Origin of the sequence: Prevotella lacticifex (genome assembly GCF_019973375.1) — a bacterium.
GTDB classification, from domain to species: Bacteria; Bacteroidota; Bacteroidia; order Bacteroidales; family Bacteroidaceae; genus Prevotella; species Prevotella lacticifex.
In genome coordinates this window covers 1-57,671 of record NZ_BPTV01000004.1, presented here as the reverse complement: position 1 = coordinate 57,671, position 57,671 = coordinate 1, and the positions used below count along the sequence as shown (strand labels likewise).

Annotated in this window: 40 protein-coding genes, 4 pseudogenes and 3 CRISPR repeat arrays (1 of these 47 running past the window's edge); of the genes and pseudogenes, 27 read left to right on the top strand and 17 right to left on the bottom strand. The window is 48.3% G+C overall.

Annotation, left to right across the window (positions count from 1 at the left end):
* A protein-coding gene (locus LDN30_RS15615; RefSeq protein ID WP_223925324.1) for an IS1634 family transposase crosses the window boundary here: on the top strand, positions 1–1,381 show its 3' portion. The gene continues 524 nt to the left of window position 1, outside the view; the window shows 1,381 of its 1,905 coding nt (coding positions 525–1,905); the start codon falls outside the window, past its left edge; the stop codon is at positions 1,379–1,381.
* A 90-nt stretch (positions 1,382–1,471) separates the two neighbouring features.
* A CRISPR array of direct repeats spans positions 1,472–5,261; the repeat unit is 32 nt; unit sequence GTTTCAATCCACGCGCCCACGTGGGGCGCGAC.
* Between the two features lie 207 nt (positions 5,262–5,468).
* Here the strand turns inward: LDN30_RS15615 and cas2 (LDN30_RS15610) are convergent.
* From cas2 (LDN30_RS15610) to cas5c (LDN30_RS15585), 6 genes are read right to left on the bottom strand one after another with little or no spacing between them, the layout of a single operon-like run.
* Positions 5,469–5,759 (bottom strand): CRISPR-associated endonuclease Cas2, encoded by a 291-nt coding sequence (gene cas2 / locus LDN30_RS15610; protein ID WP_223927153.1) that lies wholly within the window; start codon positions 5,757–5,759, stop codon positions 5,469–5,471.
* A gap of 1 nt (position 5,760) precedes the next feature.
* Positions 5,761–6,783, bottom strand: a complete 1,023-nt coding sequence (cas1c, locus tag LDN30_RS15605) for a type I-C CRISPR-associated endonuclease Cas1c (RefSeq protein ID WP_223927152.1) — start codon at positions 6,781–6,783, stop codon at positions 5,761–5,763.
* A complete protein-coding gene (gene cas4 / locus LDN30_RS15600) occupies positions 6,767–7,432 on the bottom strand; it encodes a CRISPR-associated protein Cas4 (RefSeq protein WP_223928303.1) in 666 nt (221 codons plus the stop codon). Before cas4 ends, cas1c begins: the two co-directional genes overlap by 17 nt.
* 15 nt (positions 7,433–7,447) lie before the next feature.
* Positions 7,448–8,335 (bottom strand): type I-C CRISPR-associated protein Cas7/Csd2, encoded by an 888-nt coding sequence (gene cas7c, locus LDN30_RS15595; RefSeq protein ID WP_223930233.1) that lies wholly within the window; start codon positions 8,333–8,335, stop codon positions 7,448–7,450.
* Between the two features lie 13 nt (positions 8,336–8,348).
* The gene (cas8c, locus tag LDN30_RS15590; RefSeq protein ID WP_223930232.1) at positions 8,349–10,100 is read right to left on the bottom strand and encodes a type I-C CRISPR-associated protein Cas8c/Csd1; all 1,752 of its coding nucleotides are present in this window, start codon (positions 10,098–10,100) and stop codon (positions 8,349–8,351) included.
* Positions 10,097–10,564, bottom strand: coding sequence for a type I-C CRISPR-associated protein Cas5c (gene cas5c, locus LDN30_RS15585; protein ID WP_262901952.1), 468 nt, complete (start codon positions 10,562–10,564; stop codon positions 10,097–10,099). The genes cas8c and cas5c (LDN30_RS15585) overlap by 4 nt, the downstream gene beginning before the upstream one ends.
* 112 nt (positions 10,565–10,676) lie before the next feature.
* Here cas5c (LDN30_RS15585) and LDN30_RS15580 point away from each other — a divergent pair, with 112 nt between their 5' ends.
* Entirely contained in the window at positions 10,677–11,981 is a 1,305-nt protein-coding gene (locus tag LDN30_RS15580; RefSeq protein WP_223928390.1) for an IS1380 family transposase, read from the top strand.
* Positions 11,982–12,161: 180 nt separating this feature from the next.
* On the opposite strand, the pseudogene cas5c (LDN30_RS15575) reads toward LDN30_RS15580, so the two are convergent.
* The 4 genes and pseudogenes from cas5c (LDN30_RS15575) to LDN30_RS15560 form a co-directional block, all read right to left on the bottom strand.
* Positions 12,162–12,437: pseudogene (gene cas5c / locus LDN30_RS15575) on the bottom strand (type I-C CRISPR-associated protein Cas5c); the annotation flags it as partial.
* A gap of 17 nt (positions 12,438–12,454) precedes the next feature.
* On the bottom strand, positions 12,455–14,614 hold the full coding sequence (cas3, locus tag LDN30_RS15570) for a CRISPR-associated helicase Cas3' (RefSeq protein WP_223930231.1): 2,160 nt from the start codon (positions 14,612–14,614) through the stop codon (positions 12,455–12,457).
* Positions 14,615–15,957: 1,343 nt separating this feature from the next.
* Entirely contained in the window at positions 15,958–17,589 is a 1,632-nt protein-coding gene (locus tag LDN30_RS15565; protein ID WP_223930230.1) for a RagB/SusD family nutrient uptake outer membrane protein, read from the bottom strand.
* 17 nt (positions 17,590–17,606) lie between these two features.
* A pseudogene (locus LDN30_RS15560) lies at positions 17,607–20,828 on the bottom strand (SusC/RagA family TonB-linked outer membrane protein).
* A 660-nt stretch (positions 20,829–21,488) separates the two neighbouring features.
* Between LDN30_RS15560 and LDN30_RS15555 the strand changes: the two are divergent.
* The 7 genes from LDN30_RS15555 (at position 21,489) to LDN30_RS15525 (ending at position 26,536) form a co-directional block, all read left to right on the top strand.
* Positions 21,489–22,406 carry an Rpn family recombination-promoting nuclease/putative transposase gene (locus LDN30_RS15555; RefSeq protein WP_223930229.1) on the top strand — a complete coding sequence of 306 codons (918 nt, stop codon included), beginning with the start codon at positions 21,489–21,491 and terminating at the stop codon, positions 22,404–22,406.
* Complete coding sequence (locus LDN30_RS15550; RefSeq protein ID WP_223927140.1) at positions 22,403–22,642, top strand: hypothetical protein; 240 nt, start codon at positions 22,403–22,405, stop codon at positions 22,640–22,642. The genes LDN30_RS15555 and LDN30_RS15550 overlap by 4 nt, the downstream gene beginning before the upstream one ends.
* Positions 22,639–22,914: an Rpn/YhgA-type helix-turn-helix domain-containing protein gene (locus tag LDN30_RS15545; protein WP_223930228.1), complete on the top strand. Its 276-nt coding sequence runs from the start codon at positions 22,639–22,641 to the stop codon at positions 22,912–22,914. The genes LDN30_RS15550 and LDN30_RS15545 overlap by 4 nt, the downstream gene beginning before the upstream one ends.
* Positions 22,911–23,126 carry an Rpn/YhgA-type helix-turn-helix domain-containing protein gene (locus LDN30_RS15540; RefSeq protein ID WP_223927138.1) on the top strand — a complete coding sequence of 72 codons (216 nt, stop codon included), beginning with the start codon at positions 22,911–22,913 and terminating at the stop codon, positions 23,124–23,126. The genes LDN30_RS15545 and LDN30_RS15540 overlap by 4 nt, the downstream gene beginning before the upstream one ends.
* 155 nt (positions 23,127–23,281) lie before the next feature.
* Complete coding sequence (locus tag LDN30_RS15535) at positions 23,282–23,626, top strand: hypothetical protein (RefSeq protein WP_223927137.1); 345 nt, start codon at positions 23,282–23,284, stop codon at positions 23,624–23,626.
* A gap of 95 nt (positions 23,627–23,721) precedes the next feature.
* A complete protein-coding gene (locus LDN30_RS15530; protein ID WP_223927136.1) occupies positions 23,722–25,317 on the top strand; it encodes a PD-(D/E)XK nuclease domain-containing ATP-binding protein in 1,596 nt (531 codons plus the stop codon).
* 121 nt (positions 25,318–25,438) lie between these two features.
* Positions 25,439–26,536, top strand: coding sequence for a metallophosphoesterase (locus LDN30_RS15525; protein ID WP_223930227.1), 1,098 nt, complete (start codon positions 25,439–25,441; stop codon positions 26,534–26,536).
* 306 nt (positions 26,537–26,842) lie between these two features.
* Here the strand turns inward: LDN30_RS15525 and LDN30_RS15520 are convergent.
* A pseudogene (locus LDN30_RS15520) lies at positions 26,843–27,175 on the bottom strand (IS1380 family transposase); the annotation flags it as partial.
* A 629-nt stretch (positions 27,176–27,804) separates the two neighbouring features.
* Here LDN30_RS15520 and LDN30_RS15515 point away from each other — a divergent pair.
* From LDN30_RS15515 to LDN30_RS15490, 6 genes are all read left to right on the top strand, one after another.
* Entirely contained in the window at positions 27,805–29,955 is a 2,151-nt protein-coding gene (locus LDN30_RS15515; protein WP_223930226.1) for a hypothetical protein, read from the top strand.
* 49 nt (positions 29,956–30,004) lie between these two features.
* The gene (locus LDN30_RS15510; RefSeq protein ID WP_223930224.1) at positions 30,005–30,580 is read left to right on the top strand and encodes a DUF4112 domain-containing protein; all 576 of its coding nucleotides are present in this window, start codon (positions 30,005–30,007) and stop codon (positions 30,578–30,580) included.
* A 420-nt stretch (positions 30,581–31,000) separates the two neighbouring features.
* The gene (cas9, locus tag LDN30_RS15505) at positions 31,001–34,615 is read left to right on the top strand and encodes a type II CRISPR RNA-guided endonuclease Cas9 (protein WP_223930223.1); all 3,615 of its coding nucleotides are present in this window, start codon (positions 31,001–31,003) and stop codon (positions 34,613–34,615) included.
* Positions 34,615–35,499 (top strand): type II CRISPR-associated endonuclease Cas1, encoded by an 885-nt coding sequence (cas1, locus tag LDN30_RS15500; protein WP_223930221.1) that lies wholly within the window; start codon positions 34,615–34,617, stop codon positions 35,497–35,499. The genes cas9 and cas1 overlap by 1 nt, the downstream gene beginning before the upstream one ends.
* Positions 35,496–35,855, top strand: a complete 360-nt coding sequence (gene cas2, locus LDN30_RS15495) for a CRISPR-associated endonuclease Cas2 (RefSeq protein ID WP_223927128.1) — start codon at positions 35,496–35,498, stop codon at positions 35,853–35,855. Before cas1 ends, cas2 (LDN30_RS15495) begins: the two co-directional genes overlap by 4 nt.
* 93 nt (positions 35,856–35,948) lie before the next feature.
* A CRISPR array of direct repeats spans positions 35,949–39,652; the repeat unit is 36 nt; unit sequence GTTGCGGTTTGATGTAGGAATAGAACGATATACAAC.
* A 261-nt stretch (positions 39,653–39,913) separates the two neighbouring features.
* Positions 39,914–41,332, top strand: a complete 1,419-nt coding sequence (locus LDN30_RS15490; RefSeq protein ID WP_223930219.1) for a transposase — start codon at positions 39,914–39,916, stop codon at positions 41,330–41,332.
* Positions 41,333–41,348: 16 nt separating this feature from the next.
* Positions 41,349–41,776: direct repeats of the CRISPR family, unit length 36 nt; unit sequence GTTGCGGTTTGATGTAGGAATAGAACGATATACAAC.
* A 547-nt stretch (positions 41,777–42,323) separates the two neighbouring features.
* Here the strand turns inward: LDN30_RS15490 and LDN30_RS15485 are convergent.
* On the bottom strand, positions 42,324–42,554 hold the full coding sequence (locus LDN30_RS15485; RefSeq protein ID WP_223930217.1) for a hypothetical protein: 231 nt from the start codon (positions 42,552–42,554) through the stop codon (positions 42,324–42,326).
* A 15-nt stretch (positions 42,555–42,569) separates the two neighbouring features.
* On the opposite strand from LDN30_RS15485, the gene LDN30_RS15480 reads away from it, so the two are divergent.
* The 4 genes from LDN30_RS15480 to LDN30_RS15465 all read left to right on the top strand — a co-directional run bounded on the left by LDN30_RS15480 (position 42,570) and on the right by LDN30_RS15465 (position 45,940).
* A complete protein-coding gene (locus LDN30_RS15480; protein WP_223930215.1) occupies positions 42,570–43,727 on the top strand; it encodes a phage head morphogenesis protein in 1,158 nt (385 codons plus the stop codon).
* Positions 43,728–43,869: 142 nt separating this feature from the next.
* Positions 43,870–44,481 (top strand): phage virion morphogenesis family protein, encoded by a 612-nt coding sequence (locus tag LDN30_RS15475; protein ID WP_223930213.1) that lies wholly within the window; start codon positions 43,870–43,872, stop codon positions 44,479–44,481.
* Positions 44,453–44,860 (top strand): hypothetical protein, encoded by a 408-nt coding sequence (locus LDN30_RS15470; RefSeq protein WP_223927123.1) that lies wholly within the window; start codon positions 44,453–44,455, stop codon positions 44,858–44,860. Before LDN30_RS15475 ends, LDN30_RS15470 begins: the two co-directional genes overlap by 29 nt.
* 402 nt (positions 44,861–45,262) lie before the next feature.
* Positions 45,263–45,940: a putative polyvalent protein kinase domain-containing protein gene (locus LDN30_RS15465; RefSeq protein ID WP_223930211.1), complete on the top strand. Its 678-nt coding sequence runs from the start codon at positions 45,263–45,265 to the stop codon at positions 45,938–45,940.
* Positions 45,941–46,045: 105 nt separating this feature from the next.
* Here LDN30_RS15465 and LDN30_RS15460 read toward each other — a convergent pair whose 3' ends face one another.
* Positions 46,046–46,210: a hypothetical protein gene (locus LDN30_RS15460; protein WP_223930209.1), complete on the bottom strand. Its 165-nt coding sequence runs from the start codon at positions 46,208–46,210 to the stop codon at positions 46,046–46,048.
* A 90-nt stretch (positions 46,211–46,300) separates the two neighbouring features.
* Between LDN30_RS15460 and LDN30_RS15455 the strand changes: the two genes are divergently transcribed.
* Positions 46,301–46,666: a hypothetical protein gene (locus LDN30_RS15455; RefSeq protein ID WP_223930207.1), complete on the top strand. Its 366-nt coding sequence runs from the start codon at positions 46,301–46,303 to the stop codon at positions 46,664–46,666.
* A 167-nt stretch (positions 46,667–46,833) separates the two neighbouring features.
* Here LDN30_RS15455 and LDN30_RS15450 read toward each other — a convergent pair whose 3' ends face one another.
* Positions 46,834–47,604, bottom strand: coding sequence for a YaaA family protein (locus tag LDN30_RS15450; protein WP_223930205.1), 771 nt, complete (start codon positions 47,602–47,604; stop codon positions 46,834–46,836).
* A gap of 342 nt (positions 47,605–47,946) precedes the next feature.
* Between LDN30_RS15450 and LDN30_RS15445 the strand changes: the two genes are divergently transcribed.
* Positions 47,947–48,801, top strand: a complete 855-nt coding sequence (locus LDN30_RS15445) for a BRO-N domain-containing protein (protein WP_223930203.1) — start codon at positions 47,947–47,949, stop codon at positions 48,799–48,801.
* A gap of 272 nt (positions 48,802–49,073) precedes the next feature.
* Here LDN30_RS15445 and LDN30_RS15440 read toward each other — a convergent pair whose 3' ends face one another.
* Positions 49,074–49,631, bottom strand: a complete 558-nt coding sequence (locus tag LDN30_RS15440) for an NADPH-dependent FMN reductase (protein ID WP_223927119.1) — start codon at positions 49,629–49,631, stop codon at positions 49,074–49,076.
* A 123-nt stretch (positions 49,632–49,754) separates the two neighbouring features.
* Here LDN30_RS15440 and LDN30_RS15435 point away from each other — a divergent pair, with 123 nt between their 5' ends.
* From LDN30_RS15435 to LDN30_RS15420, 4 genes are all read left to right on the top strand, one after another.
* A complete protein-coding gene (locus LDN30_RS15435) occupies positions 49,755–50,504 on the top strand; it encodes a winged helix-turn-helix domain-containing protein (RefSeq protein WP_223930201.1) in 750 nt (249 codons plus the stop codon).
* 51 nt (positions 50,505–50,555) lie between these two features.
* Positions 50,556–52,628 carry a TonB-dependent receptor gene (locus tag LDN30_RS15430; protein ID WP_223930199.1) on the top strand — a complete coding sequence of 691 codons (2,073 nt, stop codon included), beginning with the start codon at positions 50,556–50,558 and terminating at the stop codon, positions 52,626–52,628.
* 372 nt (positions 52,629–53,000) lie between these two features.
* Positions 53,001–53,381: a YccF domain-containing protein gene (locus LDN30_RS15425; protein ID WP_223930197.1), complete on the top strand. Its 381-nt coding sequence runs from the start codon at positions 53,001–53,003 to the stop codon at positions 53,379–53,381.
* Between the two features lie 211 nt (positions 53,382–53,592).
* The gene (locus LDN30_RS15420; RefSeq protein ID WP_373316576.1) at positions 53,593–53,973 is read left to right on the top strand and encodes a GNAT family N-acetyltransferase; all 381 of its coding nucleotides are present in this window, start codon (positions 53,593–53,595) and stop codon (positions 53,971–53,973) included.
* A gap of 4 nt (positions 53,974–53,977) precedes the next feature.
* On the opposite strand, the gene gloA2 is transcribed toward LDN30_RS15420, so the two are convergent.
* Both gloA2 and LDN30_RS15410 read right to left on the bottom strand, forming a co-directional pair.
* A complete protein-coding gene (gene gloA2, locus LDN30_RS15415; protein WP_223930193.1) occupies positions 53,978–54,388 on the bottom strand; it encodes an SMU1112c/YaeR family gloxylase I-like metalloprotein in 411 nt (136 codons plus the stop codon).
* 30 nt (positions 54,389–54,418) lie between these two features.
* A complete protein-coding gene (locus LDN30_RS15410) occupies positions 54,419–55,480 on the bottom strand; it encodes an MBL fold metallo-hydrolase (RefSeq protein ID WP_223930191.1) in 1,062 nt (353 codons plus the stop codon).
* 766 nt (positions 55,481–56,246) lie between these two features.
* Here LDN30_RS15410 and msrA point away from each other — a divergent pair.
* Positions 56,247–56,768 (top strand): annotated as a pseudogene (gene msrA / locus LDN30_RS15405) (peptide-methionine (S)-S-oxide reductase MsrA); the annotation flags it as partial.
* Between the two features lie 25 nt (positions 56,769–56,793).
* A complete protein-coding gene (locus LDN30_RS15400) occupies positions 56,794–57,333 on the top strand; it encodes a beta-class carbonic anhydrase (protein WP_223930190.1) in 540 nt (179 codons plus the stop codon).
* Positions 57,334–57,671: the final 338 nt, after the last annotated feature.

The window sequence follows — 57,671 nt, the reverse complement described above, 5'->3', positions numbered from 1 at the left end:
GTCCGAATTAAAGTCAATATCCATTATAAAAGAGAACTCTGCAGTGTGCGAACTCCTTGACCTTCCTATGGCCAAAATAACTCCAAGGAGGATATATCGAGTTGCCGATGACCTTTATTCCATAAAGGATAAGCTTGAGAAGTATCTTTGCCACAAGACCGATGACCTCTTCAAACCGACCAACCGCATTATGCTCTTCGATCTCACCAACTTTTATTTTGAGGGACGCAAGACCGGCAGCAAGAAGGCTGCCTTTGGCCGTTCAAAGGAGAAACGCAGCGACTGCAAGCTGCTTGTCCTCGCGCTATGCATCAATACTGACGGCTTCATACGTTACAGTGCGGTACTGGAAGGCAATACCGCCGATCCAAAGTCACTTCCCAACATGGTGGACGAGCTTATTGCTGAGAATCCGGCCAAATGTCCCGATAACGAGGGAGTGCTTGTAGTCATTGACGCAGGTATCTCAACTGAAGATAACCTCAAGACTATAAGGGACAAAGGATACAACTATCTTTGTGTATCCCGCAAAGCTCTTACCGAATACACCACCCCCGAGAATGCTCCCAAAGTCACAGTTTGCGATTGCTTGAAGCGCGAGATAACGCTTCAACGCGTAACAACGGCCAAGAATGACGACTGTTACCTCAAAATAGACTCTCCTGCAAAAGCGTTGAAGGAAGAATCCATGAACCGCAAATTCCGTGAGCGTTTTGAGGAAGGGTTGAAAAAAATCAGAAAGAGTACCCAATCAAAACACGGGATAAAAAACTACGGCAAGGTACAAAACAGGATCGGTGCCCTGCAAGGAAAATATCCCTCTATAAGCCGATATTACAATATAAAAGTTGAGGATGACGGACACGACAAAGTCGCTTCTATGACATGGGAGGTCAACATCCCGGACAAGGTGGAATACGGAACATACTTCCTCAGAACCAATGTGAAGAAATTAGATGAGGAAACGACCTGGAACTACTATAATCTTATACGTGAAATAGAATGCTCCAACCGGCAGCTCAAAACCGACCTCAGCCTCAGGCCCATATACCACCAGACTGACAATAGGGCAGACGCACACCTTTTCTTAGGGCTGCTGGCTTACTGGATAGTAAACACCGTGCGCCATCAGATGAAGGTTGCCCGGCGAAAGCAAGGCAAGGATGAGCATGGGCGGGAGCGTTCGACACCGTACTGGTCGGAGATCATGCGGATCATGAAGACTCAAAAAGCAGTTACTACCACAGCAGTAAATGCGCTTGGAGAGGCTGTCGAGACCAGACTGTGCAGTGTGCCTACAGATAGTGCAGCTGAAATCTACGAGTTGTTGAAAATCAGTAAAGTGCCATTTAAAAAAATAAAAATCTGTAGAACACAGTAGGACTTTTTAAAAACACTAAATTGCTGATACAGAACAACTAAGCAAAATACGATGTCAAAGTTGGGTTAAGTTCATACATATAGAGGGGCTGTTTCAATCCACGCGCCCACGTGGGGCGCGACTGTACGAGCCAAAGGAAACACACAGGAAGGTCGAGGTTTCAATCCACGCGCCCACGTGGGGCGCGACTGCCAAACCTAAAGGTGGGTGCGTTCCGTGATTTGTTTCAATCCACGCGCCCACGTGGGGCGCGACGTCTCCGCTCGGGGGTAGAGAATCTTAGTTGACGCAGTTTCAATCCACGCGCCCACGTGAGGCGCGACGCCACTTGTGACCAATTAGAAGATTCAGTACAGTTTCAATCCACGCGCCCACGTGGGGCGCGACACAACCTCGGTATCGTAACTATGGTCTTGACCTTTTGTTTCAATCCACGCGCCCACGTGGGGCGCGACTCTTTCCAAAAAATTAAGTCAAGTTCCTATGGCGGTTTCAATCCACGCGCCCACGTGGGGCGCGACAGAAGTGAACCGTCGTAATTAACGGAGAAACAAGTTTCAATCCACGCGCCCACGTGGGGCGCGACCCCCTCTCGTTATGTCTGCTGCATGTCTGACATGTTTCAATCCACGCGCCCACGTGGGGCGCGACGTCCTTGTCCTTGCCTGTGTAGCGTTCCTTTATGTTTCAATCCACGCGCCCACGTGGGGCGCGACGCCATCTCTCCATCCTCGGTCGCAACTCTTTCAGGTTTCAATCCACGCGCCCACGTGGGGCGCGACGATACGATGCAGTCTTATATAGACGCAGAGGAAAAGTTTCAATCCACGCGCCCACGTGGGGCGCGACACAGTGCACAGCCCAGTGACACGCCCATTCAAAGTTTCAATCCACGCGCCCACGTGGGGCGCGACGGTATCAAGGTTACTTACTACGCATACTAAAGGGTTTCAATCCACGCGCCCACGTGGGGCGCGACTTCGCTGAAAGAGAACTGGAGACGTGAGTTTAAGTTTCAATCCACGCGCCCACGTGGGGCGCGACTCAGCATGTCGGCGCATAATCTTTAGATAATTGTTTCAATCCACGCGCCCACGTGGGGCGCGACCTGCGGAGGTGCTAACAAATCAAGCCATATTAAGGTTTCAATCCACGCGCCCACGTGGGGCGCGACCGACTACACGCACAAGCGTAGACAGCTCTAAGTTGTTTCAATCCACGCGCCCACGTGGGGCGCGACGTCATTAGTTGTAATCATAATTATACGTATTAATGTTTCAATCCACGCGCCCACGTGGGGCGCGACCGCAGTCTTTCTTCGTTAAACTACGTTCCTTTGTGTTTCAATCCACGCGCCCACGTGGGGCGCGACGCCATCTCTCCATCCTCGGTCGCAACTCTTTCAGGTTTCAATCCACGCGCCCACGTGGGGCGCGACTTAGAAGGCAGTTGCTCTATCCAGTTGAGCTACTGTTTCAATCCACGCGCCCACGTGGGGCGCGACATTCGTAGAGTTCGATAGCCTCCAGCCGGATGCGGTTTCAATCCACGCGCCCACGTGGGGCGCGACGTTGGGGTGTTGGCTACGGCTATCCCAATTATCCGGTTTCAATCCACGCGCCCACGTGGGGCGCGACTGTGAAGAAGCAGGAAATAGCCGAGGCCCAGGAAGTTTCAATCCACGCGCCCACGTGGGGCGCGACCTGATTGTTGCCAGGCAGAGGACAGAGCACACAGGTTTCAATCCACGCGCCCACGTGGGGCGCGACTCCATTATGGAGAGTATCAAGACCAGCAAGGAGTGTTTCAATCCACGCGCCCACGTGGGGCGCGACATGTGATTCTCGATGGCCTCTGCAGCTCTGTCAGTTTCAATCCACGCGCCCACGTGGGGCGCGACCACAGTGCACAGCCCAGTGACACGCCCATTCAAAGTTTCAATCCACGCGCCCACGTGGGGCGCGACCTGGGCGGCGGGACGTATGGAGCCGCTGATAGAGGTTTCAATCCACGCGCCCACGTGGGGCGCGACACTTTATGGCTGAGAACAATCTTAAATTCGAATTGTTTCAATCCACGCGCCCACGTGGGGCGCGACTATAATTTAAGTATATACCAAAACTATTTAGCAAAGTTTCAATCCACGCGCCCACGTGGGGCGCGACTTAGTGGCTGAGGACGCAAGCGCAGCGCAGCGTAGTTTCAATCCACGCGCCCACGTGGGGCGCGACTTTGGGGGGTCTATGTGACAAAATAGGTGTGGACTGTTTCAATCCACGCGCCCACGTGGGGCGCGACGGACAAGTCGGCAACGGTCTTTTCTGTTCCCTTGTTTCAATCCACGCGCCCACGTGGGGCGCGACATGCGCTCAACAAATTGCATCGACAGCACGTAGTGTTTCAATCCACGCGCCCACGTGGGGCGCGACATTATACTCACTTAATCGACAATATCCGTTATCCTGTTTCAATCCACGCGCCCACGTGGGGCGCGACATCTACGCACGCAATGCCTGCTTCGAACTGGCTAAGTTTCAATCCACGCGCCCACGTGGGGCGCGACCGTGGCCAGTGCTTGTAATATGTCCTGCTTCGCTGTTTCAATCCACGCGCCCACGTGGGGCGCGACTGTGAAACGTATTAATAATCTCTTTGACAGCGTGTTTCAATCCACGCGCCCACGTGGGGCGCGACGTGAAGCCAGTGGACTGGCAGAGGTGGAAATGTTGTTTCAATCCACGCGCCCACGTGGGGCGCGACCATTCGTGCCTATTAGATTACTCACTTCACTGTTGGTTTCAATCCACGCGCCCACGTGGGGCGCGACGGACCACCGGGATAATGCCTTCTTGACGCAGGAGGTTTCAATCCACGCGCCCACGTGGGGCGCGACACCACGCCCATAAGCCCGATAAAACGGACGGGGAGTTTCAATCCACGCGCCCACGTGGGGCGCGACTTTGAAAGTATGAACGGTAGGCAACCAGTGATTAGTTTCAATCCACGCGCCCACGTGGGGCGCGACTAGACACAGAGTCAGGACTATCACAGCTACATAGGTTTCAATCCACGCGCCCACGTGGGGCGCGACACCACTTTCAACGGACTTACATAAGCCACGGTGAAGTTTCAATCCACGCGCCCACGTGGGGCGCGACTGGGCTGCATCGACATTAACGTGATACGTATCATGTTTCAATCCACGCGCCCACGTGGGGCGCGACAGGTCATCACGAACACCAGTAGCAGGGTTCTTCGGTTTCAATCCACGCGCCCACGTGGGGCGCGACACAATGACGTACAAAGGTTCGGGTCGTCAAAAAGGTTTCAATCCACGCGCCCACGTGGGGCGCGACCGTAGCTACTAACATATGATGCAACGGCAGCAGTTTCAATCCACGCGCCCACGTGGGGCGCGACGCACCGACAAGTGCGTTACCTCCGAGATCATCAAGTTTCAATCCACGCGCCCACGTGGGGCGCGACGGGCTGCGTCGACATTAATATGATAGGTGTCCCGGTTTCAATCCACGCGCCCACGTGGGGCGCGACAGGTGCGGACGTGCCGAGGTCATCAAGAGAATACGTTTCAATCCACGCGCCCACGTGGGGCGCGACGTCCAAGTCGCTGATATAACGGATTGAAATAGTCGGTTTCAATCCACGCGCCCACGTGGGGCGCGACATTGATATGAACCAACAGAGGGCTGACCGATAGTTTCAATCCACGCGCCCACGTGGGGCGCGACAAAAGAGGCGGGATGTTGTTTTTTGACATAAATGTTTCAATCCACGCGCCCACGTGGGGCGCGACCCGATTGAAACGTGGCGAAAAGGTATTCATGACAGTTTCAATCCACGCGCCCACGTGGGGCGCGACCGCTTATTAGACAATTGCCTAATAATCAGAGGCAAAGTTACTATATTTTGCGAACATGGCGAAAAGCATAGCTATTTAAATGCATATTGTCCTTTCAAAAAGCTTAACTGCCTGTGTATTAGTCTCTGCGAAAATTCCTGCTTTTAGTGCAACGGTTAGGGTTCGCATAAACGAAATCATTCTGAGAGTAAGTATGGGTGAAGTGCATTATAATATTAAGACGTCAGTCACATCGACTGACGTGTCCTTGCCGATTCTTTCTACATGTCTTTTCCAATTGTTACCTAATTTATAGAAACAAATGCTGTCATCCGATTGACTTATTATTTCAGACAGCTTATCCTTTAGCAGTACAAATTGAGCTTCAGTCAGGACGCATTCGAATACAGAATTTTGAACGCGCTTTCCGTAGTTAAGACATGTTTTAGCAACCTGTCTGAGTCGGTTTTGTCCTAAAGGCGATGTGATATTCACATCATAAGTAACCAGTACGAACATATTATTTAATCAAGAAAACAGGATAATCGTTAATGTCATTTCTTAGGTAACGTGCCAGTAACATGGCTTGAGCGTATGGCAAGAGTCCTAACTCTATTTTGTCTCCGAGGAAAGGGTGGGTAATCAGATCTCTTTTTCTACTTTGCCATGCTTTAATAAAGTTTCTTCGACAGTTGTCTGTCATGATGATACCTTCTTCCCCTTGAGCCTTGAAATCATTCTTTGACACCTGCCGTCGGTTTATTAAGGACAAGACGAAACGGTCTCCGAGATAAGCTCTGAGTTCTTCCATCATGTCCAAGGCCAATGAGGGTCGGCCTGGCCGCAGGGTATGAAAAAATCCTACATAAGGATCAAGGCCTACGGTATCCAATGCTGCTACGACGTCATTGCATATGAGTGTGTAGGCAAAAGACAGCATTGCATTTACAGCGTCCTTGGGTGGACGACGGTTTCTTCCGTGAAAAGGGAAATCTGAATTTTGCTGGACGATCAAAGACGGGAAAATACCGAAATAGGTACTTGCAGCTTCTCCTTCTACGCCACGCAATGATGCGTCATTATCCGATTGTAGGGCAAGGCGTTTGTATTCGTTAAGTTTTTTTATTGCTGTTTGTAATTCGTCTGTCATGCCATAATCTCTGGTAAACCGGGACACGATGCTTTGGTAATTGCGTATCTTCCCACTGATAAAGAGTTTGTTCAGATTGTGGCTTATGCTTTCGTCCTCTGATGCCTTGTATTGCGCTTTCCTTAATAGTACATTCCCATGAACAGGACCATCGCAGCGACTTATAAACCTGCCGTTAGGGGATAAGAAGGTTAGAGAGACTCCGTGGTCACAACAAAGTTTCATGGCTCCTGGACTTGCCCCCATATAACTGAACATTACAATTTGCTCTATATTAATAACAGGGATGCGGAAAGTCTCTTGTTGTTTTACGGAGATGACAATATCTTCGCCATCCTTAGTGAGATAGGACTGTGGTGTCATCACATACAGGGTGTTAAGCATCTTCCTCATAGAGATTTCGTTTTAAGTAAGTCTTGGCATCTTTTAGGGAAATATCTGGCAGGCAAATGTCTTTCAAAGAGCATGACCTGCAATGATTTGTGGGTTCAGCCGGTGGTAATGTCCTCTTTTGCATCATTTCATGCATGGCCTGAGAGATGGTCACGACAAGTTGGCGGAGGTCCTCGTTGATGACAATTTCCTCGCGTTGCTCTGTTTCCCAATAAAAAAGAGCAGCACTATCCAGACTGATATCGTACATTTCCTCAAGACACATTACCTGTGCCGCGAGTTGAACTTCGTCACATGGATTCTTCTTATGACGCCCATGCTTGTATTCAACGGGATATGGTATCCAACGTCCTGGGTATCTGTCGTTTGTGATACTGTTGTCAGTGTCGGCAGCATGCAATTCTATAGCGTCAGAATAACCGTAGAGCCCCAGCCGTTTTGAGGCCAATGCTACACGACGAAGGGTTATAGTGTCTCCATTTTTCTCCCGATAAAAAGGATTGTCAACACGCTTATGCAACAACGAGCCCTCAACCGTCAGACGGTTGTCGTCCCATAGCTGTTCCATGTGAATCAAGCCCCACTGCCGGGGACAGAACATGTAATGTTGTATCCCCGACAGCATGAGCATATCTTCGTCGTCGTACAGAGTCATAATCAGAGATTAGATTTCCTCGATCAGTTCTACGCCCTTAGGCATTTTCTCTTTATCGATGGTGACCTCATAGTCGGAAAAACTACGCGGCACGTTTTTCTCGTCGCGTTTCTTTACATGGACGAGATCGAAGAGTTGGTTGGCTGGGGCTGCACCTAAGAGGCTGTTATGCTTGAACACAATCAGCCTCCGTGCGCTCATTAGGCCTCTTGCCGCCGAACGATCTACGTCGAACATGTTTTTCAATGCCTCGAAGAAGAGCTGGAGGTCCTCCTCTGAAAAGCCCGTCTGTTTAGCCAGATTGGCCGAGACGAAACCATGACAGACATAGAGACCATAGGGAACAGTAGACTTGCGGCCCTGAATGCCTACCTGCGAGTCATATGATTTCGTTTCATCGCGTGCGGCACATACTGTCAGCGCATGCTCTTCTGAAACTATAGGGTCAACAGACCGGGCAAAGGTCATCTGTATAGGTCCTCTTACTTGTCCTGCATTAGGGCCAGTGGAAAGAACTGCCCCAAATGTTCTGACATCGTAGAAACGCTTGCACATAGCATCACGCCCGCTGGCAACCTTGTCGGTGGGAGCTTTGTCCTTTATCTTAAGGTCTATGCCAAGGTCTTCTGCATACATCTTACGTATTTCTCTATTGATAAAGACCTCCTCACCGGAAATTTCTTTTGATCTGACCAGTATGCCATATCCCGGCTGTCCTTCTTTTGCTACTTGGATATAGTTGCGCACTTTGCGCTTCAAGCACACGTCGGTAACCAGTCCCATACCAGTCTCGGCATCCACACGAGGAAGGTTGCCGGCATCAGGGTCACCATTGGGATTACCATCCTGCACATCAAAGATGTACACGAAATCAATTCTGTTTTTTAGCTCTGACATATTTTTCTATAGTTTAAAGTTGATCTGTTTCTTTATTAGCCTTTTCGTTCTTCTGATGGTAATAGCCAAGGAAGAACCGTCCCTGGTCACCCAACTCAAGAGTATCAGGGAAATCTTGTATCATTGCCATAATCTCTTTCTTCTGATTGTCAAAGAAGATGGCAAGACCTTTTTTGTCTTTTGCCAATTTGCTGTAGTGGCTATTCGACAGCTTGAGAATGGTTGGGAACACAGCAGAAGGTGTAGAAGATGCAGCGTTCATATAGCTTGCACGGATGGTGTCTTGCCCGTTTGCCGCAAACTGAAGCCCCTCCAGGACAGCAAACAGACGGCCACAGAGGTAGCCGGGGTTGAGGTTTTGTTTGTCTAACATAATGGTTATCTTTTTTTGGTTATTATCATTGAGTCGATTTAAATAAGCTTTCATAATGGCGGCTCGTGTGATGCGTATGTCGCCGCTTTCTGCCCTGATGCGTCGGATGCAAGAGCTGAAGAGGGTATAGGGGTAGGGAATACCCAAGAAAATGCTCTTCGCAACCGCCTCAGGCAAATTGGGAGTAACATTCGAGCCGGACAACGTCACGGCTGACAGCATATTGCGCAGCCCCATGTAGGGCTTTGGTTCTTTGCGGTTGTCCACTATCTCCATGTCAGAGAAGTGCCGTTCTATATTCGTGGCGAACTCATTCAACGAAGTCTCTGACCAATAAACCACAGCGATACGTGCTACATTGGGAGCGAGACCAAGGATATAGAAACGATCGTCCAAGTTTGTCTTTAACGAGCCTGACGAAATGGCCTTGAACACTTTTCGCACTTCTTCAATTTTTGCATTAGGGTCATCATCTCTTTCGTCGGTGAACCCCAATAAATCAAAAAGGCCATCCTCCATTTTCCGAGAAGCTTCATCGTCGGATGAGGCCCAGAATACGAAGGTGCGATTTCCTAACTTGAATTTGTTGTGAGAACCTTTTGCCAGCATACGGTTAAGTGCTGTGGTGAAAGCAGCCTCAGCATCTTTGGACATGGGAGCATTCAGACATTGCGATTTTCCATAAGAGTCGTAACCTTTATTAGTTTGAAAAGCCACGAGCCTACTACCTGACGGATTCCCCCCGGCTATAGCAGTTGGTGTCGTTGTTGCAACAGGGTCACATTCCTCACCCGTTATCAAACAAACTGATTGCTTATGCTTCTTTCCTTGGTTGGATGACTCGGCGAGGCTACGGAGGCATGGATTCTCTGCCACAATTTTTGTATGACCCTCTATCAAAAATGAGACGTTCACAGTAGATCTCTTTTCCACGTTAGGCCAGAGAGAGTCTTCCCTTACGGCATCCAGTCCTCCTTTATCATAAAAGTCACAGACTGCCCTCAGCTCTTTTTCTTCGGGGAAAAGATTTGCTACTTCCTTGATTTTTTCAATCAGTGCAACGTTCTTGGCATGCGTCTTGGCTATCTCTTCTTCTAACTTCTTCTTAGCAGCCTCATCAGCTTCCTCTTGTACGTCTGCTTGTTCCTTACAATAGTCGAAGACATATTCCACGTTATCCCAGAAAAGATAGGGCTTGGGGGTCTTCCCAGAACGGACACCTTTCATCACCAGGAACTTTTGTCCGTTCTTATCGTCGCCTCGCTGCTCTAAACGCTTGAAATTGCCCTTCTCGTCAATAACGACAAGAAAAGAAATTTCCTTGTATTCCATGCCTGTGGGAGCCAAGTCGCCACACCTATTATAATAATCGTAAAGTGCTTTCAGTATCATCGCAGAATCTCCTCACTATTAAAAGGTGGAACAATAATGACCCCATTATTCATTTGAGGACGGTAGAACATGGCCTGAATGTCTTTCGGGTTGGAATAGTCCATGTCGTAAAGCATAATGCCCAGATCCTTGGTCTCCGAGATTGCTGGGGTGAGAGGGGCTTTCTCAGTGTCGACCATTCTCCAAGAAGCTGCAAACTCGCGTGTGCCTAAATAAGGCTGTGTGAAACACTGCCCCTGACTGGCTCGCCGCTCAAACATCTTATAGTATTTCATAGGGTTCTCATCGTCGCCTGGCTGATGTTTGGCAAACGCTCCTTTTGGGCGGTCTTTCACAGGAATGAACACTAATTTTGCCCAAATACGATAACGTACGTCACGCAGGGCCAAAGTGTTCTTCTGCTGGCGATTGACGAGTTTACCTTTATTATCCTTAATTCCGCAACTAATTGCGTAATTCTTTATTAATATTTTTTATAAGTCTCTGAGGAACAATAAGTTCCCCAGAGTTTTGCCATTTGCAGAATTTTCACTAACTTTATGGTGTCAAAACAAAAATAGTTCAATTCTAAATGACATGGCAAAAGTAGCAATAAAATATGATAACATAGTCCCCTACGGCGGAATTTTTTATGCTATGAACGAATTTAAACGCGCAGGACTGGACAAACTGGTAGACGGGCGGCTTAATCTCCGCTGTGCGAACTATGGCTATCAGTACAGCGATATCATGCTTGCGCTATTCTGCATATATCTCTGTGGCGGTGACCACATAGAGGATATTACAACCATATTGAACAAGTATCTGAGCACTGCCCCAGATGCGAGGATACCAAGTTCTGACACCATCGCCCGTGGGCTGAAGGAGCTGAGTGCCATGAGTATAGCCTATACGAGTAAAGCTGGCAACGTATATGCGCATGATCCTGCCATGAAACTAAATTCCTTGATGCTTGACATGGCATTGCTGCTTGGCCTTATGAAAAAGGGTCAGGGCATTGATGTCGACTTTGACAACGAGTTCATCCCCGCTGAGAAAAGCGACGCGCTGTATTCCTATAAAAAACAGCGCGGCTACTTCCCGGGCGTGATGACATCCGGTCCGCTGATAATCGGCATTGAAAACAGGCAGGGCAACTCGAATGTCAAGTTTGAGCAAGTGGAAGAGCTGACACGCATGCTGGACAATATCGAGGCTCACGGACTTTATGTGCGCATGTTCCGTGCCGATTGCGGCTCGTTCATCAAGGAACTTGTTGAGGAGCTCTTTCTTCGGACAGAGACGTTTTACCTCCGTGCCAGCAGCTGTGCTGACCGCAGGCAGATGTATGAACAGTGCAAGGATTGGCGTCACACGTCGGTAAATGGCCAGGATATGGACGTCGCATCATTTGAATTCACCGAATTCCTTTCCGACTGGCATTTACGGCTTGTAGTGCAGCGCACCAAGATGGACGCAGAACAGGGAGAGCGGTTCCTGCCCGGCATGGAATATATGTACCGCGCCATACTGACCAGCGACCATAACAGCACTGAAGAACAAGTCATTGACAAGTACAATCAGCGAGGCGCCTGCGAGAAAAATTTCGACGTTCAGAATAACGACTTCGGTTGGGCTCATCTCCCGTTCTCAACCATGGAGGACAACACGGTGTTCCTTCTCTTTACCGCCATGCTGAAGAATTTCTATCAGTACTTGTTGTCAAAGGTCAGCGCAATCTTTCCCGGTATAGACATGAAAAGTCGCCTTAAGCGCTTTGTCTTTGCCTTCATTGTTGTTCCGGCTAAATGGGTCCGTGTCGCCAGGCAATGGACTCTGAATATCTACACTAAGAACAGATGGTTGCACTACTGGACCATTTTCAACGCCAGCTACGGATGAGCCAAACGTTTTGGAGGTTAACAATGTAATATCCCTAATGGGGGTAAGGGGGCTTTGTACGCTCATATCAGTTAGGATATGGCAAAAAGCCAGTTTGAACAAGAGAAATTGCATTCTGGGCGGTTTTGACCGCAATGGCCTGAGACTATTAGTAGGGTTGCGGAATTGAGGATTATCTACCTCGTCTATATAGATAGGTCTTTTATTCGTCGCACTTGCCACCTTCCCTATCTCGTTTCTTCTGATTGACGTCCACTTGATGGGATTGAGCACTTCTATCTTTGTCACTTGCCACCGCATGGCGTATCGCTTGAACAATATCGCCTCGAAAATGGCTCGTGCCGCGGAAGGTGTGATGATGTCGTAGCTCACACGCTCTACCTTGAACTCTGGACGGGTGAAGCAAGCCATGTCACCCCACACCTCCAAACAATATTCCTTGTCCGTATATTCCATTTGTATTATTTTTTGTCCTATATCAAAAGCAGTTTGTCCTCCCATTGATTTTCAATGAGCAGTCCTAACTCTTTGTCGTATTGAGCCTGCTGGTCTACCACGAAAATGCCTTCTATTAGCTCCTTGACGGCTCCAGTCTGGCATAATGCCTTAAAATCAGACTCGTAGACATTGACAGTATATTTTGACAGTTTTTTCATCAGTGTGTAAGAAGGCCCCTTTTCCTTTAGTTGCTCTACTAGGCTAAGACTGTTCTCCCAAACCACAATAAGCGGAATGCTGCCATCCTCTATCAGTCGAAATTTTTCGGCCGCTGTTTCAAACATCTTGTCTTTATAATTGTATAAATAGTCTTTTATTTTTTTCTTATCGAACGATTCCTCCCTACTATATCGTTGTCTGAAATAGCTTGTCATTGTTTCCGGTGCGAACCAGTCGCTATCCTGCTTCAGGGCGAGGCGTGCATTGTTCGCATTGGAGATGTCGCCCGGCGGCAGCTTGTGTTCTTTGGCAAGACTGAACACATGAGTCACGCAGAGCTTTCGCTTCCCCTCACGGTTGCATCTTCCTGCGGCTTGCAGCACGGAGTCCAGCCCAGCTTCCTGACGATAAACTACCGGAAAATCGATGTCCACGCCTGCCTCAACAAGTTGTGTGGCTACAACCCTTATTACTTTGTAAGAATCATCGGCTAAAGCTTCGGTAATTTGTTTGATGGTTTCGCTTACATGCTCGGGGCACATCATGCGTGAAAGGTGTAATGTCAGCCCCTCTTTTGGCAGCCGTTTGTATACCTCCTTGGCATCATGGCGGGTGTTGACAATGCAGAGCACGCGGTCGTGCTGAGAAATTGCATTAGCTATTTCATCGTAACTCCTTGGCTGGTTATCAATATCTAATTTTACCCTTCGCAACTTTTCATGCAACTTGGCTGAGGCTGGTATAAGTTCTGTTACAGAGTCAAGTCCATGAAAGTTGGCTAAAGGGTTACAGCCCTCTATCAGTCCGCTCAGTACGGGTTGGCTTGCTGTGGTAAACAGGAAAGACACACCAAACGAACGGTGGTAAGCGCTGATAGCATCTACAATGGGTTGCAGATAGCTGGTTGGTAACGTCTGCACCTCATCGAGGATAACAACGCTATTCGCAATATTGTGCAACTTGCGACATGCCGACGGCTTGTTGCTGAACATCGATTCGAAGAGCTGCACGTTGGTGGTGACGATGACGGGGAAGTCCCAATTCTCTGCGGCTAACTGGTAGGTCTCCTTCAATTTTTCGTCTTTCAGCTCATCATAATCGAACTCGGAATGATGCTCCAACACGTTTTGCTCGCCAAGAATTTTCTTTAAGGTGTTAGCCGTCTGCGTGATAATGCTGGTATATGGAATGGCGATGATGATGCGCTTCTGTCCGTTGTGTATGGCATGGCGGAGCGCCCAAAGCAAAGACGACAAGGTCTTGCCGCCACCAGTAGGTACTGTCATTGAGAAGATGCCGCGCGGCAGGTCGCTCTTCTCGCGACAAACCTGTTGTACGTAGTTTCTTACGCGATTCACCTCACTCTCGTTGTCCTTGGACTTAAACTCGGCCAATTTGGTTTCGAGTCGCTCTAAAAGAATAGGTAAGCTGTCGCCCTGTCCACGCAACTTAGATTGATCCGAATTCATAAACGCCTCTGTGTCAAGACGGTCAGCATCTACCAAGCAACTGAACAGCATCCTCACATAATGATGTAAATCTTCTTTACGTAATTGTATATGAGGCGAAGACGGGCTTATCGGCAGAGGATCAATCTTTATCTCTTGAGGGAGCGTCCTGTTATTTATTTCGTATTTGAGGGTGCCATCATCATACAATCCCCGATGATGGCCCATGATGATGTTGGCAAGCTCCAGATTATGCAATGGCTTCTGGGCTGCTATCAGCCCACCCACAAAGGAATGCTCATGCTCACCAACAGACTGTCCGTTGGTGGGAAGACCGTTCTCCTTACGGATATAGTTTTGGAAACTGTCCCGTTCCTTTCCCTTGTCGTGCAACCAACCTGCCAAATATGCAAGGCTACCGCTACCAAAGGCTTCGGCAAAACTCCTTGCCAAGTCTGCAACATGGTCTCTATGCTCCTCGGTGGTTTGGATAATAGGTTCCGGTTCTAATTTAATATGTGCAATCATGTTATGTCTTTTCAGTATGGCAGACGCCAAAAGTTAGTATTTATTCTATATCAGTAGCCAATTTCCTTGACTTTTATAGGTCTGTGTACTATCAATAAGCAAAGTTAATAAATTTCATGATAATCTCCAATAAAAACATAATATTTTTTAGAACTATTTTGATGCACCGGAATATCTCCTGTCGATTATGTAGCCATTTTCCAATGAGGGAGAAGAACATAACATTGCACCATTTATTGAGCATGTGAAAAGATTCTTGGATAATGCTTGTCGGATTTCGACATGCAATCCGCATATTGGACGTAGATACTGAAGCGTATTGAGGGATTGTCCAATGTGTAGGCGTGTCATCAAGCGGCAAAAGAAGGTTTGGGATAGGTGCGCGCCAAGGCTCTATACCCCTTTCTATCCCCCAAACTATCCCCCTTTCTACCCTGCTAAAATTTGGATTCGGGGAAAATATTTTGTAACTTTGCAACGAAATAACAATAGATCTTATCCAACATCTTGATTGAGGGGCTTTATGTCTCCGTTTAGCCTTCGTTGAACGAAGAACGGTTAAATAGACAATCATAAATTAAGACCAAAACCAATAAAAACCCTTTGTTTCAGCGCCAAGGGCTTTGAGTGCTTTGAGAGGCAGGGCCTCTCACCGCCCCCAAACCCCAAATGGCAGATCCTCCTCCGTCGGATCTTGGTGCTGACACAAAGGAAAACCATCAAAACAGACTAACACGACAGAGATTCGGTCGGTCGTAAGACCGAATCTCTGCTTTACTGGCCTGCAATTGGTTAGAGAGGTCCATAGCTCAAGGAAAATAGTCATAGGCCGACTTTTGCTCCCAGTGGGGCTATGGTGTGGAAGTGATGGGGTATCCTTTGCGAGCAAGCTCGCAGTCTGCCCCATCACTTCCGCACCACCCCTAACGGGGTTAAAGTCTGTCTATGACGAAAATTGCATCGGCATAAAATTGCGCTTACGCGCATAAAATAAATTGTGCCAAGGTGAAAAAATATTTTGGCTATTAGCATACATCTATTATATCGCAAAGAAATGACTCAGGGAAAGGGAATGCCACTCTATGCTGTGCGCCACGTGCAATGTCGTTGTGGGGGAGGACGGACAGAATAAAAACAGGAGGCAAGCGCATGCGATTGGAGCTTACCTCCTGCTTGATAGAACTTGACAGGACTACGGGGGGTGTAGGCGCTGTCAAGAGGGTGGGGGAATGATTGGTCCGAACGATACGGCATTATCCGATGCTGCGACGGGATGGACGGGTGGCGGTATCGTCGTGACAGTCAGGGACCGGTTACTCTTGTTCTGTGTTGATTATCAGGGATTAATACCCCTTATTCTGGCTGTACAGTCCCGGTACGATACTCATCTGATTAGATGGGATGGGGTAGAGGTAGCGGCCGTCGGCCACCGACGATACATCGGTACCGTCGGGATTGCTGTAGCTGTTGAACTTGTTGATAATGTCCTGCTGCCAGGTGCCATAGCGCACCTCGTCGAACCAGCGTACGCCCTCGCCGAAGAGCTCTAACTGACGTTCGAGACGGATGTACTTCGTGGCCTCGTCCTTGCTGATTCCGCTTGTGGGACGGAGGTCGACACCGGCACGGCTGCGTATCTCGTTAACCTGGTTCATTGCTCCGGCGATGTCGCCCTCGTCGCAGAGGATCTCGGCGTAGAGGAGCATCATATCCTCGATGCGGATGACGGGATAGTTGACGGGCCAGTCGTAGTAGTCGACCATGCTGTTCTCGATGGTTCCGTCGATGCCGAACTCCTTGCACTTGCGTTTCGAGGCCATATACTTATAGTTGATGGCGTTGACCTGCTGCGATGTGGTCACACCGTCGACGGTAACGTCCTCGAACTGCTGCGAGTAGGTCGGGAACGACGCGCTCTCCTTGTCGTAGCCGTGGATGTAGGAGTAGTTCTCGCCGCGGAGGTCCTTCGATCCGTTGCTCTGTGTGCGCTCAAACTGGTACATCAGTGCCTTGTTGGGGTAGATATGGTTGCCGAAGATGCGGATGCTCGTGAACGACGGCGGCAGCTCCGGGCTCATGTCGAAGATGGCGGGGTTGCCGGATCCTCCCGTCCGGTACTGTATGGCGAATACGGAGTACTTGTTGGCGTTGCTCGGCAGCCACTGTGATCGCCATGCGTCGATGGTCGGTGCCCAGTATTGCGACTTCTTGGCGAGCAGTTGCTCAAGGTATGTCTTTGCCTTGCTCTCGGCCTCGGTGTCGTTGAACGGGAATCCGGCCAACTGCATGTACACACGTGCGAGCATTCCCTGAGCCGCACTCTTGTCGGCACGTCCCGTGACGGTGGCGCCTAATCCGTCGACCATCTTGCCTTTCTCGGGCAGGTTGTCGAGGGCAAACTCGAGGTCGGGGATTGCCGTTCCGGTGATGACGGTGCGTGCGTCGGTCTGTTTCACGTTGTTGGCCTCCTTCGACGACATCGGCTCGAGGATCAGCGGCACGTTGCCGTAGAGGCGCGCCAGCTCGAAGTAAGCCCATCCGCGCAGGAAGTGGGCCTCGCCGAGGAACTGGTTCTTGATGGCTTCGTTGGCGAAGTCGCATTTCTCAATCTTCTGCAGTGCCATATTGGCATCGTAGATGAGCTTGTACCATGCGTTCCATGTCTGCTCGAAGGTCACCTCGGAGGCGTTGGCGCGGAAGGTGCCTATCTCCGAGTACGATCGCTCGCCGTCGGGACGTGGCTCCACCCACATATTGTCGGAACGGACCTCCGACATCATAAGGTACTCATAGTCACTGATATAGCGCAGGTCTGCATACACACCTAATACGCCCTGGTTGCACTGCGAGGGTGTGGAGTAGAAGCCGTCGGGCGACATCTGGTCGCGTGGAGGGGTGTTCAGATAGTCATCGCTGCATGAGGCCAGTCCCAACATTGCCGCAGCACCTATTAATATTATATTTCTAAGTTTCATGATTTGTCTTGCTTGTATTAGAAAGTAATGTTAACACCTAAGTTGTATGACTTTGCCGTGGGGTATCCGCCGTAGTCGATGCCGAGGGCTGTGGTGCCACCGGGAACGCCGCTGCGTGCCGTGTTGGCCGCCTCGGGGGAGTAGCCCTCATAGTAGTGGTCGTAGCGCAGGAGGTTCTCGAGCGATACGAAGACGCGGAGGGTCTTGACGAAGTTGCTCTTCAGAGGTACGGTATAGCCGAGGGTGAGGTTCTTCAGGCTCACGTAGTCGGAACTGTAGAGCCATCGTGAGTCGCAGGTGCCGCCCGTTGTGGTGCTGAGGATGTAAGGTGTCTTTCCGTCGCCGACCTCATCCTCGCTCCACCAAGCGTTTGTCCAGCAGTCCATTACGTTGCTCTTGGCACCCATCGACGGACGGTCGATGGCACGTCCTAAGGCACCGTAGATGCGGCCTCCGAACTGTCCGGTGATGAGCACGGAGGCGTCGAAGCCCTTCCATTCGAAGGTGTTGGTGAGTCCGAAGGTGACCTTTGGTGTTGGCTGTCCGAGGAAGACGCGGTCCTTGCTGTAGGAGTAGTCGCCGTCGTGGTTTACGTCCTCATATTTGATGTCGCCCGGTTTGATGGTTGTCTTGCCGTTGAAGGTGAGCTTGCTCACGCCGCATTCCTGTGCGTAAGCATCGATTTCGGCCTGATTTTTCCATACACCGATGGCGTGGAGCATGTAGAAGGCATTGGCAGGATGGCCCACCATGAGTACGTTAGAGGTGTTTCCGTTGTCGCCGACACCGTTCCATCCCGAATAGATTGGTGTGTCGTCGGTGCCGAGGCTGATGACCTTATTTTTGTTGTACGAGATATTGAACGACGTGTTCCACTTGAACTTGCCGGTGAGGTTATGCGATGTGAGCTCCATCTCCAGTCCCCAGTTTCTTATCTCTCCGAGGTTGTCCCATGCCGTTGTGAATCCCGATGCTCCCACGACAGGCACCTGATAGAGCAAGTCCTTGGTGGTCTTGGTGTACCAGTCGAGCGACATCTGCAGCCGGTTTTTCAGGAAGGCGAAGTCCATTGCTACGTCGGTGGAGTAGGTTTTCTCCCAGCTCAGGTCCTTGTTGGCAATGGTGTTGGCGTAGTATCCGGCATAACCGCCGTAGAGGGCGTTCGTCAGGGTGCTGTAGGCGGCGGTGCTCGATATCTGGTTATTACCCGTCACACCGAAGCTGGCGCGCAGTTTGAAGGTGTCCCACCATGGTGCCATGGTGCTGTTCTTCCAGAATTTCTCCTTCGATATCATCCATCCTCCGCTGAGTGCCGGGAATGTTCCCCACTTGTGGTCGGCTCCGAAGACTGATCCACCGTCGACACGCAGCGATGCCGAAACCATGTACCGGTCGTCGTAGTCGTAGGACGCGCGGCCGAAGAACGATGTCAGTCGGCTCGGTGTGAGCTCGGTGACGAGGTTTGTCTTCACTGTCAGCTTGTTGCCGTCGAACGACTTCGTGATGGCATCGTTAGGGAAGTTGTTCTGGAAGTATTGGTCGGTCGACGACCCGATATTGGCCTGCTCGGTCGATGCTCCGGCCATAAGGCTTACGCCGTGCTTGCCGAAGGTCTTGTCGTAGTTGGCCAGGGCCTGTAGCAACGTTGTCCACTGTCGCTGAGTGTAGTGGCGTCCGCTGGAGTTCTTTCCTTCGCCCTGAGCCTATTTTGATGTTGCTGCCGAGAAGCTGTAGCCGCTGCGGTCGGTGTCGTAGTATGTTGTGGCTCCGGAGAGTTCGAGTTTCAGACCGTCCATCGGGGTGATGCGCACGAATGCGTTGCCCTCCATCCTGACGTCGCGCTTGCGGTCGAGGTTGGTCTCCATGATCTTCAGTGAGCTGGCGTTGCTCACGGCCCAGAAGTAGACGTCGTGGCCGCCGGAGTTGGTGTAGTAACCGGCATCGGGCTCAGCCACCGGGGTGTTGGCGAGGATATGGTGGATTTCGGAATCCTTACCGTTGGCCTTGCCCTGGTTGTTGGATACGATGTATGTAGGCGCAAGGTTCAGTCCCACAGTGATATACTTGTTTATCTTGCTCTCGACTTTCGAACGGAAAGTGATGCGCTGGTAATCGGTGCCGATGATGAGTCCGTCCTGCTTCATATATCCGCCCGAGACGAGGTAGCTGAGGTTGTCGGTGCCGCCCTGTACGCTCACGTCGTAGTTCTGGATGGCCGCGCTGCGGAACATCTTGTCCTGCCAGTCGAGGAGTGCCAACTGTCCGGCATCGGCATTATAGGTGTGAGAGGCCTGCATCTCGGGGCTGAGATACTGGAACCATCTGTCGTCGTTGACGTAGAGTCCTGCATTGGCCGTACCGGCCTTGATGCCCACATTGGCCAGACGTGTCGACGAATCGTCCTTGATGCTCGCCCCCGTTATGCCGTGTTCCTTACAGTATTTCAGATAGTTAGCGTCATTCCAGCGGGTCTTGAATTCCATCCATTCTCTTGCTGTCATAATGTCGAGTTTCTTCTCCGGGCGCTGGAAGCCCACAGTGGCGTTGAAGGTGACGGTAGGTTTGCCGTTCTTGCCGCGTTTGGTGGTTACGATGACCACTCCGTTGGATCCTCGCGAACCGTAGATGGCTGCCGAGGCGGCGTCCTTGAGGACCTCCATGCTCTGAATGTCGGAGGGGTTCAGAGCACTGATGGATGTCATCGGCACACCGTCGACGACATACAGCGGGTCGGAGCTGGCGTTGACCGACGCCGCTCCACGGACTCGAATCTGCAGGTCGGTGCCCGGCTCACCCGATGTGGCACGTGTCTGCACACCGGCTAACTGACCTTGCAGGGCCTGCTCGGCACGTGCCAACGGACGGTCCTTGATGGCCTCACCGCTCATCTTCGATACCGCTGATGTGAGGTCGCTCTTCTTCACTGATCCATAGCCGATTACGACGACATCGTTGAGCATCTGGTTGTCTTCCTGGAGGGTGACCGTCACGGGGGCGCTGCCCTTGAGTGTGAGGGTCTGCGAGGTGTAGCCGACGTAGGAGATGGTGATGTCGGAACCGTCCTTCACATTGCTGATGGTGAAGTGGCCGTCGAGGTCGGTGACGGCGCCGCTCTTAGTACCTTTTACTTGCACACTGGCGCCAATAAGCGGTTCGCCGCTTGCATCCACAACAGTTCCTGTGACAGTGTTCTGGGCGTAGGCTCCCAACGAGCCGGCCGTCAACATGCCAAGAACCATCAGCCGTTGAATAGACTTCCGGCATCTCGATTCTGTTTTCACTTTCTTGTGATTCATGTTCTTGTAATAAATAGGTTTTATGAATGGTTATATTGGTTAAAGTATCCGATAGAATCTTGTCGCAACAGCAATTGTCACATTTAGGTTTTCTTGTCAGATAGGTTTAAATCTTTGGCTCGCTGCAAAATTATTTAAAAAGAATAACATAAAATAATTTTTCGACTTCAATTCTTGAAAATCGCTTTTGAATTATGATTTATGTTTAATTTCTTTGTGGTGATTGTTAACGAATATTTCTATAGTGGTGAAATATTCTTGTATTGTTAAGGTTAGTTTACATTTAATGTTCAATACCTCTAATAAATTGTCAAGTATGTGCCACAAGATTAGATCGTAAGACGGTGGGGTAGTGAAAATGCCATTCGAGAGATTACCGTTCGTCGCTGTCGGTTTTGATTGTTCGCTGGTGTTGATGAATAAGACACCGAGAGAGGAATTTCGTTTTTCCGGTACGGGTTTTTGCTGTTCGTCGGTGCCTGCTGTATAGATGTATCTGTCGTTGTTTTAGACGTTTACGCTTGGGTGGAAAATTTTTCTGTTAAAAAGCTTGCATTCGGGCAAAAAATTTTGTATCTTTGTAGAGTAAAATCCCGGTGAACGATGATACACACAGGTGAGAGATATATCAATCCGCTGACCGATTTTGGTTTTAAGCGCATCTTCGGAACTCCGTTCAACAGCGACTTGTTGGTGAGTTTCCTCAATGCCGTGCTCGATGGTGAGCGGGTCGTTGAGGATGTTGAATACAGTAACAGCGAGAAGTTCGGCAGTAATGAGGATGCTCGCAAGGCCATCTTTGATGTGTATTGCAAGACTGCTGACGGCAGCCGTATCATTGTCGAGATGCAGAATGTCTATCAGGACTTCTACAAGGACCGGTCGATATTCTATTCCACTTTTCCGATTTCTGAACAGGCTGAGAAGGGCGACTGGAATTATGAGCTGAAGGATGTCTATACTATCGGCATCCTCAACTTTGCGTTTCCTGAGAGCAAGAAGAGCGGCGATAACGGAATTTTCCGTGAGGTGAAGCTCATGGATATCAATACCAAGGAGGTTTTCTACGATAAGCTTACATATATATATGTGGAGTTGGCCAACTTCCACAAGGATATCGATGAGTGTAAAACGCTGATAGACAAGTGGCTCTTCTGCCTGAAGAACCTCCAGAATCTCCTTGAGCGCCCGACAGAGTTGCAGGGCCGTGTGTTCGAGAAGCTCTTCAAGACGGCCGAGATTGCTATGTTTAAGCCTATGGAACTGAAAGCTTATGAGCAGAGTATCCATGCTTATCGTGACATAAAGAACGGCATGGATTCAGCGCGGAGGGAAGGTGAGGCCATTGGTCTTGAGAAAGGCGAGGCCATTGGTCTTGAGAAAGGTGAGGCCATTGGTCTTGAGAAAGGAGAATTTAAGGCAAATATGAAAGTGGCCCGGATGATGAAAGCTAAAGGATTTGATGTTTCTCTTATATCCGAAATCACTGGGCTCTCGGAAGATCAGATAGCTGAATTATGAAGATAGATGGACTTTCCCCTATGGAGCGCATGGCTTACGAACAGAACGTTTACGCTTACCGTGACATCAAGAACGGTTTGGATTCAGCGTGGCGTATAGGTTTTGAAGAAGGCTTCGCAAAAGAAAAAGTTAAGACGGAAAAGAGAATGGTCCGGATAATGAAAGCCAAAGGATTTGATGTTTCTCTTATATCCGAACTCACAGGGCTCTCGGAAGATCAGATAGCTGAATTATGAAAATAGATGGACTTTCCCCTATGGAGCGCATGGCTTACGAGCAGAACCTTTACGCTTACCGTGACATCAAGAACGGTTTGGATTCAGCGTGGCGTATAGGTTTTGAAGAAGGCTTTGCCAAAGGTTTTGCTAAAGGTTTTGCTAAAGGTTTCGCAGAAGAAGAATTTAAGACGAAAAAGAGAGCTGCCCGGATGATGAAAGCCAAAGGATTTGATGTTTCTGTTATATCTGAAATCACTGGTCTCTCAGAAGATCAGATAGTGAAATTATGAAGATAGATGGACTTTCCCCTATGGAGCGCATGGCTTACGAGCAGAACGTTTACGCTTACCGTGACATAAAGAATGGCATGGATTCAGCGCGGAGGGAAGGTGAGGCAAAGGCTAATATGAAAGTTGCCCGGATGATGAAAGCCAAAGGATTTGATGTTTCTCTTATATCCGAAATCACTGGGCTCTCGGAAGATCAGATAGCTGAATTATGAAGATAGATGGGCTATCCCCTATGGAGTGCATGGCTTGCTAATATTATATAAGGTATACGAAACAGAGACAGCAGCTGCTGCGTCTGAAGCTGCGTCAGTATGAGAGTCTTAGGGATGATGAGGCAAAGAGAGACACCGGGCAGAAGGAGAAGGACATGAGCCTCGTGGCGCAATCGGACGTGTATGGGCGTATCCGGCACATGCTCAATTCGCCATCTGAGAAGAAAATTCTCACTGATGATGACTGGCGCGAGCTCGACGAACAGCTTTATGAGGTCTATCCTCTTTTCCACGACCGTCTTGTCGATTTGTGCAAGCTCAGCGAGAATGAATACCGCGTTTGTCTGTTGCTGAAAACACAGTTCTCTCCCTCGCAGATAGCCGTTCTCACTTGCCACAGCAAGGAGTCGGTGTCGGCAACAAGGCGCCGCCTGTATATGAAAGCCTTCGGAAAGAAAGGAGCACCTGCCGATTGGGATGCAATAATACGGTCGCTGTAGCCTGCAAATTGATGGATGCACTTTTTGCGGTTGCATAATTTTGTTTGCTGACAAATATTTCTTAAATTTGCATTCGTTACCAATAAACGAAGATTATGCAGTATCCTATAGGCATTCAAGACTTCGCCAGTATAATAAAAGGTGGATTGGTGTATGTGGACAAGACCGCTCTGGTGTATGATTTATCGAAGACGAAAGGAGTATATTTCCTTAGCCGTCCCCGCCGTTTCGGCAAGTCACTGTTAGTCTCTACCTTCAAATACTACTTCGAGGGTCGCCGTGATCTTTTCAAGGGCTTGAAGATAGATGCCCTGGAGAAGGATTGGAACTGCTATCCCGTCTTTGAGATGGACTTCAATGACTCGAATTATCTTGAGGCCGGTGCGCTGGAGGATACCATCAACTACTATCTGACGAAATGGGAAGAGCGGTACGGCGTGGAGCCTGCATCCAGTCAGGCTGGCCGACGCTTCGCCGATGTCCTGCACCGCGCTCATGAGAAGACGGGAAAGCCATGCGTTGTGCTCGTCGACGAATATGACAAGCCGATGCTCGACGTTTTGGATACAGGGCGGAAAGCGACAGCCGACGGCAATGAACAACTCTTGGAGGACCGTAACCGCGACGTGCTGAAGGCGTTCTACTCGGTCTTTAAACTTGCTGATGCCGACTTGCGCTTCGTATTTCTGACGGGTGTGACGAGGTTCGCACAGGTGAGCGTGTTCTCAGGATTCAATAATGCGAGGGATATCAGCATGAATCCTAAGTATGATACTATTTGTGGCATCTCGAAGGATGAGCTCGACAGTGACTTCGCATCATCGATGGCCGTCTTAGCCAGTACGCTGGAACTACCGGTCGATGAGGTCAGGCGGCAGTTTCAACAGAAGTATGACGGTTACCATTTCAGTACTGGTATGACTGACATCTATAATCCTTTCTCGCTGTTGAACGCCTTCTCGGATGGAGATTTGAAGGACTATTGGTTTGCGTCAGGGACTCCATCTTACCTCATCCGACTGCTTAACCACAGCGATGAGAATATCCAGGACATCATCGGCCGCACCTACGAGGCCGTAGAGTTTGCCGACTATCGCGCCACAGTGGAGGCACCGGTGCCGATGATATACCAGAGCGGTTATCTCACTATCAAGGGCTACAACCGCGAGGACGATGAATATAAACTCGACTTCCCCAACCATGAGGTGGCATCAGGGTTTCTGGCAATCTTGGCCTCGGGCTATTTCCATACACAAAGACCGAGTAACTGGGCCACGAAGATGAAGAAGGCCCTTCACCATGGTAAGCCCGAAGCGTTTCGCAGTCTGCTTAACGATTTTCTGGCCAGTATTCCATACTCTGTGAGGCAGGGCAATGGTGAGAAAAGTCACGAGCGGCAGTTTCAGTATTCGGTTTATCTCATCATGCGACTCATCGGCAGTTGCCGCGACACGGTTTATCGCGAGAAGGCATCGTCGCACGGCCGTGCCGACTGCGTGATAGAAACTCCGAAGTATGTTTACATCTTTGAGTATAAACTCGATCGTCCCGCTGCCGAGGCCATGCAGCAGATTCACGACCGTGGCTACGCCGAGCCCTATGCCCATGACAGCCGTGAGGTGTATGCCATAGCCTGCTCTTTCTCGTCAGAAACAGGTACTATCAGCGACTGGGAAGTGAGCAGGGAGTAAAGTGACGGAGATGTGATTCTTTTCCCCCACAGGATTGCTCCTAAAACCATCTGTATCGTGTTGAGGCCGTATGACTATATGCGTATAAAATTTTATTGAAACAAACGAAGGATTCCTGTCTATGAGATTCGCCTTTTTGATATTCCTGCTCCTGCCCGTTGCCGGACAAGTCTATGTCTCGATGCGCACGTGGCAGCTGCTGCCAGCCGTCCCGGCTCTGCGCATTGCCGCAGTAGTGGTGATGGCGTTGGCCTTCGTGGCCTTCTTCGTAGCCATGTCGGGAGTCATCAACCGTTGGCCCATGGGGTTAGCAAGAGTGACCTACGAGGTGGGCACGTCGTGGCTGATAATCCTTCTCTATCTTTTCCTCGCGTTCCTCTTCCTTGATGTCATGCGGCTGTGCCGTGTGGTTCAGTCCGCGGCGCTGCATGAGAACGGACGGCTGGCGGCAGGACTTGCCATCACGTTAGTGGCATTGTTTACCTATGCTTATTACCACTATAATGACAAGAAGCGGGTGGAGATGACGATAACGACGACAAAGGATATCGGCAAGGACCTGAAACTCGTTCTCGTCAGCGACCTTCATTTAGGCTACCACAACACCCGTGGCGACCTCCACCGCTGGATCGCCAAGCTCAAGGCTGAGAATCCTGATGCCATACTCATCGGCGGCGACCTCATCGACGGCAGCTACCGGCCGGTGGAAGAAGAGAATATGGCCGCGGAGTTCCGAGCCTTGCACATCCCCGTCTTAGCCTGTCTTGGCAACCACGACTACTATACGGGTCTTAGTGCCGACATGAAGTTCTGTAAGGATGCAGGAATCAGAGTGCTGCGCGATGAGGCTGCTTCTTTCGATAAGTTGGGAAATATTACCATTGTAGGACGCGACGACCGCACAAACGGGCAGCGCAAGGCTCTCAGCGAGATTCTCCGCGGTGTCGACAAGAGCCGTTTCCTCCTGGAACTCGACCATCAGCCGTATCATTTGGAGGAGGCAGAGAAGAATGGCGTCGACTTTGAGTTTGCCGGACATACCCATTACGGGCAGGTGTGGCCAATAAGCTGGATTACTGATGCCGTCTACGAGGATGCTTTCGGACCCCTCGTGAAAGGACGCACCCACTACTATGTGAGCTCCGGACTCGGCATCTGGGGTGCCAAGTTCCGCATCGGCACACAGTCGGAATACCTCGTACTGCATATAAGGAAGTAATTGTAGGCTTAACCATTAACCCTTTGTCCACTGGCAGTTGTATGAAGGCAAAGTGAACATCTCGTTTGGATTCCGATGTCCTTTGCCGTACTCGTTTGTGACATAGTTGAACCGGATACACGATTTATTATATTCCTCAATTCCGCAACCCTACTAATAGTCTCAGGCCATTGCGGTCAAAACCGCCCAGAATGCAATTTCTCTTGTTCAAACTGGCTTTTTGCCATATCCTAACTGATATGAGCGCATAAAGCCCCCTTGCCCCCATTAGGGATATTAAATTGTTAACCCTTCAAAACGTTTGGCTCATCCGTAGCTGGCGTTGAAAATGGTCCAGTAGTGCAACCATCTGTTCTTAGTGTAGATATTCAGAGTCCATTGCCTGGCGACACGGACCCATTTAGCCGGAACAACAATGAAGGCAAAGACAAAGCGCTTAAGGCGACTTTTCATGTCTATGCCGGGGAAAATGGCGCTGACCTTTGACAACAAGTACTGATAGAAATTTTTCAGCATGGCGGTAAAGAGAAGGAACACCGTGTTGTCCTCCATGGTTGAGAACGGAAGATGAGCCCAACCGAAGTCGTTATTCTGTACGTCGAAATTTTTCTCGCAAGCGCCTCGTTGATTGTACTTATCCTTAATTCCGCAACTAATTGCGCAATTAAGGAATCACATTAGGTGAGATTTGTCAGGAACCGTCCGCAGACTGCTGCAATCTTCTTGAGAATTTCTAACGACCGCAAATATTTTATCCTTTTGACATCTTTTGGCACATCCTCGCAATACCTTTGCCGGCAGAAAACGACTATGGCGGAATGGCCGTATGACGTAATTGTGCAGCTTCGATGGCGCGGTGCGTCGGGTATGGTCTAACGTCGTGGGAATGAATAAGATACGTATAAAAGATGGATATGGATAAAAATATTTTATTAGTAACGCCAACAAACTCACTGAAAAAGTTGTGGACAACGAATTTTCTTAGTAAGTTTGTGGCGGGTTTATAATGAGTGAAAGGCATCAGGCTGACGTCCGGTCTGCGTAGATTTCGTATGTTGACGGGAATCGGCTGATGGACAGCGACCGGAAAAATATTAAATAACTAAATACTCTTCGAAACAATGAAACACAAGAACATCTTATCTTTCGTTTTTGGCCTGCTCCTTGTGGCTGGTCTTTGTATACTCTTCCATGACGAGCTGACCGACCCGTAACGCTGGATAAGGTTGCCATTCTAATACTTACGTTAATTAAGAACTCTTTAGTCTATGAACCAGAATGATAACAAACGCCTCTATGATGCTATCCGCGAGATAGCCGCAAAGGTGTGCAAGGACGGTGAGACCTTCCTTCGCGCCGACCTCGCTTACGAATTGAAACAGTATGGCATCAACGCCGACAGCATCGATGTCAGCCGGTTGGCGATGGAGGCTTACCATTATTTCAATAACGACAGGAACATCGAACGGGCTTTCGTAACCAACGACGGCCGCATGGCATTGGTCGACGAATACCGTATGGCCGACATGCTCGACAAAGGGCACCCTGACGATGCCATGGCTCTCGCGAGGAAGGAACTCGACAAGACATCGATGACGCTGACCCAACTGCAACGCGACATCGAGACAAACATCGAGGTGGCCGTGGCAAAGACGGCATCGAACATGATGGACGTGGTGACGGGCGCCGACGGTGCAAAGGCTGTGCGTGCGGAAGCCTCCACACTCTTCGACCGCTATGCCAGGATGGTGGGCACGTACCATGAGGGTGAGGACACCGTCAGGCGCAATATAGCCGACTTCACCACCCTGCGCACCGACATCGGTGCCAGCTATCAGGAGTTTGCCATGCAGCTCATCGATATCTACGGCGACGCTATCAAGACGGTGGCGCCCAACCTCTTCGACTTCAGTAAGGTGCAGTTTCTCGATGTCGACAGCATGCTGAAGCACACCGAACTGGAGTATAACCGCATCAGCGACACCTGCTCGGCACTCATCAGCGAGATTTCCGACAGCTTCCAGACATCGTTGCAGAGCAGTGCCGCTGCCTATCGCTCTGCCGGTAAGGGCAACAGAACCATCGGACTGGCCATGGCCGGACTGGGATTGCTCAGCCACTATATGAACGCCGGGGAGCGGACGGTGAAGTTGCGCTCCGACCTCACGACATTCCAGACGAGCGTCAAGCACGATGCCACACGCATAAAGGCTGACCTCGGACGGCTGCTTGTCATCTACAAGACGCTCAACGATGTGGTCATACCAAAGGCCGACATCTATATGCGCTATGCCGCAAAGCTGATGTCGTCGGACGTCAAGGCCATCACCGACGCTATGTACGATAATGCCGACATCCAGCCTTTGGAGGCAAAGCGAAGGAGTCTGATTGCTCAGATACGGGCGTTGGACGGCGAAATCAACGACCATCTGCAGAATATTGATGTCTACCAGAGTCTGGTCAGCGACCTTACGCAGACTCTTGATTCGAAAGGACCGGCCTACCGTGATGCTCTGGCGCGGAAACCGTCGAAACCGTTCTTCCTGATAAATATCCTGACCCTCGGACATGCCAACAAGACTTACGCCCGCAACTATGCCGAATGGGATGCCGTGAGCTATCCACTGGTGCGTGAGTACGAAAGCAATCAGGTGGACCTTAAACTCGACAAGGACGAACTGACATCGCATAAGGACGATGTGGCGGCGAAGCAGCAGGAGATGCAAACCGTAAAACAGAAGCTCGATGAGGTCAACCGCGATATTCGCTCGAAGATAAATGCCTCGGCTGAGGTGCAGATGAAGATGCTGCCACATCTGCGGAGCGCCATAGCCATGTTGCGGCTCGGGCGCGAGATTATGGAGTCGAAACTCGACAAACGGCTCATGGGAACGGTGGAAATTCCTGATTTCACGCAGACCGAGAAGCTCCCCGTCGACATCGAGAACAATCTTTCGATGTTCACGTCCACACTGGCCGACCATCTGCATGCCGACAGCGGTATGGCCGTGGCTCTGCTCAATGGTGTCGATGATTATCGTGGAACGCGGAGCGACGACCGCCACTATTCAGATGAAGATGTAGCACAGGTGACCGGGGCCTCGGAGCAGGCCTTGCAACAGGGCATCTCTCTGCTCGACAGCGCATTACGGCTGATAGCGCAGCTGCTCAGCGGACGGCTCGCAGGTGCCGCTTACGATGAGGCTTTCGATAAGATTGCCGCTGATTTCCGCAAGCAGATTAAGGGTATCGACGATAAGAGCGCTTTCGTGCGCGAGGTGATGCGGCGCGCCAACCTCGCCAAGAACGACGACGAACGCAAGCAGGCTATGCTCATGCTCAGTGAATTAGGCGGACAGAGCTTGTCGGAGCAGGACTTCAAAGATTTCATCAACGGAAAGAAACAGATTACATTGTAGAACGTGTCGGACCGGTTGTGGGCCGGTTCCGACAAACTTTTAAGATAATATGACAAACAGCAGACGACAGCAGGCCCAGGCGGATATGGGCATGAACATACAGCGGGAGGAGCAGCAACGCGAAAAAACTCTCGCCCGCGAACAGCAACGGCAGGCCGAGAAAGAGGCTAAGCGTGAGGAACTTATGAATACGGCGGCGTACAGGGTGATGGACATGACGGCAAAATATATGGACAAGTATTTCCTCGATCCTCTCATCGGATTATTGCCCGGTGGGGTCGGCGACGTGCTCTCCAGTTTCCTTGCACTCCCGTTCATCTATTTCGCCCTGGTGCGTGTAAAGTCCATTCCGCTGACCCTCGCCGTGATATGTAACATCTTGAAGGACGCACTGTTAGGCTCGCTGCCTTTCTTCATCGGCGATGTCATCGATGTCTTTAACCGCAGTTATATTTCCAACCTGAAACTCATCACTGGCTATGTCAACGACGATAGGGCCGTAATACGCGAGGTCAACCGTAAGGCTTTCTGGTCAGCGGTCCTCATCGTTGTCCTCTGCGTCCTCATCTATTTCGTCGTGAAGTGGACAATAGAACTCGCCGACTGGTTCATCTCGTTGTTCTAAGAAATTAAAGAGCGCATGGGAAACTAACCGTGGGCATTTTCTCCATGCGCCTGTTAAAGGGCTTGCTTTTTAGACTTCGACAAAATAATCTGTTCCTTTTTCGTAGATTGATAAACGTGGAAGCAGAAAATGGGATAAAAACAAGCGCATAATGGCGTAAAGATAAACATAGTGGACAAGTTAGATGTTTGCAAAGCTTCTTTAATTTGGTGAGACACCCAAATCGTTATGCTTTTCGAGGTCTGATATGAAATAAAAAAACTCCCACCGAGGCGGGAGTATAGGATTATATCCTTCGGCAATTGCTGCCTTATTGCGATAAGATGTAGGAAATCTTATTCTTTGTGTGCAAAAATACGGAAATAATTTTGGTGTTCCAAATATTAGTTGTAATTTTACAGAAATTTAATATTACTAACTATGGATGAGAAGATTTTGGGAATCGACACCGGTACCAACAGCCTTGGTTGGGCTATCGTAGAAAAGCATGATGATAGCTACACGCTTGTAGACAAGGGCGTCAATATCTTTCAGGAGGGTGTGAAGGTAGAGAAAGGAATAGAGTCGTCGAAGGCTGCTGACAGAACCTCACATCGTTCTGCCCGTGTGAGATATTACCGCATCAAGGTACGTAAGATACGCTTGCTTAAGGTTCTAAGTGACAATCATCTGTGTCCTCCGGTAACCTCAAATGAATTGAGTCTTTGGCGTCTTAGGAATATCTACCCTGATAATGAGTTGTTGCGTCAATGGGAACGGACTGACGATAAGTCGGACGATAACCCTTACACCTATAGATATAGATGTCTTACTGAGAAATTGGACCTAACTGATCTGACACAACGCTATATTTTGGGAAGAGCATTATATCATATCAACCAGCGGCGGGGATTCCTTAGTAACCGTAAAAGTGAGGGCGGCGACGATGATGGAACAGTAAAGGCAGGCATCAGCAACTTGACTAAGGATATTGAGGCTGCCAATTGTCATTATCTTGGAGAATATTTCTATAAGCTCTATCATAATGGAGAGAAAATCCGCAATCATTATACAGCCCGTAATGAACATTATCTCAGTGAGTTTATGGCTATCTGCAATAAGCAGCATTTGGATGATGAACTTATCAAAAAACTCAAGGACGTTATCTTCTTCCAACGCCCACTGAAGTCGCAGAAAGGACTCGTAGGCCATTGTGTATTCGAGCCTAAGAAACCAAAATGCCCAGCATCGCATCCTTTGTTTGAGGAGTTCAGGATGCTAAGCTTTCTGAACAATATAAAGATTCAGACACCAAAGGATGAAGTCTTGCGCCCATTGAATGAAGATGAGCGCAAGAGAATACTGCCAAAATTCTACCGCAAGTCGAAACCATCCTTCGACTTTGAGGATATCGCTAAGGAATTGTCAGGCAAAGGAAAGTATGCGTATTATAAGAAACCTATGGGGAAACCTTATCTGTTTAATTATCATATGGATACGTCGGTTCCAGGCTGTCCGGTTACCGCTGGATTGCGCGACATCTTCGGTGATAACTGGGTTGATGGAATATGTGAGGTTTACGATAAGGGTAAAGGTAAGACTCGCTTGCAGATTGTCAATGATATATGGCATGTGTTGTTCGACTTCACTGATGAGGAGAATCTTATAGCTTTTGGCAAGCACCATCTTCAATTATGTGATGATGAGGCAAAGAAATTCGGCAATATAAAGGTAAGTACTGATTATGCTTCTTTGAGCTTGAAAGCCATATTAAAGATCCTGCCTTATCTGCGCCAGGGAATGATTTATTCTCTGTCTACATTCTTTGCCAATCTGGAAGAGGTGGTTCCAAACGAAGTATGGAGCGTCGAATCAAACAGACCAAAGATAATTAATGGTATACTTGCGGCCATCGCGGATAAAGATAATAATGCGGTAGACAACCGAACGACTGAAAGGTGCATAAAGGATTATCTGATAGCACGTTTCGGTATAGAGGAGAAGGTTGCCGACAAACTCTATCATCCGTCAATGATTGAGTCATATCCACACGTTCCTGAGAATGTCAATAGACTCGGCTCGCCAAGAATTGACAGTGTACGTAACCCTATGGCTATGCGCTCTCTCTTTCGTTTGCGCCATGTCGTCAATACCTTGCTGGCAGAAGGAAAGATAGACCGTAATACCACAATACACATCGAGTTTGCCCGTGAGTTGAATGATGCCAACAAACGACAGGCCTTGGCAAGGTTCGTAAAAGAGAATGAGAACGAGAGAAAAAAGATAAGAGCAGAAATCATAAAGGTCTATAAGGATGAGACGGGACTTACAATAGAACCGACGGATACGGACATCCTAAAATATCAACTTTGGGAAGAGCAGAAACATCGCTGCGTCTATACCGATGAGCAGATCGGTATAGCTGACTTCTTGGGCGAGAATCCTAAATACGACATAGAGCACACTATCCCTCGCAGCGTCGGAGGCGACAGTACGAAAATGAACCTGACACTTTGTAACAGTAAGTTTAACAGGGATGTAAAGCAGACTCTTCTTCCATCGCAGCTTGATAATCACGAACAGATACTACAACGCATCAAAGACTGGAAAGACAAATACGAGGAGCTTGATAAGCGTATTCGTAAGATTCGGACTTCAAGCAGCATGTCAAAGGAACAGAAAGACAGAAAGATTCAGGAACGTAATCTCTTGAAGTTGCGTAGAGATTACTGGTATGGCAAATATCAGAGGTTTGTTATGACCGAGGTGCCTGAAGGCTTTAGCCGTCGCCAAGGCACTGATATTAGTGTTATATCAAAGTACGGACGCCTGTATCTGAAGTCGTTCTTCAATAGGGTATTTATTGTAAAAGGACTGGCTACATCTGATTTCCGTAAGATTTGGGGAATTCAGGATATCTACGCCAAAAAAGAGCGGGTAAATCACGTTCACCATTGTATTGATGCCATTGTGATTGCCTGTATAGGGCCAGGAGAGTACAGCAAGTTGGCACAGTACTATCATGACGAAGAAAATCATGAATGGTACGGGGCGTCGAAGGGACACATTGCAGCACCGTGGCCGACATTCCAGGAAGACATGAGCAAGATACAAAAAGAGATAGTTGTCTCCCATAGTAGTGCCGACAATATCGGCAAGTCGGGACGGCATAAAATCCGCCTGAAGGGTAAGAAAATCTGGGCCGATGGGGATAGTGCTCGCGCATCGCTACATAACGATACCTATTATGGTGCCATAGAGCATGACGGCAAAGTAAAATATGTAGTCCGCAAACCTCTGGATGGTAATTTTAAGGAGTCGGATGTGGATAAGATAGTCGATGATACGGTAAAAAGCATTGTCAAGGAAGCCATAATAAAATGTGGTGGACTGAAAGAGGCGGTAGCCCAAGGAATATGGATGAATAAGGAGAAGGGTATTGCCATACGTAAAGTGAGATGCTTCACTCCATCGGTGACACGCCCACTAAACATCCGTCACCACCGTGATGTTTCGGTAAAAGAGTACAAACGGCAGTTCCATGTCATGAATGATACTAATTATGCCATGGCCATATATGTCGGGTACGACAAGAAAGGAAAGGAGAGAAGTGTATTTGAGATTATTAGCAATCTCGACGCTTGCAATTATTTCAAGGAAAGCAATGACAAGGAAGCTGTAGGAAAAAACCTCTTCCCATTGTCTAAGAATGACTATCCCTTGAAATATGTGCTTAAGAAAGGAACCTTGGTCCTGCTTTATGAAGATACCCCTGAAGAGATAAGGCAGTGTACGAAAGACGAACTTGTCAGACGTCTTTATAAAGTCACGGGAATGTCGTCGATGGTCGTAGGCGGCAATGAGTATGGCACTCTGGTTCTGCTTCATTCGCAGGAAGCTCGGCCCAGTGGTGAGGTAAAGGCAAAGAATGGAGCATATAAGCAAAATGAAGAATTCAGAAGTTCTATAAAGTTGCTGCACACTCAGTTTAAGGCTCTTGTAGCCGGATATGATTTCGAAATTAACGACTTGGGTGAAATTAAGTGGTTGCGCTGATGCTTAAACAAACTTTATTCTTTTCTTCTCCCCTTCGACTCTCGATGAGGGACAAGCAACTTGTCATATCTAAAAAGGATAGTAATGAAATAGTTACACGTCCCATAGAGGATATAGGCATCGTCGTGATAGAGAACCAGCAAGTCTCGTTTACTGTACCTCTCTTGAATGAGCTTGTAAACAATAATGCAGGTGTCATCATCTGTAACGGCAAGGGCATGCCATCGTCAATGCTGATGGGACTTGACAACAACTCTACCCCGGCGGAAAGTCTGAAATACCAGTTACACGTCGCAGAACCGTCACGAAAGCAGGCTTGGAAACAGTTAGTGGAACAGAAGATAAAGAATCAGGCTGCTGTGCTGGATATCTTAGGTGTTAAGAATCATAATCTAAAAGCTTATTACAGTTCAGTACTTAGTGGTGACTCTTCTAACCGTGAGGGAATAGCTGCACGGCAGTACTGGTCGTATTTGTTCGGAAAAGATTTCCGGCGAGAAAGGGAAGGACTGCCTCCAAACAACCTGCTGAACTATGGATATGCCATACTCCGGGCAGCTACGGCCAGAGCTCTTGTAGGCTCGGGACTGCTGCCTGCGTTGGGCCTGTTTCATAGAAACAAATATAATGCCTTCCCTCTTGCTGACGACGTTATGGAACCTTACAGACCTTATGTCGACAAGGTGGCCTTCGATGCGGCCGAAGAGGGGCTCCTCGATTTGAATAAGGACGTGAAAACGAGAATGCTTAAAGTGCTCACGGCTGATGTCGGAATTGGAAAGGTAACACGACCTCTGTCAATAGCCCTAACCATCACATCAGCATCTCTTGTCAAATTCTATAAAGGTGAAACAAAAAAGCTTTCCTTGCCAGTTCTTATATGACTTTTAACCGACTTAATGCATATCATATCATGTGGCTGTTCGTATTCTTCGACTTGCCTGTGACTACAAAGAAAGAACGCCACGACGCAGCACTCTTCCGTAAGAACCTGGAGAAAGATGGCTTCTCCATGATGCAATTTTCTGTTTATATCAGGCATTGCGGTTCCTATGAGAGTATGGATGTTCACGTCAAAAGGGTAAAAAGCCTTATACCAAAATATGGGGCCGTAAGTATTCTCTCGGTTACAGACAAGCAATACAGTAATATATATAACTTCCGTGGAGTACCTAAAAATCAGAAACTAAAAAAAGAAATAAAACATATCAGCGAACCGATACAATTAGAACTTTTTTAGTATCTTTGCACTGGAAATAGACCTACACTTCCGTTTTTTTTATCTCTCCAATGGCCTTGAATCTCTTTATTTAAGGGCAATTTAGAGAATAAGGTTGCGGTTTGATGTAGGAATAGAACGATATACAACTGACCGACAGAGTTCAAGAATGGGCCATATGTTGCGGTTTGATGTAGGAATAGAACGATATACAACATATAGTGAAAATATAGAAACAAATAGTGGTTGCGGTTTGATGTAGGAATAGAACGATATACAACGAGTATATGCAACTAACTCAACATTAAGAGTTGCGGTTTGATGTAGGAATAGAACGATATACAACTGGACGAGGTCGTCACGTACTCCAGTTGCGTTGCGGTTTGATGTAGGAATAGAACGATATACAACCTGTAGTCATCGAGACATAAGAACCTTCAGGTTGCGGTTTGATGTAGGAATAGAACGATATACAACAAGATTTGTTAACAAATCCAGTCCGTAGTGTTGCGGTTTGATGTAGGAATAGAACGATATACAACCGCAGGATGCTCATATAGCTCAGACCTGGGTTGCGGTTTGATGTAGGAATAGAACGATATACAACGACAAACTCAAAGATGATGGTGCGCTATGGTTGCGGTTTGATGTAGGAATAGAACGATATACAACGCTGCCATCGTGAACTCGATGCCCTCCAAAGTTGCGGTTTGATGTAGGAATAGAACGATATACAACGCAAGAGAGCCGAAGAAATCAACAGGCAGGTTGCGGTTTGATGTAGGAATAGAACGATATACAACGACAAAGCGCATTTCTATACTCAGAAGAAAGTTGCGGTTTGATGTAGGAATAGAACGATATACAACTGAACGATGTCTCTTGCGAGCCGTTCCTGAGTTGCGGTTTGATGTAGGAATAGAACGATATACAACACTATCTTCGATGCTTTCACTTGGCTCTTAGTTGCGGTTTGATGTAGGAATAGAACGATATACAACTCATGGACGGTGAGGTAAAGCACGACCATGGTTGCGGTTTGATGTAGGAATAGAACGATATACAACTATACAGCCACAGCAAGCGGCACCATCGCGTTGCGGTTTGATGTAGGAATAGAACGATATACAACGCAAGCATCACGGTATCATCGCAATACCTGGTTGCGGTTTGATGTAGGAATAGAACGATATACAACCCAGCGGTTTTATACTAAATACAGTAAACGTTGCGGTTTGATGTAGGAATAGAACGATATACAACGGTTATCTCAAACTCAACACAGCCAGCACGGTTGCGGTTTGATGTAGGAATAGAACGATATACAACAATCTGAATTTCGCGTCGTTCGAGAAACGGTTGCGGTTTGATGTAGGAATAGAACGATATACAACGGGATATATCACCAAGATAGAGACATTCAAGTTGCGGTTTGATGTAGGAATAGAACGATATACAACAGGCTTCGAGAATGGTCTCTATGCTCGTGGTTGCGGTTTGATGTAGGAATAGAACGATATACAACTCCATCGCAATACATAGCATCATAACCGAGTTGCGGTTTGATGTAGGAATAGAACGATATACAACGCTTGCTCTTGCGTGTGTCATGCCATGCAGTTGCGGTTTGATGTAGGAATAGAACGATATACAACTGATAAAACGCTTTTTGAACAAGGAAAGGTGTTGCGGTTTGATGTAGGAATAGAACGATATACAACCACACACCGAAGATGCAAAGTACCTCCGTCGTTGCGGTTTGATGTAGGAATAGAACGATATACAACGAGAACGACTGGCAGCGGCTCGCACAGTTCGTTGCGGTTTGATGTAGGAATAGAACGATATACAACTAACTACTATGATAGTGGCAACCTCATGCGTTGCGGTTTGATGTAGGAATAGAACGATATACAACCGTCCGCAACCATCCCAAAAACTATTCGGGTTGCGGTTTGATGTAGGAATAGAACGATATACAACTGGCCTTCGAGGCCTTCTCGGCCTGTGCGGTTGCGGTTTGATGTAGGAATAGAACGATATACAACCTTCGATTTCTCGTTGTTCAGATTGTACTGTTGCGGTTTGATGTAGGAATAGAACGATATACAACCCAACGTGGTAACCCTGACCTATTAGGATGGTTGCGGTTTGATGTAGGAATAGAACGATATACAACCAAGAGCACGAACGTCTGAAATGGTCGACAGTTGCGGTTTGATGTAGGAATAGAACGATATACAACTTTTCGTTCAATGCTACTTTGAACAAGTCGGTTGCGGTTTGATGTAGGAATAGAACGATATACAACGTGGCAGTGCTAACATTCCTAAAGTATTAGTTGCGGTTTGATGTAGGAATAGAACGATATACAACCGTAATAAGGGAAACGAGGAGTGCAAAATGGTTGCGGTTTGATGTAGGAATAGAACGATATACAACCTGGAGGCTATCTATAAGAGCGCCGACCCGTTGCGGTTTGATGTAGGAATAGAACGATATACAACCGTGATGAATTTACTTACAACGGGGTTTGGGTTGCGGTTTGATGTAGGAATAGAACGATATACAACGTTTGCCAAGCTATTAGGCGTCAGTCCTCAGTTGCGGTTTGATGTAGGAATAGAACGATATACAACTTTGGACTCTCTTTGCAATTCCCTAATATGGTTGCGGTTTGATGTAGGAATAGAACGATATACAACTCGATACTGAATCGACTACGACTCGCAAAGTTGCGGTTTGATGTAGGAATAGAACGATATACAACGGGCAGCGTCGACGTTGATGCTGTATGTGAGTTGCGGTTTGATGTAGGAATAGAACGATATACAACTTTATGTTTAATTCTTCTATTGATAGATAGTTGCGGTTTGATGTAGGAATAGAACGATATACAACTTTAATTTAAAAATAAAGAGCATAAATTGTGTTGCGGTTTGATGTAGGAATAGAACGATATACAACCCGCAATGAGGTCACCGGCAAAAAAACGAGTTGCGGTTTGATGTAGGAATAGAACGATATACAACGCTTTCCAGATGAAGAGTAACGGCAGTAGGTTGCGGTTTGATGTAGGAATAGAACGATATACAACACTAATTGTTATATGCTTGCAAGTATCAAGTTGCGGTTTGATGTAGGAATAGAACGATATACAACAGTGTTCAGCACCATTGCGGTCACATCCTTGTTGCGGTTTGATGTAGGAATAGAACGATATACAACCAGAAATTCTTTCATTGCCGTTTGATTTAGTTGCGGTTTGATGTAGGAATAGAACGATATACAACGCGGCAGCCTTTCGGGGTTGGGCAGGGCGAGTTGCGGTTTGATGTAGGAATAGAACGATATACAACGCAGCGTCTTGTCCACCGCTCCATTGATATGTTGCGGTTTGATGTAGGAATAGAACGATATACAACATATTTATTGTGACCCGCATGGGGTAATGGTTGCGGTTTGATGTAGGAATAGAACGATATACAACTAGAAGGGGCGCAATATCTCCTTATCGCTGGTTGCGGTTTGATGTAGGAATAGAACGATATACAACTCGTAATGATACGAATGAACTACACCGACGTTGCGGTTTGATGTAGGAATAGAACGATATACAACCAAGATGCCAAAGGCCCGACAATTCAAGCAGTTGCGGTTTGATGTAGGAATAGAACGATATACAACGATGGCATGCCGGGTCATCCACGCATCCATGTTGCGGTTTGATGTAGGAATAGAACGATATACAACTCGCCGATAACGCCTATGCGCTGCTGTTCGTTGCGGTTTGATGTAGGAATAGAACGATATACAACTCTGCACTGCCCAGTCACTCTATGAGCGAGTTGCGGTTTGATTAAAGAAACCTCCATTTGAGACACTATACAATTTGGCCCTTGCTTTGCCGTTTCTGGCTTAGCAAGGGCTTTCTTTCGTAGAAAGCCCGTTTAAACTTCCCCTTGTTTTAGTCTCTGCATAATTATTTTTGCCAATATTATTGGTAATTTCTTGCAGATATGGCCATTTATTTGTACCTTTGTATAGTTCTTTTAATTATATAGATACTATACATATTTATGGCTATTCCAGAAGAGATAAAGTCAGTCGCCCGCCCCAAAAGTACGATAGTCCGACAGAGAGGCAGTCGTTTTGTCGTCATAAAAAGGACGAGCAAAAGAATTAACGGGAAGCCTATCCCCGTAGACCAAGGAACGGTAGGAGAAATTGTAAACGGCAAGTTTGTCGAGGGCTCATATATGCGCAAGAAAAATCAAGTGGATATTAAAGATTATGGAGAGGTGGCTCTCTGTGACAAGTACGGCAGTGGACTTCTTCAAGAACTCGCCAAGGTTTGGAATCTCGACGATGCAAAGCGCCTCTATGTCATTGCCTTGCTCCGTGCTTCATATGGAGGCATCATGAACCGTGACTTGCAGATACAGTACCTCTGCTCATTTGCATCAGAGATGTATCCGGGAGTGCATTTGTCTGAGACGGCAGTGTCCGGGTTTCTTGTGAAGATAGGCAAGGCGTACTCCCTTATCTGTGAGTTCATGCGCAATAGGGTGAACACCTTTACCGGCGGTGACATGGTTATCGATGGCATGCTCAAGGACTACAATGCCAAGACGGGGAGTCTGTCGGAGTTCTCGCGCAAGGGAGCGAAGAAAGGCTCCAAAGATATCAGCTTGCTGTATGCTTTCAACCCATTGACGCGTGAGCCCATAGCGGCAAAGCCTTACGCAGGCAACATGCTGGATCAGACGGCGATAGACGACTTTGTAGCGGAGTATGAGATTAAGAATGGTCTGATGGTATTCGACAAGGGTTTCTACAACGACAAGCTTTTTGAGAAAGTCGACAAGATGGAAGGACTGGCATACCTGATACCGTTGAAGCAGAATTCGGCGTTCATAAAGAATTACAAGATGGATGAGCCGACAATGCCATTGAAAGACTATAAGGACGGAACGATTCTATACAAAAAGCAAAAAATGTCAAACGGCAAGTTCCTCTACTCTTTCCGCGACCCGAAGGCAGCCTCCGAACAGGAGATTGGATATGTGCAGAATGCCAACAAGAAAGATAACTTCAAGGCAGAAAGCTATGTCGAGAGGAAAGGTTTATTCGGTCTGATTGTCTTCAAGTCAAAAGCTGACCTTGACCCATTAACCGTCTATTTAGCCTATTCCCAGCGATGGTCTGCGGAGACTCTGTTCTGGCTATACAAGAATATCGTTGACCGTGACACGGTAAACGTGCATTCCGACTACAGCGTATATGCCACTGAACTTATAAATTTCCTTTCCGTCGTCATAACGACAAGGGTTAAGAATGAGTTTGTCAAGCTGGGGCTAAACAAGAAATATTCTTACAAGGCTATATTCAGATACCTTTCAAAATACAAGAAGGTGAGAACCAAAGATGGTGGTAAATGGGGTACGGCAACCATGCTTAAATATATAGAAGAGCTAGTTGCTATGCTTGGTGTATAGTGTCTCAAATGGAGGTTTCTTTATTTGATGTAGGAATAGAACGATATACAACAGGTCGGTTGAGATCATGCTGACCTTCAAGTTGCGGTTTGATGTAGGAATAGAACGATATACAACGTTCCACACTCTCAATGATGGCGCGGTCGGGTTGCGGTTTGATGTAGGAATAGAACGATATACAACGCAGACGTCAAAAATAGATGTCGTGTTTGGTTGCGGTTTGATGTAGGAATAGAACGATATACAACCACAGCCGGACTGAAGTAGGTTGTCTTGCTGTTGCGGTTTGATGTAGGAATAGAACGATATACAACTAGATACACATCAGAACACCGAATTCTGGGTTGCGGTTTGATGTAGGAATAGAACGATATACAACGTCCCGACACAATCCTTAGCCTGCGGATAGTTGCGGTTTGATGTAGGAATAGAACGATATACAACGATAATTTTCTTCATAATTGTTTGTTGTTTGGAAATAAATGTTTAACTTTGCGGTGGATCATTCCCCGTTAAGGGGTTTGGGCCCCGATTCAGGCAGTCTTGTTATTTCAAGTCTGCCTGTCTTATATTAAAGTTGTCTGAAGTCATTTGACTTCTCGTATAGATAGCATCTTTGTTTCCGGTTGCGGTTTTGATGTAGGAAAAGTACGATATACAACTCTGCTAAGAAAGAGTTATGGGAACTGAGGTTGCGGTTTTGATGTAGGAACAGAACGATATACAACAACCAGGACAGCAAAAATGGCAACGATGATTCATCATCGCCTATTAACGCCCATCAACGCCCATCCGAGCCCCAAAACCACCCTTCAAACGCTGCTCAAACAACCTTCAAATCCCGTTTGAAGCGTTTTTTCGGAGTAGCCCCGAAAGGGGCCGACACCGACTTCTAATCGACTCCCTCTACTACGGCTCCTCCTGCCCTTGCTGTAGCCGCACGTCCCGTTCGCCGCAATACAATGCGGCGCCCTATATCTCCAATGCCGCTTCAGCGGCCATCTCCATCAACGCCGATGTCCTCGCAGCCTTCCTCCGCAAAATCTATGATGGCTTCGACACCTCCCATGAGATAGAGCCCTCCATTTGGCGAGAGGTCCTCCGCGTCATCAACTCCGCAACCGTCGAAGGGCTCTCCCAGTCCTCCAACCGCTCCCTCTCCGACGACTTCCTCGCTGCACTTCGCCACTCCAACGAGGTCTTCTCTGCATTCAAGGTCCATCAGATGGGCTCCGACATGGCTGCAAAGCTTCTCGACTCCAACGGCAATCTAAAGCCCTTCCGGCAGTGGCTCAATGATGTCTCCTCCATCTCCACACATCACTGTGGGGCATGGCTCCGCACTGAGTACGACACAGCGGTCATCCGGGCTCACAATGCGGCCGACTGGCAGTCGTTCCTACACAACAAGGATGTCATGCCTAACCTCCGGTGGATGCCAACAACATCACCTAATCCGGAATCCTCACACGAGGTTTACTGGAAGGCAAAGCTCACCCTCCCCGTCGACGACCCGTTCTGGACCAAACACCACCCAGGCGACCGCTGGAACTGCAAGTGCTCCCTCGAACAGACCGACGATCCCGTCAACCGTCCATCCGGTCTCGATGACTCCGTCGACCAGCCACAACGCGGTCTTGAGAACAACCCTGGAAAGGATGGACAGACTTTCTCCGATAATCACCCTTACTATCCTGCCTCATGTTCTGTGTGCCCGTTCAACAAAGGCAGCTTCAAAAACCGCCTCCTAAGTTTCTTCAGTAATCATAAGAAAGGAAAGGATTGCAACAACTGTCCTAAAGTCGATAAGAAGTTGCCAAGCAATCAAAATAAAGACAATAAGAAAGAAAAGCCAATGACAACAGACGAAAGAAGGTTTACGGAACTTCAAGGGATGTCGGGGAAGATGCGCTCAGATAAACTAAGAGAGATCATCTCTGATGGAACCTATAAGCCCGTGAAAGACCATAAAGGTGTTTTTGCTCGACTTGGTGCTGATAGTGAGCCGGATTATGAGAATCAGCTTTTTGCAGCCGATAGAGCTGTAGAGCATGGCAATACTGTTTATATTATGCCTAATCCTGGGGCACCTTCTCCGGATCTGGTCTTTGTCCGTAAAAATCTTATTAAAGACTACGAGTTGAAAACACTGCAAGGAAAAAATTCGGCAGGTAATAGACTTAAAAAATCTGGAGATCAATCAAATCGTGCACTACTTAGAATGGCTGTCGATTATAATGCTAGAGATCTTGCAAAAGAAGTAAAGAAATATTTTGATAAGAATCCTAATGGTGTCGAAGTGCTCATTTATAAGGGAATGAAAGAACTCTCTATTAGAAGAAGAGATCTCAACAAGGATTTTGTTAAACAGTTTATGTATAGATATTACAAATAAAAAAGCAGTCTTGCGACTGCTTAATGGAGTAGTGTAGGTCTATTCTTGCTCCCCTAGGAATACCACCCGATGGTCATTGCTGACGGCGCAAATATACCAATTAATTTCTATTCCGCAAAACTTTTAAAGATTATTTTTCATCATGGACGCAAAAAACATTCAATTCCTCGTCGAAAAGGCAAAAAATGACATCCTCCGCGAGGTCAACGACCGTCTCCCGCGAAATGTGGGCATAACGGCAGTCAACCACTTCCGGCAGAACTTCCGCGACGCTGGCTTCCGCGATGGGGGCATCCGCCCATGGCAGCGCACACGTCGGCAGGACTCCAATTCTCCCGATGCCAAGTACACCCCGCTCACCTCACGACGCGACCACCTCATGCGCTCCATAGAGTTTCAGGCACAGCCCGGGCAGGTCGTCATCTCAGACCCAGTGCCCTATGCTGCCATTCACAACGATGGGGGCGACATCTCTACGCGCCCCTCTGTCACGCCAAAGCTTCGCAGGTATGCTTGGCACATGGTCTACTCCCTCGCCGCCTCGCAGGGCAAGCTCCCCAAGGTCCTACCTCCAGAGGCTGCCAAGTGGAAGGCTCTCGCCTTGACAAGGAAGGCTAAGCTTTCCATTCACGCCCACATCCCGCAGCGCCAGTTCATAGGCGACTCGCAGGAACTCATTCAGAAACTCAACACGATTATCAATAACTCTTTAAAAACAATAAAAGATGGAATCATTACTCTTGCCAATCATTAATTACATTTCACAATCATTCCCCGAAATTCCTTACGTCGACGAGGACTACGGACAGCTCGAAGCCATCGACAACGAGAACATGGATAACTATCCCGTCGTATTCCCCTGCGTCCTCATCAATACGGATTCCGTCGACTGGTCGTCCCTTTCTGCAAAATCACAGAAAGGCAATGCGCACATCTGCGTCCGGCTCTGCATCGACTGTTATGCCGACACGCACTTCGGCTCTAACACTACAGATAAAATAAAGGAACGCGCCGACCTTGTCCACTCCCTCCACGCCGCGCTCCAGACCTACCGACCACTCGCCGTCGGCGCGCTCGTCAGAACCAAGTCAAAGTTCTACGCCTGGTTCCAGTTGCGGTTGATGTGGGAATAGAACGATATACAACTGGAAATCAGATGTATTGAGTATTGTCCAGTTGCGGTTTGATGTAGGAATAGAACGATATACAACGTACTTGCCGGTCTCACCCGCGGCCGTTACGTTGCGGTCTGATGTAGGAATAGAACGATATACAACAACACCTGGCGCTCATCAATCAAGCTGTGGGTTGCGGTTTGATGTAGGAATAGAACCATAGGAAAAGATAGGCGGCACTACTTTTGATAAGATAGGCTGCTCTCGGGAATGAAAAGAAAAACGATGTTTTTCTTTGTCATCCCACTCGTTTGTACTATCTTTGGGTAAGATAGGCTGCACCTCGGAAATAAAAATAAAACGCGTTTTATTTTGTATTTCCCTCGGTTTGCACTATCTTTGCAAAAAAAGAAAGGAATAATGAATGAAACCGATACTCAACGACTATCACAAGAAGATCAACGAGGTGAAACTCCAGTCCGTGGAATCCTGGAGCAAGCTGAAACTGTCGCACAAAGAGTGCTTAAATCAATTCAAGCGGTTGCGGGAACAACGGATTGCAAGAGAGTCCAAATCGCTCGCTTAACAGATTTTGCCAAGAATAACAAATGCTGGATAGATTCACCTGAATCACTTGGCGATTTTGCTGATAGAGGTTCGGAGAACGAAGTTTATCTATCCAAAGACAATGATGTTGTTTATAAACTGAATGACTTCCGTTATTCAGACGATAATCTTACGCCATTCTTTGACCGTATCAAAGCTCATAATACTTATTTCCCTGATTGTGCCTACACCTTGATAGGCTTTGCAAAGAATCGGGATGGTAAAACGTGTGCGGTACTAAGCCAACCTTATATCATATCAGGTAGAGAAGCTACAGAAGATGAAATAATGGAAGAGTTGATAAGATTAGGATTTATTCCTCAGATGGATGGAGAATATTACACGAATGGCATTCATGACATCTTTGACGCTTCACCCAACAATGTTTTGGTAGGTATCGACGGCAATCTCTATTTTATCGATACCATTATCTATAGGTCCGATGATGCCAATCCAGATACCTACCATAAACAGTCGCCCCAATATCAATGAAGCGTTAAAACGTAACCGTTTAACTAATAGACGTATTGGTTTCTATTATGTTTCAACAGTTATCTCTTTCTCAGCTGTAGTCCTCCAATGAACCGCAGGGTCTGCTCATAGATGGCATTGACAGGCATTGAAGAAACACCGCTCCTTATTGAGGTCACGGATGGCGTCCATCTCGGCTTGTGAAAGAGCGAAGTCTATCGTGGAGATGTTCTCCTTAATATAGCCGTGGTCGGTGGCTCCAGGAATGACAGAGAACCCTATCTGCATCACCTGCGGACGTATTTCTGCACTGTGGCTTCTACCATGTTTTTAACAGATTTTAATCATGATATCACTACACGGTAAAATACAGCTACTTTTATGGGGAAAAATCAAGCCCACGTCGATGAGGACTACGGACAGCTCGAGGCCATCGACAACGAGAACATGGATAACTATCCCGTCGTATTCCCCTGCGTCCTCATCAACACCGACTCCGTCGACTGGTCTTCCCTTTCCGCTAAATCGCAGAAAGGCACTGCGCACATCTGCGTACGGCTCTGCATCGACTGTTATGCCGACACGCACTTCGGCTCCGGCACCACCGATAAAATAAAGGAACGCGCCAGTCTCGTCCATAGACTCCACGAATCACTACAGACCTACCGGCCACTCGCCGTCGGAGCATTCGTCAGAACCAAGTCAAAGTTCTACGCCTGGTTCCAGTTGCGGTTGATGTGGGAATAGAACGATATACAAAATTTGGAAAAATAGATGGAACCATGTTGATGTTGTGATGAGAAAATCGCTGCTGTACTACAAAAAACCAACAAATTCGAGCCCGGGATCATTCGTGATTCCGGGCTTTTCCGTTCAGTGATGGTAAGGCTGTCTGTCGTGATGGACTTTTCGGCTCAAGCGTTCTCCTCTTTTACGTAATGTGGATGGCTGTCGTCGCCTAAGTCAGGACGATAGCGGAAGCCGTCGACGGTGAAGGCGGTTAAGTCCTGCGGATTGACGATACGGTTTTTAACGACAAACCGGGTCATAGCGCCGCGGCAGCCTTTGGCGTACATGGCTACAGTCTTGAATTCCAAGCCTTTATCGACGAGGAACAGTGGTTTAATGACGGTGACCTGCGCCTCGACTTTCTTCCAGTCGCACATGCGTTCAAACTCCGTTGTGGCCAGGTCGAGGAGGATGCCGTCGTCGTCGCAGACCCGCTTGATGAGGACATCGGTGAGACGGTCCCGCCACCATGTCTGCAATGGTTTGCCATCGGTGATGTTAAGTCGGACGTTGGCCGGCATACGGTAGAGATGGATGAGGTCGAGGGGACGGAGAAGACCGTAGAGAAACGACATCGTCAGGACATGGTCCTGGGCAAAGGTGAAGTTGGATGGCGAGAAATCGTTGGCTTTCAGGTATTTATATGCTTGTCCGTAGTAAGTTAAGATGGCTGGAACAGCCGTACTGCCGGAGAAAGACAGAAACCGCTGACGGTTCTCCATGGCTATCGCCTTACTGCAACTGAACAGCTTGGCAATCTCATTGACGCTCTTTCCGGCCATTTCGGCTGCGATGGCTGTGGCCTCCGACAGGAAGAGTGGGGTAGTGGTATGGACGGTGGACTCAGTAGCCACAGCATCGCGCATAATCTTGGCATCTGCAAGGATGATCTGCATAAGAATGGTTTGTTGGTTGCCGCAAAATTACAGTAATGTGCGGACATGACAAAGAAAAAGTCTGGAAAATGCAGTGTTGTCATCAATAAAAACGACATACTTGATATTTTCCGCTGACTGCGCAAGGCTTATTTCGACTTTGCCGACGACCACAAGAGAAGCAGCCTGCAAATGTACTATGCGCTTAAAAATGAAAAAAATGCCATTGCAGAATACGGATACACAAATATATTGTATCTTTGCAATGGGAAAGGAATTACGTGACTGTGAATTCCAATGAATGGTAAGAAATCTGACAAGTAGATGCCGTAAACCGGAGAAAAATAATTAAAAAGCTAAGCTATGACAAAGAAACAGATTATCAAGCTGTTCGGTGAGAAGAATATTCGCACCGTATGGGACGACAAGGAAGAAAAATGGTACTTCTCTATTGTGGACGTGGTCGGAGTATTAACTGACAGTAAAGATCCTACTGCCTATTGGCGGAAACTGAAACAGCGTCTAAAAGCTGAGGGTAATGAAACCGTGACAAATTGTCACGCTTTGAAGTTAAAGGCTGCTGATGGAAAGATGCGCAAAACTGATGTTGCCGACCAGGAGCAACTGTTCCGCCTCATCCAGTCCATTCCCTCCCCTAAGGCTGAGCCTTTCAAGCAGTGGATGGCGCAGGTGGCAAGTACGCGCATCGACCAGATGCAAGACCCGGAACTTGATATTCAGCAGGCTGTTGCCGACTACAAGCGCCTCGGCTATTCCGACCGTTGGATCAACCAGCGCATAAAGTCCATTGAGGTGCGCAAGGAGCTTACCGACGAATGGAAACGCACCGGTGTTAAGGAGGGCTTTGAATTCGCGTCACTAACGGATATTATCACCAAGGAATGGAGCGGCATGACCACAAAGCAGTATAAGCAACATAAAGGTCTGAAGAAAGAGAATCTTCGCGATAATATGACGAATCTTGAGATGGCATTCAATATCCTTGCTGAGGCATCGGCTACCGAACTCTCCAAGCAACGCGACCCTAAGGGCTACGGCCAGCAGAAGGACGTGGCTAAGGATGGTGGAAGCGTGGCTAAGGTGGCGCGGGAGAAACTCGAGTCGCAACTCGGCCATTCTGTCATCTCCAGTTCGAAGGCAAGCGATTATCTGCCGCCCGTTGAGGATGCCGATGCAAAAGAACTGCCGGAGAGCTGACGGTGATTTGTAGGGTGCCGATGAGATTGAAACTGGATTGGGAAAATGTGCCACGATTAGTATTTCACAATAATCAATTCCATGCCAACTCACTGGATGAGCTAAGTGCCCTTTATTCAAAACAATGCTATCAGTTTGGCTTTGTGGCAATTAGCTGCCTATAATTCTGCTTGCCGGGCGACGGAATTCAAAGATTTCGGTGCTTTTGAGGGGTCTCACAAACTTGTATCACACAACATGTGTGACACAAGCTTGTACTTTCGGGGGCACTATTATTCATCCTCCACGAACGCAAGGAATATCTCTGCTTGCTTGGCGAGCTGCGCCTTCTGCTCCTCAGTGAGAATCATGCGGCCCTCGGTCCAGGCCTCAATGTTCAGTGCTATGCCCGTTTGTCCCTCTGTCATCACGTTGGCCTTCAGCACTGTAAGCAGTGTGGTGAGCAACTTACGGCATCCGGCTGTGGCGCCCTTGCCTCCGGCTCCGGTGAGCGTAAATTTCTTTCCTTTGAGCACTGTCGGCGCGTTGCGGTCGGCAGGGTCTACAGGACGCGAGAGCCAGTCGATGAGGTTCTTCACACGTCCCGGATAGGAATAGTTATACTCCGGAGTGAAAATCCAAACGCCATCGGCCTCGGCCACAGCCTTACGCGCCTCGGCGACAGCCTGTGGAGCCGGATATTCGTCGTCCTGGTTGATAAATGGCACCTGAGAATAGTCCAGTTCCGTCACTTCGGCCCTGCCCTTTAGCATGTCCCTGACCATCTCGCTAAGTTCTCTGTTGAAGCTCTGCTTGCGCAGTGAGCCAATGATGAATAGTATCTTTTTCATATCAGTAGGATTGTTGTTGTTGCAAAGATACGTTTTTCTCTTTATAATCTTGCATCTTTCTTGCACATTTACTTTTTTTTCTTTACTTTTGTATCATTGAAACACTAATCGTATTTTACTGATATGAAACCAAAATATATTATTGTGGTCTTTGCGACACTGCTGTGCTGCTCCGTGTGGGCAGGTATGCAGCGATATTGTTGTGCCGAGAAAGAAATGGTAGCCGATATGAACCAGGCATTAGCCCAGACCCTGCGCCACAAGCAGGAGGCATGGATAACTCCCGACACCATCCGCGACTATCGCAGCAACTTGCGGTTAGCGGTGCTCCGCCGTCAGTCCCTGATATGCTATGCCGACGATGTGGACCCGAAAACTGTTGCCAGCAGCAAGATGGCATGGGGACGTGGCGGTCGTCGTGTGGTTTTCCGGGGCTATGCCAACTGCTCCGTGGCTTCGGTGCTGGCCCTCTCCGACCAGCGCATGCCGCTGTCGCTGTTCGCCTTGTCGCTGCTTTGGCTCGCAGGCTCACTGATGTGGACGCGCCGTCGGCTCGTAGCGATTGCCGGAGGCTTTGGCGGCCTGCGCCTTGATGAAGCCTCACAGACATTCTATGATGAGCATCAGGAGCCTGTCCACTTCACCGCCATGCAACGCCAGTTGATGCTGATGTTCTTTGCCGATGAGCATCACAGCTTGCGCAAGGAGGACATCTGCCAGGCACTTTGGCCGAAGAAGCCCGATGCCAGCGACACGCTCTACACGCTCATCCGACGGCTGAAACCCGTACTCGACAAGAACAGTAACCTCACCATTACGACAGAAAGAGGCGGTAAATATCAATTGTCAGACAGATGTCAGTCTCATTCTTAGGCGTTTAGCCATTTGCTTCCTATCTTTGCAACAAAAACAAACAGCAAAGATATGAAGCAGATTTTCTTTCTCCTTATGCTTGCGTTTGGCGCGGTGACAGTGGGCTATGCACAGATTCACGGCAGCGCCAAGCCTTCCTCTTCTTTACCCGCAGACACGGCGGTAGTGCTCAAAGGCGTTACCGTGGAGGCGGCGCGCGTGACTTTCCGTCCCGACGGACGCCATATTATCCCGTCGGTGGCTCAGCGCGCAAGTGCCTCCAACGGCTACGCCCTCCTCCATCTTCTCAGCCTTCCTCAGCTTCAGGTGGATGCCGTGCGCCATACCATTGCCGACCGCCTCAACCGTGGCGAAGTGCAGGTGCGCATCAACGGTGCCATTGCGGCTAAGTCCGACCTGATAGCACTCGACCCAAAGCGTGTCACCTCCATCGACTATATCGACAATACCGGCGTGCGATATGGACAGGACATTGCCTTCGTCATCGATATCCACACACGGCGTAGTGACGCAGGATACGAGCTCGGCACCGACCTTACGCAGGCACTGGCCCGCTATAGCGACGACATGGTCTATGCAAAGGTCAACAGAGGTAAATCGGAATGGGCACTGACTTACAACTTCTTCTATAAGGACAACCGCAACGAGAAAGCACGCACCCTCACCGATTACCTGCTCACCGACGGCACCCACGACATCGTCTCGCGTGTGGACAAGCAGAATCGGAGCAGAGCGGCTGGCAATACGGTCGCACTGAAATACAATCGGGCTGACACGCTCGGCAATGTCTTGCAGGCAAAGCTGACGGCCGACTTCACCCATTGTCCGGGCAATGACGTGCTGACAGATGTCAATGGCACGGATGTGAAGAACTTCTCCCGCGACCGATCGTTCTCTCCTGTTCTCGACCTCTATCTTGTCAGAATGTTAGGTCGTCACCAGAGCATCACGGCCAACGTGGTGGGCACGCACATCCACACACGTTCCTATAACTATATGGATGAGGGCGGCCCTTACGCCTACCATGTCAAGGGCAACACGTCGTCACTCATCGGGGAAGCCATCTATGAGAACCGGCTCAAGCCCTTCACGCTGTCCTTGGGTGCCAACTACCAACTCAAATACACGCGCAACAGCTATACCGATGATGTCGATGCCATCAACCGACTTCATAATCAGTATGTCTATGGCTTTGCCCAACTCAAGGGCTGTCTTGGCGCACTGACCTATGTGGCCGGTCTTGGCGTGAGCAACCAACGCTATACCCAGGGTGAGGCGCATTACAATTTCAATCTCTTCCGACCCCAAGCCACGTTAGCCTATAACTTCGGTCATGGACTGAGTCTGAGCTATGACTTTAAGCAGTATGGCTTTTTCAGCCGCATCGCGATGATCGGTGATGCGACCATCCGCACCAACGGACGTGAGTGGACGATGGGGTCTCCCAACCTCAAGCCCAACCGCTGCGACGAACATACGTTGCGTTTCAACTATTCCTCACCACGATGGAACAACACGCTGATGGCTGACTATCGTGACCATTCCCATTGCAACATGGCTGCGTACCTCCGTACTGACGATAACCGGTTTGTCTATACTCAGCGTAATCAGCGGGGCATCAGGATGTTATACTTCACCGACAACCTCTCTTACACTATCATCCCGGAGCGTCTTGTGGCCAATGTCAACGGCGGCTTCTTCCGCTACTTCAACTTTGGCGACGACTACACACATGTGCATAACTTCTGGATGGTGGGTGGCAGTCTGCAAGCCTATTTGGGACGTTGGACGCTCACGGCGCAAGCCGACAATGGCTACCGCTTTCTCGAAGGCGAGAATCTCGGATGGAACTATGGCATACCGGCTTTGCAATGCAGCTATCAGGTCGGCTCCTGCTCCGTGTCCTTGACGTGGGACCATTGTTTCATGGCCAATCCCAAGGCGATTTCTTCCCACCTGCTCAACCGCTATATGCACAAGGACTATGAGCTCCGCAGCAAAACCATCGGAAATTTCGTTTCTCTCAACTTCACGTGGAAACTTACTCACGGCAGGAGCTACAAAGAAGCACAGCGCAAGCTCAACAACAAAGATACGCAGACGGGGATCATCGGCAGAAATTGAGGAATAGGGTAGCTTTACTCTTTTTTACCTTTTTACCGTTCAACGATCTCTGGCCGCTTCAACATAGAAGTGCAATCGGCAGACAGGTATAACCTCAATAATATATACCTGAAAACACCGAGGGGCAGGGGCGAGAAGGATCCGAAGTCCCAGTACCCAATAAGGATTCGCTTCTCCGGTACCCCTAAAAGACTCGAATTTCACGGTACCGGAAGGATCCCCCCCCTTACCACCCCCTCAAAAAAGACTCGAACCTTTTAATCCTACTAATTTGTTTGACTGCCTAAATTGATGATGTCAATTCTTTGCTTTCAGTGATTTTCATTATCTTTGCAAGCAAAAGCGTTCATTATTTGAAACCGGATTGAATTCATGAAGATATTAGGAAATATCATTTGGCTCGTCTTTGGAGGATTGGGCATCGCAGTGGAGTACTTCGTTTCATCACTCCTGCTGATGATCACCATCATCGGCATACCATTCGGCATAGCCACCCTTCGGTTGGGTATTCTCGCGTTGTGGCCATTTGGCTCACATGTTGTTGACCAGCCGCAGGACGCTGGATGTCTTAACATGATCATGAATGTACTTTGGTTCTTCGTTGGTGGCATTTGGATTGCGCTGACCCATCTCGGCTTTGGCTTGCTCCTGAGCATAACCATCGTGGGCCTTCCATGGGGTATGATGCACTTCCGGCTGATGCGCCTGGCACTGGCACCATTCGGGAAGGAAATAGTCAACAACGATTTCTAAGACATAGACAACATGATAACTACGTTTGCCTTCCATGGATTGCGCCGCATGTCAGTGCTTTCACTCCTTGTGGCTATACAGGCAACGATGTTATTCTCTTGTCGGGCAGCTCTATTATGATTGACATTATGAACAGACAGATACAGGCACTTCATTTCGATGAGCTCTCTGCGCGTCAACTGTTTCATATTTTGAAACTGAGGCAAGATATATTTTCTTAGAGGAGAATATTATTTATCCCGACCTTGACGACATGGACGAAGACAGCATCCATGTCTTTGCCACCACAGAAAAGGACAACAAGACTATTACCGTATCCTATGCCCGGATATATTTCGATCCTGTGGAGAAGCATGTTAAGGTAGGACGCGTGGCGACAGCTTCCGCTTATCGTGGACAAGGCCTTGGTGGAAAGGTAATGAGACGCTGCTGCGAGGTGGCATGGGATCGCTTCAAAGCTTCTGAAGTATGGCTTGATGCCCAGCTCCATGCCGTTGATTTCTACAAGTTAATGGGCTTCCAGGTCGTCTCCGATGTCTTCATGGAAGCCGGCATTGAACATGTCAGAATGATATGGAGGAATCTTTTTTAGGTATTCATCCCAGATTTTCGTTAGTCTCCTTTTCATAGAGCTCTATAGGAAGGCTGTCTGGATCTTGCAGGAACGTAAAACGCTTGCCGGTATACTCATCTATGCGAGCGTCTTCATGCGCAATACCGAGCCTGTCCAGTTCCTCTATGGCATCATCCAGCGAATCAACCTCAAAGGCGAGATGGCGAAGACCTGTCGCCTCCGGACGTGAAACACGGTGGGGTGGGGAAGGAAAAGAAAATAATTCTATGACATACTGTCCGTTGAGCGCAAGGTCTGTCTTGTACGACTGACGGGCCGTTCGATAATGCTCGGCTATTACGGTCATGCCGAGTACTTGCGTGTAAAACTCCAGACTGCACTTGTAATCGGAGCAGATGATGGCAATGTGGTGTACTTTTCTAAGATTGAGCATGGGTATATTATTTTATTGATTCATCTGTGATTACCTCCACCATTTACTGAAAGTCTGCCGCTCTTTTAGCTTTACCTGTTCACCGATACGAGGGGTGAGCAACTGCCAGGGTTTGCCCTGAGCATTGGCATAGATGCTGTCGAGCGGCTCCGTCCAGGAGTGGTTGGCAAGGGCACATTTTGAGTTATGGTAGGTCAGCACGCGACGGGCACCGAGCTCGCTGATGACTGTTGGCAGTTCACGGGGGAGCGTGTGGATATAGCGCCAACCCTCATCATACTGTCCGTTTTCCAAAATGGCGAGGTCGATGCCCGGATATTGCTTACCAAACCTTTTGAACCGTTCGTCGTAGCCTCCGTCGCCAGAAACGAAAATGCGGCGCGGACCGTCGATGAGGTAGGAAGCCCATAGCGTTTTGTGCTGTCCTATACGGCCGGAGAAATGGCGTGTAGGCAGACAGCGGAGGGTGATCGACTCGTTGACGGCAATGCTGTCCTGCCAGTCAAGGTCGTGAATCCTTTTCGGGTCGTAGCCCCAGTATTCAAAGTGCTCGCCGATGCCGAGGGCACAGACAACCTGACCGACACGGTCTTTCAAAGCCGTCACCGTCTTCCAGTCGAGATGGTCCCAGTGGTCATGGGTGATGACAAGGTAATCGACTTCGGGAATATCATCGACAGTATAGACATCAGCGCCTTTGAACGGGCGCATGAACCACCACACGGGCAATCGGTTGGTCAGCACGGGGTCGAAGAGGAAGCGCACGCCACCGGTCTGAATAAAGACCGTGGAGTGGCCAAGCCAGACGCAAACCTCTTCAGAGCGGGGGATGTCCTTCAGCGATGATTTTACTGTTGGCACGTTGCTGTCAGGATGCAGATTCTTCACCTTGCCAAACAGAAACTTATACATCTGGGCGAAGAATCCGTCATCACCTGTCAGCGTCGGTGTCTCGTGCATATTGACAAACTCGCCGTCGCGCCACTGTGGTGACTGCTTACACCGTTCCAACCGTTCTCCACGCGGCTGACGGCCTACAGCCACCCAGAACTCGTAGCCTTGCCAGCATATAAACAAACTAGAGTTTCCCACTTGGAGAACCCCTTTATAAAAAGGCTTTCCCAAAGGGTATGCGCATCTTTAACTTTTCAAAAAACTTTTTATGAGCAGTAGAATATTGCATTATCGGACTTCTCCTTTTAAGGTCATTTGCCCTTTCACATTTATTAAGCACTTGTTAAACTACTTTGTTTATGGGCATCCTGCTATTTGAACTTTTCAGAAACCCCTTGTTTATGGGCATTTTGAACAAGTGGGAAACTTTAGTAAACAAAGCCACTACCAATAGAATGCAGTATATCATCGTTCGCTTCATCTTTTCTTGTATTCTGTTACCGTCTGCACCGTCCATGTGCTGAAGGCACGAAGAAACGAAGTGGTATCCTGGTAAAATACGTATTTCATCTTTATCTTATTTTGTGTGCTAAGTTACATAAAATTTATGAATTCTTTGATAGTTGCATCTCATAATTTTGCTTCGTCATCAGTTTCATGGGGATGACCGGTGTCATTTGGTGGATTTCCGAGTGCAAAGGTACGACAAAATGTGCAACATCTCCGTGGATATTGCGCCAACCATGTGGCAGATTGTGCCAAAATAATTATATGGGAACCATGGTGCCGATGAGCTGATAGGTCTCATGAGGGAAGTGGTGGCGATGTGTCGAGCGTAAAAAAGCCTTGAAATGTTTGGTAAATACAAATAAACTAAATAAATTTGCTATTGACGAAGAAGCCCAAGCGAAGTGAGGAATTAATCAATCAAAACATAATACGGATAAATATGGAAAAAGAGAATTTGAAGGAGATATATCTTGCCGGAGGATGCTTCTGGGGCACAGAGCATTACCTAAAGCAGATTGATGGAGTGGTGGACACTGAGGTTGGCTTTGCCAATGGCAGAACGGAAAACCCGACTTACAAAGAGGTATGCACCGACAAGACCGGCTTTGCTGAGACCGTCCATGTTACGTACGATCCGGCGAAGGTGTCGTTGAAGTTCCTGTTGGAGATGTATTTCAAGGCCATCGACCCAACAAGTATTAATCGCCAGGGCCACGACACGGGAACGCAGTACCGCACTGGTGTCTATTACACCGATATTGCTGACGAGAAGATTATCAATGCGGTCTTTGCCGAAGAGCAGAAGTACATCAACGGAAAGATTGCCGTTGAGAACCAGCCTTTACAGAACTTCTACAAAGCGGAGGATTATCACCAGGATTATCTCGACAAGAATCCTGACGGTTACTGCCATCTGCCGCAAAGCTTGTTCGAGTTTGCGCGCAAGGCAAAGGACAGTCATGCCGACAGACAATAGTTAAAGGACTTAATATTACTTTATTATGATTGACGAAATACTGGAGAACAACCGCCGCTTCGTTGCCGGGAAGGGCTACGTAAAGCATATCACTGATGGCAAGCCGTCAGGCAAGACGCTTATTGTCACGTGTATGGACACCCGTCTGAGCGTAATGCTGCCTGAGGCATTAGGCATCAAGAATGGCGAGGTGAAGATGGTTAAGGTGGCAGGCGGTGTCATCCTCGACGACTACGACGCTGTCATGCGGTCCATCATCGTAGGCATCTATGAGCTGGGCATTGAGGAGATCATGCTCATCCACCATACCGATTGCGGTGCCGGAAAGATGACCGGCGAGCACATGGAGCATCTGATTCGAGAGCGGATTTCCGCTGACAAGGTAGCGGAAGTGGAACAGCACCTCGACCTCCGCCAGTGGCTCAACGGCTTCGGCGACACGGAAAAGAGCGTGCGGGCGACAATGCGACGGGTGAAGAACCATCCGCTCGTTCCCGACAACATCATTGTCCGCGGTTTTATCATTGACTCCACAACTGGAGCGCTCACGGAATTGAATACGTAATCATTCAACATTAATAATTTAATCGGCAATTGAATATGAAGCATTTCTTTTTACTTTTATCAATGGTAGTATTCTGTATCCAAGCTTCATTTGCCAACGATACAGCATGTGATAGCATGGCTGTTACCATGGTACGCTATGAGCAAAATTGGGATGATACAGAAGGAACGCTATCCCTTCGGAATCATACGAAACAAACGATTTGTAATGTAATAAAGAAACCTCCATTTGAGACACTATACACCAAGCATAGCAACTAGCTCTTCTATATATTTAAGCATGGTTGCCGTACCCCATTTTCCACCATCTTTGGTTCTCACCTTCTTGTATTTTGAAAG

What these genes read in the sequence shown, in the direction of transcription:
- cas2 (WP_223927153.1), bottom strand. Translation starts at nt 5,759, where the DNA reads ATGTTCGTACTGGTTACTTATGATGTGAATATCACATCGCCTTTAGGA.
- cas1c (WP_223927152.1), bottom strand. Translation starts at nt 6,783, where the DNA reads ATGAGGAAGATGCTTAACACCCTGTATGTGATGACACCACAGTCCTAT.
- cas7c (WP_223930233.1), bottom strand. Translation starts at nt 8,335, where the DNA reads ATGTCAGAGCTAAAAAACAGAATTGATTTCGTGTACATCTTTGATGTG.
- cas8c (WP_223930232.1), bottom strand. Translation starts at nt 10,100, where the DNA reads ATGATACTGAAAGCACTTTACGATTATTATAATAGGTGTGGCGACTTG.
- LDN30_RS15580 (WP_223928390.1), top strand. Translation starts at nt 10,677, where the DNA reads ATGGCAAAAGTAGCAATAAAATATGATAACATAGTCCCCTACGGCGGA.
- cas3 (WP_223930231.1), bottom strand. Translation starts at nt 14,614, where the DNA reads ATGATTGCACATATTAAATTAGAACCGGAACCTATTATCCAAACCACC.
- LDN30_RS15565 (WP_223930230.1), bottom strand. Translation starts at nt 17,589, where the DNA reads ATGAAACTTAGAAATATAATATTAATAGGTGCTGCGGCAATGTTGGGA.
- LDN30_RS15555 (WP_223930229.1), top strand. Translation starts at nt 21,489, where the DNA reads ATGATACACACAGGTGAGAGATATATCAATCCGCTGACCGATTTTGGT.
- LDN30_RS15550 (WP_223927140.1), top strand. Translation starts at nt 22,403, where the DNA reads ATGAAGATAGATGGACTTTCCCCTATGGAGCGCATGGCTTACGAACAG.
- LDN30_RS15545 (WP_223930228.1), top strand. Translation starts at nt 22,639, where the DNA reads ATGAAAATAGATGGACTTTCCCCTATGGAGCGCATGGCTTACGAGCAG.
- LDN30_RS15540 (WP_223927138.1), top strand. Translation starts at nt 22,911, where the DNA reads ATGAAGATAGATGGACTTTCCCCTATGGAGCGCATGGCTTACGAGCAG.
- LDN30_RS15535 (WP_223927137.1), top strand. Translation starts at nt 23,282, where the DNA reads ATGAGCCTCGTGGCGCAATCGGACGTGTATGGGCGTATCCGGCACATG.
- LDN30_RS15530 (WP_223927136.1), top strand. Translation starts at nt 23,722, where the DNA reads ATGCAGTATCCTATAGGCATTCAAGACTTCGCCAGTATAATAAAAGGT.
- LDN30_RS15525 (WP_223930227.1), top strand. Translation starts at nt 25,439, where the DNA reads ATGAGATTCGCCTTTTTGATATTCCTGCTCCTGCCCGTTGCCGGACAA.
- LDN30_RS15515 (WP_223930226.1), top strand. Translation starts at nt 27,805, where the DNA reads ATGAACCAGAATGATAACAAACGCCTCTATGATGCTATCCGCGAGATA.
- LDN30_RS15510 (WP_223930224.1), top strand. Translation starts at nt 30,005, where the DNA reads ATGACAAACAGCAGACGACAGCAGGCCCAGGCGGATATGGGCATGAAC.
- cas9 (WP_223930223.1), top strand. Translation starts at nt 31,001, where the DNA reads ATGGATGAGAAGATTTTGGGAATCGACACCGGTACCAACAGCCTTGGT.
- cas1 (WP_223930221.1), top strand. Translation starts at nt 34,615, where the DNA reads ATGCTTAAACAAACTTTATTCTTTTCTTCTCCCCTTCGACTCTCGATG.
- cas2 (WP_223927128.1), top strand. Translation starts at nt 35,496, where the DNA reads ATGACTTTTAACCGACTTAATGCATATCATATCATGTGGCTGTTCGTA.
- LDN30_RS15490 (WP_223930219.1), top strand. Translation starts at nt 39,914, where the DNA reads ATGGCTATTCCAGAAGAGATAAAGTCAGTCGCCCGCCCCAAAAGTACG.
- LDN30_RS15485 (WP_223930217.1), bottom strand. Translation starts at nt 42,554, where the DNA reads ATGGACCTTGAATGCAGAGAAGACCTCGTTGGAGTGGCGAAGTGCAGC.
- LDN30_RS15480 (WP_223930215.1), top strand. Translation starts at nt 42,570, where the DNA reads ATGGCTGCAAAGCTTCTCGACTCCAACGGCAATCTAAAGCCCTTCCGG.
- LDN30_RS15475 (WP_223930213.1), top strand. Translation starts at nt 43,870, where the DNA reads ATGGACGCAAAAAACATTCAATTCCTCGTCGAAAAGGCAAAAAATGAC.
- LDN30_RS15470 (WP_223927123.1), top strand. Translation starts at nt 44,453, where the DNA reads ATGGAATCATTACTCTTGCCAATCATTAATTACATTTCACAATCATTC.
- LDN30_RS15465 (WP_223930211.1), top strand. Translation starts at nt 45,263, where the DNA reads ATGAATGAAACCGATACTCAACGACTATCACAAGAAGATCAACGAGGT.
- LDN30_RS15455 (WP_223930207.1), top strand. Translation starts at nt 46,301, where the DNA reads ATGGGGAAAAATCAAGCCCACGTCGATGAGGACTACGGACAGCTCGAG.
- LDN30_RS15450 (WP_223930205.1), bottom strand. Translation starts at nt 47,604, where the DNA reads ATGCAGATCATCCTTGCAGATGCCAAGATTATGCGCGATGCTGTGGCT.
- LDN30_RS15445 (WP_223930203.1), top strand. Translation starts at nt 47,947, where the DNA reads ATGACAAAGAAACAGATTATCAAGCTGTTCGGTGAGAAGAATATTCGC.
- LDN30_RS15440 (WP_223927119.1), bottom strand. Translation starts at nt 49,631, where the DNA reads ATGAAAAAGATACTATTCATCATTGGCTCACTGCGCAAGCAGAGCTTC.
- LDN30_RS15435 (WP_223930201.1), top strand. Translation starts at nt 49,755, where the DNA reads ATGAAACCAAAATATATTATTGTGGTCTTTGCGACACTGCTGTGCTGC.
- LDN30_RS15430 (WP_223930199.1), top strand. Translation starts at nt 50,556, where the DNA reads ATGAAGCAGATTTTCTTTCTCCTTATGCTTGCGTTTGGCGCGGTGACA.
- LDN30_RS15425 (WP_223930197.1), top strand. Translation starts at nt 53,001, where the DNA reads ATGAAGATATTAGGAAATATCATTTGGCTCGTCTTTGGAGGATTGGGC.
- gloA2 (WP_223930193.1), bottom strand. Translation starts at nt 54,388, where the DNA reads ATGCTCAATCTTAGAAAAGTACACCACATTGCCATCATCTGCTCCGAT.
- LDN30_RS15400 (WP_223930190.1), top strand. Translation starts at nt 56,794, where the DNA reads ATGATTGACGAAATACTGGAGAACAACCGCCGCTTCGTTGCCGGGAAG.